At 68.4% G+C, this 57,479-nt stretch carries 48 protein-coding genes (1 of these 48 running past the window's edge); 24 read left to right on the forward strand and 24 right to left on the reverse strand.

What is annotated here, in order from left to right:
- Both FZ938_RS30820 and FZ938_RS15485 read left to right on the forward strand, forming a co-directional pair.
- Window positions 1-282, forward strand: a 282-nt coding sequence (locus FZ938_RS30820) for a hypothetical protein (RefSeq protein ID WP_211101073.1), incomplete at its 5' end; no start/stop codon positions are given.
- Between the two features lie 275 nt (window positions 283-557).
- Window positions 558-2,255 (forward strand): monovalent cation:proton antiporter-2 (CPA2) family protein, encoded by a 1,698-nt coding sequence (locus tag FZ938_RS15485; RefSeq protein ID WP_149199395.1) that lies wholly within the window; start codon window positions 558-560, stop codon window positions 2,253-2,255.
- 5 nt (window positions 2,256-2,260) lie between these two features.
- Here FZ938_RS15485 and FZ938_RS15490 read toward each other — a convergent pair whose 3' ends face one another.
- From FZ938_RS15490 to FZ938_RS15505, 4 genes are read right to left on the reverse strand one after another with little or no spacing between them, the layout of a single operon-like run.
- A complete protein-coding gene (locus FZ938_RS15490) occupies window positions 2,261-3,298 on the reverse strand; it encodes a sulfate/molybdate ABC transporter ATP-binding protein (RefSeq protein ID WP_149199396.1) in 1,038 nt (345 codons plus the stop codon).
- Between the two features lie 28 nt (window positions 3,299-3,326).
- On the reverse strand, window positions 3,327-4,214 hold the full coding sequence (gene cysW / locus FZ938_RS15495; protein ID WP_149199397.1) for a sulfate ABC transporter permease subunit CysW: 888 nt from the start codon (window positions 4,212-4,214) through the stop codon (window positions 3,327-3,329).
- Complete coding sequence (cysT, locus tag FZ938_RS15500; protein WP_149199398.1) at window positions 4,204-5,103, reverse strand: sulfate ABC transporter permease subunit CysT; 900 nt, start codon at window positions 5,101-5,103, stop codon at window positions 4,204-4,206. The genes cysW and cysT overlap by 11 nt, the downstream gene beginning before the upstream one ends.
- Before the next feature lie 3 nt (window positions 5,104-5,106).
- Window positions 5,107-6,114 carry a sulfate ABC transporter substrate-binding protein gene (locus FZ938_RS15505; RefSeq protein WP_149199399.1) on the reverse strand — a complete coding sequence of 336 codons (1,008 nt, stop codon included), beginning with the start codon at window positions 6,112-6,114 and terminating at the stop codon, window positions 5,107-5,109.
- A gap of 17 nt (window positions 6,115-6,131) precedes the next feature.
- Here FZ938_RS15505 and FZ938_RS15510 point away from each other — a divergent pair, with 17 nt between their 5' ends.
- The 3 genes from FZ938_RS15510 (at window position 6,132) to FZ938_RS15520 (ending at window position 9,693) form a co-directional block, all read left to right on the forward strand.
- Window positions 6,132-6,455, forward strand: a complete 324-nt coding sequence (locus FZ938_RS15510) for a hypothetical protein (RefSeq protein WP_149199400.1) — start codon at window positions 6,132-6,134, stop codon at window positions 6,453-6,455.
- A gap of 433 nt (window positions 6,456-6,888) precedes the next feature.
- Window positions 6,889-8,448, forward strand: a complete 1,560-nt coding sequence (locus tag FZ938_RS15515; RefSeq protein WP_149199401.1) for a glycosyltransferase — start codon at window positions 6,889-6,891, stop codon at window positions 8,446-8,448.
- A gap of 3 nt (window positions 8,449-8,451) precedes the next feature.
- Complete coding sequence (locus FZ938_RS15520) at window positions 8,452-9,693, forward strand: glycosyltransferase family protein (protein WP_149199402.1); 1,242 nt, start codon at window positions 8,452-8,454, stop codon at window positions 9,691-9,693.
- A gap of 6 nt (window positions 9,694-9,699) precedes the next feature.
- Here the strand turns inward: FZ938_RS15520 and FZ938_RS15525 are convergent, their stop codons facing one another.
- The 11 genes from FZ938_RS15525 to FZ938_RS15575 all read right to left on the reverse strand — a co-directional run bounded on the left by FZ938_RS15525 (window position 9,700) and on the right by FZ938_RS15575 (window position 28,227).
- Window positions 9,700-13,134, reverse strand: a complete 3,435-nt coding sequence (locus tag FZ938_RS15525; RefSeq protein ID WP_149199403.1) for a DEAD/DEAH box helicase — start codon at window positions 13,132-13,134, stop codon at window positions 9,700-9,702.
- A 138-nt stretch (window positions 13,135-13,272) separates the two neighbouring features.
- On the reverse strand, window positions 13,273-14,067 hold the full coding sequence (locus tag FZ938_RS15530; RefSeq protein WP_149199404.1) for a hypothetical protein: 795 nt from the start codon (window positions 14,065-14,067) through the stop codon (window positions 13,273-13,275).
- A gap of 42 nt (window positions 14,068-14,109) precedes the next feature.
- A complete protein-coding gene (locus FZ938_RS15535) occupies window positions 14,110-15,297 on the reverse strand; it encodes a polysaccharide pyruvyl transferase family protein (protein ID WP_149199405.1) in 1,188 nt (395 codons plus the stop codon).
- 197 nt (window positions 15,298-15,494) lie between these two features.
- Complete coding sequence (locus tag FZ938_RS15540; RefSeq protein ID WP_149199406.1) at window positions 15,495-16,808, reverse strand: glycosyltransferase family 4 protein; 1,314 nt, start codon at window positions 16,806-16,808, stop codon at window positions 15,495-15,497.
- Window positions 16,809-16,911: 103 nt separating this feature from the next.
- Window positions 16,912-19,107: a hypothetical protein gene (locus FZ938_RS15545; protein WP_149199407.1), complete on the reverse strand. Its 2,196-nt coding sequence runs from the start codon at window positions 19,105-19,107 to the stop codon at window positions 16,912-16,914.
- Window positions 19,104-20,492, reverse strand: coding sequence for a glycosyltransferase family 4 protein (locus FZ938_RS15550; RefSeq protein ID WP_149199408.1), 1,389 nt, complete (start codon window positions 20,490-20,492; stop codon window positions 19,104-19,106). The genes FZ938_RS15545 and FZ938_RS15550 overlap by 4 nt, the downstream gene beginning before the upstream one ends.
- On the reverse strand, window positions 20,489-21,316 hold the full coding sequence (locus FZ938_RS15555) for a class I SAM-dependent methyltransferase (protein WP_149199409.1): 828 nt from the start codon (window positions 21,314-21,316) through the stop codon (window positions 20,489-20,491). The genes FZ938_RS15550 and FZ938_RS15555 overlap by 4 nt, the downstream gene beginning before the upstream one ends.
- A complete protein-coding gene (locus FZ938_RS15560; protein ID WP_149199410.1) occupies window positions 21,313-23,613 on the reverse strand; it encodes a glycosyltransferase in 2,301 nt (766 codons plus the stop codon). Before FZ938_RS15560 ends, FZ938_RS15555 begins: the two co-directional genes overlap by 4 nt.
- A 142-nt stretch (window positions 23,614-23,755) precedes the next feature.
- Entirely contained in the window at window positions 23,756-24,574 is an 819-nt protein-coding gene (locus tag FZ938_RS15565; RefSeq protein ID WP_149199411.1) for a calcium-binding protein, read from the reverse strand.
- 576 nt (window positions 24,575-25,150) lie between these two features.
- On the reverse strand, window positions 25,151-26,506 hold the full coding sequence (locus tag FZ938_RS15570) for an HlyD family type I secretion periplasmic adaptor subunit (protein ID WP_149199412.1): 1,356 nt from the start codon (window positions 26,504-26,506) through the stop codon (window positions 25,151-25,153).
- A complete protein-coding gene (locus tag FZ938_RS15575) occupies window positions 26,503-28,227 on the reverse strand; it encodes a type I secretion system permease/ATPase (protein WP_149199413.1) in 1,725 nt (574 codons plus the stop codon). The genes FZ938_RS15570 and FZ938_RS15575 overlap by 4 nt, the downstream gene beginning before the upstream one ends.
- A 546-nt stretch (window positions 28,228-28,773) precedes the next feature.
- Between FZ938_RS15575 and galE the strand changes: the two genes are divergently transcribed.
- Genes galE through FZ938_RS15590 form a run of 3 tightly spaced genes read left to right on the forward strand, consistent with a single transcriptional unit; the run spans window position 28,774 to window position 31,636 of the window.
- The gene (galE, locus tag FZ938_RS15580) at window positions 28,774-29,787 is read left to right on the forward strand and encodes a UDP-glucose 4-epimerase GalE (protein WP_149199414.1); all 1,014 of its coding nucleotides are present in this window, start codon (window positions 28,774-28,776) and stop codon (window positions 29,785-29,787) included.
- A gap of 48 nt (window positions 29,788-29,835) precedes the next feature.
- Window positions 29,836-30,396, forward strand: coding sequence for a MarR family transcriptional regulator (locus FZ938_RS15585; protein ID WP_246458098.1), 561 nt, complete (start codon window positions 29,836-29,838; stop codon window positions 30,394-30,396).
- A 13-nt stretch (window positions 30,397-30,409) separates the two neighbouring features.
- On the forward strand, window positions 30,410-31,636 hold the full coding sequence (locus tag FZ938_RS15590) for a DUF2336 domain-containing protein (protein WP_149199416.1): 1,227 nt from the start codon (window positions 30,410-30,412) through the stop codon (window positions 31,634-31,636).
- A gap of 5 nt (window positions 31,637-31,641) precedes the next feature.
- Here the strand turns inward: FZ938_RS15590 and FZ938_RS15595 are convergent, their stop codons facing one another.
- The gene (locus FZ938_RS15595; RefSeq protein WP_149199417.1) at window positions 31,642-32,985 is read right to left on the reverse strand and encodes a nitrate regulatory protein; all 1,344 of its coding nucleotides are present in this window, start codon (window positions 32,983-32,985) and stop codon (window positions 31,642-31,644) included.
- A 265-nt stretch (window positions 32,986-33,250) separates the two neighbouring features.
- Here FZ938_RS15595 and FZ938_RS30560 point away from each other — a divergent pair, with 265 nt between their 5' ends.
- The gene (locus tag FZ938_RS30560) at window positions 33,251-33,424 is read left to right on the forward strand and encodes a hypothetical protein (protein WP_174757458.1); all 174 of its coding nucleotides are present in this window, start codon (window positions 33,251-33,253) and stop codon (window positions 33,422-33,424) included.
- Between the two features lie 113 nt (window positions 33,425-33,537).
- Window positions 33,538-34,752: an alpha-hydroxy acid oxidase gene (locus tag FZ938_RS15600; RefSeq protein ID WP_281497523.1), complete on the forward strand. Its 1,215-nt coding sequence runs from the start codon at window positions 33,538-33,540 to the stop codon at window positions 34,750-34,752.
- 72 nt (window positions 34,753-34,824) lie between these two features.
- On the opposite strand, the gene FZ938_RS15605 is transcribed toward FZ938_RS15600, so the two are convergent.
- On the reverse strand, window positions 34,825-35,529 hold the full coding sequence (locus tag FZ938_RS15605; protein ID WP_149199418.1) for a hypothetical protein: 705 nt from the start codon (window positions 35,527-35,529) through the stop codon (window positions 34,825-34,827).
- Between the two features lie 192 nt (window positions 35,530-35,721).
- Between FZ938_RS15605 and FZ938_RS15610 the strand changes: the two genes are divergently transcribed.
- Both FZ938_RS15610 and FZ938_RS15615 read left to right on the forward strand, forming a co-directional pair.
- Entirely contained in the window at window positions 35,722-36,507 is a 786-nt protein-coding gene (locus tag FZ938_RS15610; RefSeq protein ID WP_149199419.1) for a nucleotidyltransferase, read from the forward strand.
- Window positions 36,500-37,219 (forward strand): metallophosphoesterase family protein, encoded by a 720-nt coding sequence (locus tag FZ938_RS15615; RefSeq protein WP_149199420.1) that lies wholly within the window; start codon window positions 36,500-36,502, stop codon window positions 37,217-37,219. Before FZ938_RS15610 ends, FZ938_RS15615 begins: the two co-directional genes overlap by 8 nt.
- 150 nt (window positions 37,220-37,369) lie before the next feature.
- Here FZ938_RS15615 and FZ938_RS15620 read toward each other — a convergent pair whose 3' ends face one another.
- The 3 genes from FZ938_RS15620 to FZ938_RS15630 form a co-directional block, all read right to left on the reverse strand.
- Complete coding sequence (locus FZ938_RS15620) at window positions 37,370-38,422, reverse strand: ABC transporter ATP-binding protein (protein ID WP_149199421.1); 1,053 nt, start codon at window positions 38,420-38,422, stop codon at window positions 37,370-37,372.
- Complete coding sequence (locus FZ938_RS15625) at window positions 38,415-40,082, reverse strand: ABC transporter permease (RefSeq protein WP_149199422.1); 1,668 nt, start codon at window positions 40,080-40,082, stop codon at window positions 38,415-38,417. The genes FZ938_RS15620 and FZ938_RS15625 overlap by 8 nt, the downstream gene beginning before the upstream one ends.
- A 192-nt stretch (window positions 40,083-40,274) precedes the next feature.
- Window positions 40,275-41,378, reverse strand: a complete 1,104-nt coding sequence (locus FZ938_RS15630; protein ID WP_149199423.1) for an ABC transporter substrate-binding protein — start codon at window positions 41,376-41,378, stop codon at window positions 40,275-40,277.
- Between the two features lie 173 nt (window positions 41,379-41,551).
- On the opposite strand from FZ938_RS15630, the gene FZ938_RS15635 reads away from it, so the two are divergent.
- The 12 genes from FZ938_RS15635 (at window position 41,552) to FZ938_RS15685 (ending at window position 53,557) form a co-directional block, all read left to right on the forward strand.
- Window positions 41,552-42,226, forward strand: a complete 675-nt coding sequence (locus tag FZ938_RS15635) for a response regulator transcription factor (RefSeq protein WP_343287122.1) — start codon at window positions 41,552-41,554, stop codon at window positions 42,224-42,226.
- 13 nt (window positions 42,227-42,239) lie between these two features.
- The gene (locus FZ938_RS15640) at window positions 42,240-43,745 is read left to right on the forward strand and encodes a sensor histidine kinase (RefSeq protein ID WP_149199425.1); all 1,506 of its coding nucleotides are present in this window, start codon (window positions 42,240-42,242) and stop codon (window positions 43,743-43,745) included.
- 304 nt (window positions 43,746-44,049) lie between these two features.
- On the forward strand, window positions 44,050-44,196 hold the full coding sequence (locus FZ938_RS30565; RefSeq protein WP_174757460.1) for a hypothetical protein: 147 nt from the start codon (window positions 44,050-44,052) through the stop codon (window positions 44,194-44,196).
- A 136-nt stretch (window positions 44,197-44,332) separates the two neighbouring features.
- The gene (pncA, locus tag FZ938_RS15645) at window positions 44,333-44,968 is read left to right on the forward strand and encodes a bifunctional nicotinamidase/pyrazinamidase (protein WP_149199426.1); all 636 of its coding nucleotides are present in this window, start codon (window positions 44,333-44,335) and stop codon (window positions 44,966-44,968) included.
- 164 nt (window positions 44,969-45,132) lie between these two features.
- Entirely contained in the window at window positions 45,133-45,627 is a 495-nt protein-coding gene (locus tag FZ938_RS15650; RefSeq protein WP_149199427.1) for a GFA family protein, read from the forward strand.
- A gap of 129 nt (window positions 45,628-45,756) precedes the next feature.
- Window positions 45,757-46,248: a BLUF domain-containing protein gene (locus FZ938_RS15655; protein WP_149199428.1), complete on the forward strand. Its 492-nt coding sequence runs from the start codon at window positions 45,757-45,759 to the stop codon at window positions 46,246-46,248.
- A gap of 109 nt (window positions 46,249-46,357) precedes the next feature.
- Complete coding sequence (locus FZ938_RS15660; RefSeq protein WP_149199429.1) at window positions 46,358-47,794, forward strand: mechanosensitive ion channel family protein; 1,437 nt, start codon at window positions 46,358-46,360, stop codon at window positions 47,792-47,794.
- Between the two features lie 296 nt (window positions 47,795-48,090).
- Window positions 48,091-49,866, forward strand: coding sequence for an N-acetylglutaminylglutamine amidotransferase (locus FZ938_RS15665; protein WP_149199430.1), 1,776 nt, complete (start codon window positions 48,091-48,093; stop codon window positions 49,864-49,866).
- Between the two features lie 112 nt (window positions 49,867-49,978).
- Window positions 49,979-51,739: an N-acetylglutaminylglutamine synthetase gene (gene ngg / locus FZ938_RS15670; protein WP_149199431.1), complete on the forward strand. Its 1,761-nt coding sequence runs from the start codon at window positions 49,979-49,981 to the stop codon at window positions 51,737-51,739.
- A 72-nt stretch (window positions 51,740-51,811) separates the two neighbouring features.
- Window positions 51,812-52,870, forward strand: coding sequence for an osmoprotectant NAGGN system M42 family peptidase (locus tag FZ938_RS15675; RefSeq protein WP_174757462.1), 1,059 nt, complete (start codon window positions 51,812-51,814; stop codon window positions 52,868-52,870).
- 62 nt (window positions 52,871-52,932) lie between these two features.
- On the forward strand, window positions 52,933-53,280 hold the full coding sequence (locus FZ938_RS15680; RefSeq protein WP_149199432.1) for a nucleotidyltransferase family protein: 348 nt from the start codon (window positions 52,933-52,935) through the stop codon (window positions 53,278-53,280).
- A complete protein-coding gene (locus tag FZ938_RS15685; RefSeq protein WP_149199433.1) occupies window positions 53,267-53,557 on the forward strand; it encodes a HEPN domain-containing protein in 291 nt (96 codons plus the stop codon). The genes FZ938_RS15680 and FZ938_RS15685 overlap by 14 nt, the downstream gene beginning before the upstream one ends.
- A 150-nt stretch (window positions 53,558-53,707) precedes the next feature.
- Here the strand turns inward: FZ938_RS15685 and FZ938_RS15690 are convergent, their stop codons facing one another.
- The 4 genes from FZ938_RS15690 to FZ938_RS15705 form a co-directional block, all read right to left on the reverse strand.
- Window positions 53,708-55,366: an ATP-binding response regulator gene (locus FZ938_RS15690; protein WP_149199434.1), complete on the reverse strand. Its 1,659-nt coding sequence runs from the start codon at window positions 55,364-55,366 to the stop codon at window positions 53,708-53,710.
- Window positions 55,367-55,461: 95 nt separating this feature from the next.
- On the reverse strand, window positions 55,462-56,229 hold the full coding sequence (locus FZ938_RS15695) for a response regulator transcription factor (RefSeq protein WP_149199435.1): 768 nt from the start codon (window positions 56,227-56,229) through the stop codon (window positions 55,462-55,464).
- Window positions 56,226-57,302 (reverse strand): chemotaxis protein CheB, encoded by a 1,077-nt coding sequence (locus tag FZ938_RS15700; protein ID WP_174757463.1) that lies wholly within the window; start codon window positions 57,300-57,302, stop codon window positions 56,226-56,228. The genes FZ938_RS15695 and FZ938_RS15700 overlap by 4 nt, the downstream gene beginning before the upstream one ends.
- Window positions 57,303-57,352: 50 nt before the next feature.
- On the reverse strand, window positions 57,353-57,479 hold the end of the coding sequence (locus FZ938_RS15705; RefSeq protein ID WP_149199436.1) for a hybrid sensor histidine kinase/response regulator. The gene runs 2,123 nt beyond the window's last position; 127 of the gene's 2,250 nt are visible here — the last part of the coding sequence; its start codon lies beyond the right edge, outside the window — the gene reads right to left on this strand; it ends in the stop codon at window positions 57,353-57,355.

The following is a 57,479-nucleotide window of genomic DNA, read 5'->3' on the forward strand; positions in this document are numbered from 1 at the left end:
TGCCGATCCCCTTCAGGAAACCCAACACCCCAAGGCCGCAACGGCTACCAACTGCCGCCGCCTGCGCATCCCTTCTCGACTTCACGATCAACAATGTCCAAGATCCAGCCCGATCACGACAGATCATCGACCGGTGAACCGGGTCGATGTATCGTCATTTTGAGATCGGAGGAGCGCAAACCGACCGGTTCGCGCTGGCAGGCATCTTTTCTAGCTCTCTCGGCCGATTGGGTCAAGCCCTTTTTTTTCGGCCTCTCCACCGAAGCGTCGGCAGAGCGATGAGCGGAAACGACCCTGCCCCAATCCATCGGGGCCTCGGCCATCGGCGTCTTCGCTTCCGCAAGGGCGCCACCGGTCGAGGGCCGGGTATATACGCAGCCGTTCGGTGCTCGTCCAGGACAAAATGCGCCTGACTTGCGATTTTGCCGTACCTCAAATGTCCCGAGATCGAAGCAGGCTGGCCAGCCGCGAAATGCGACCGTGCCGTGCCATCGCACTTGCGGGATAGGCGAGCGGGAGACGATACAGGGGCGCCCCTGCCCTTTCCCAATCCGGCCATGCACGACCCTACCCTTCTGCTCGACGTCCTGTTCCTGCTGCTGGCCGCGATCCTGGTGGTCCCGCTGTTCCAGGCCCTGCGCATTCCGGCGGTGCTGGGTTATCTCGTGGCGGGCGCGATGTTGGGTCCGCACACGCCGGGGCCTGTGGTCGATCTGGCGGTGCCCCAGGTGCTGTCGGAGTTCGGCGTCGTCTTCCTGCTGTTCGCCATCGGGTTGGAATTGCCGGTCTCGCGCCTGCGGGCCATGCGGCATTACATCTTCGGGCTGGGACTGATGCAGGTCGGGCTGACCAGCGCCGCCATCGGCCTTGCCGCCTGGTGGCTCGGGCTCTCTCCGGAAGCCGCCCTGATCGTCGGCGGCATGCTGGCTTTCTCCTCCACCGCCACGGTGCTGAAACTGCTGGTCGAGCGGGGAGAGACGGTTGCCCGCTTCGGCCGGATTTCCGTTGCGGTGCTGATCTTCCAGGATCTCGCGGTAGTTCCGCTGCTGACCCTGCTGCCGCTGCTGGCCGATCCGAATGCCAGCATTCCGCTGGCACTGGCGCTCGCCGCGGCGAAGGCGGTGGCGGCGATCCTGGTCATCATGCTGCTGGGCCGATTCGTCGTGCGGCCGGCTTATCGCTTCATCGCCTCTGCCGGCAATCCGGAGCTGTTCACCGCCACCAACCTGTTCGTTGTCCTGGCGGTCGGCTGGCTGACGGCCGAGGCAGGCATGTCGATGGCGCTGGGCGCCTTCCTGGCCGGCATGCTGCTGGCCGACACCGCCTATCGCCATCAGGTCGAGGCGGATATCGAGCCTTTCCGCGGGCTGCTGCTCGGGCTGTTCTTCATGACGGTGGGCATGTCGCTGGACCTGCCGGCCATGGCCGCCGAGGCGGAGACGATCGCCGCGCTGACCGCCGCTCTGCTGGTCGGCAAGAGCCTGCTGCTGTTCGTGCTGTGCCGGCTGTCGGGGCTTGGGCTGGCGACCTCGCTCAGAATCGGATTGCTGCTGTCGCAGGGCGGCGAGTTCGCCTTCGTCCTGGTCGGCAAGGCGGTCGGCCTGTCGGTTCTGGACGGTCATACCGGCCTGCTGCTGTCCTCCTCGGTGGCGCTCAGCATGGCGGTGACGCCGGCGATCGGCGCGGTCGCCCAGCGCCTGGCCCAGCTGATCGAAGCGCGGATGGGGGCCGAGGCCTTCGGAATCGAGACCAGCGATCTGAAAAGCCATGTGCTGATCTGCGGCTATGGCCGCGTCGGCAAGGCGGTGGCCAAGCTGCTGACCGAGCACAACATCGCCTATGTGGCACTGGACCTGGAGCCGCAGCGGATCGCCGCCGCCCGCCATGACGGGCTGCCGGTCTATTACGGCGACGCCAGCCAGGGCACCGTGCTGCGCGCCGCCGGAATCGAGCGGGCGCGGGCCGCCGTCATCACGCTGAACCGGCCGGATGCCGCCCACCGGGCGGTGGAGGCGATCCACGCGACGGCCCCGAAGCTGCCGATCATCGCCCGCGCCCATGATCTGGGGCAGAGCGCCACGCTGACGGAAGCCGGCGCCAGCGCCATCGTGCCCGAGACGATGGAGGCCAGCCTGCAACTGGCCGGCCTCGTCCTGCGCAGCGCCGGCGTCGATACCGCCGCCATCGACCTCAGCCTGAAATCCTATCGGGACGGCAATTACCGCGCCCTGGCCGAGCAGAAGGTTGCTGAATAAAGGTCCTACCGCGCGAACACCCGCGCCCGGTCGATGTGGACGGCACAGCGGTCGCCGGCGACGATGCCGAGCGTGGCGAGGCGCTCGCGGTCCATCTCCGCTTCCAGCGCCAGACCGGCGAGGTCGATGTCGATGCGGGCGTCCGGGCCGACGACATGGATGCCGGAGATGCGCGCCGGACCACCGACGGCCGGTGTGACGCCGAGATCGTGCGGGCGGACATAGGCCACCGCCCGCCCCTGCACCCCGCCATCGGTCGCAATGGCGAGCGCGCCGTCGCCGATATGGGCGATGCCGCCTTCCACCGTGCAGTCGAGCCGGTTCACCTGCCCGAGGAATTCATAGACGAAGGCCGAGGCGGGGTGATCGTAGACCTCCGCCGGGGATCCGATCTGCTCGATCCGGCCCTGGTTCATCACCACCACGCGGTCGGCCAGTTCAAGCGCCTCCTCCTGGTCGTGGGTGACGAAGACGGAGGTGACGTGGATGTCTTCGTGCAGCTTGCGCAGCCAGCGCCGCAGCTCCTTGCGGACCTTGGCGTCGAGCGCGCCGAAGGGCTCGTCGAGCAGCAGCACCTTCGGCTCGATGGCGAGCGCGCGGGCGAGCGCGACGCGCTGGCGCTGGCCGCCCGACAGTTGCGCCGGATAACGGCCGGCGAAGGGCGACAGCTGCACCAGATCCAGCAATTCGGTCACCCGCCGCCGGATCTCGGCCGAGCTTGGGCGTTGGCCACGCGGCCGCACCTTCAGACCGAAGGCGACATTGTCGAAAACGGTCATGTGGCGGAACAGGGCGTAATGCTGAAAGACGAATCCGACCTGACGGTCGCGCGGCTTCAGCCCCAGCGCCTCCTCCCCATTCAGCAGCAGGCCGCCGGCGTCAGGGCTTTCAAGCCCGGCCATGATGCGCAGCAGCGTGGTCTTGCCGGAGCCGGAGGGACCGAGCAGGGCCAGAAGCTCCCCCGACCTCACTTCCAGATCGACGGAGTCGAGCGCGGTGAAATCGTTGAAGCGCTTGGTGATGCCTGAAACCTGGATCGCCATGGATTGCGTTTCCTCTGCCTGCCTGCGATCAGTGCCGGGTCGCCGCCAGCTCTTCCCCGAAGCGCCACTCCAGCGCGGTCTTCACGACCAGCGTGACCAGCGCCAGCATGGCCAGGAGCGAGGCGACCGCGAAGGCGGCGACGAAGTTGTATTCGTTGTAGAGAATCTCGACATGCAGCGGCATCGTGTTGGTCTCGCCCCGGATGTGGCCGGAGACGACCGACACCGCGCCGAACTCGCCCATCGCGCGCGCGTTGCACAGCAGCACGCCGTAGAGCAGGCCCCACTTGATGTTGGGAATGGTCACCCGCCAGAAGGTCTGCCAACCGGACGCGCCCAAAACCAGCGCGGCCTCCTCCTCGTCGGAGCCCTGTTCCTGCATCAGCGGGATCAGTTCGCGCGCCACGAAGGGGAAGGTGACGAAGATGGTGGCGAGCACCAATCCCGGCACGGCGAAGATGATCTGGATGCCCATGTCGCGCAGATAGGCACCGAACAGCCCGTTCAGGCCGAACAGCAGGACATAGATCAGGCCCGAGATCACCGGCGACACCGAGAAAGGCAGGTCGATCAGCGTGATCAGCAGGTTCTTGCCGCGGAAATCGAACTTGGCGACGCACCAGGATGCGGCGACGCCGAACAGCAGATTGGCCGGCACCGAGATAACGGCGACAATCAGCGTCAATTCGATGGCGGCGACTGCGTCCGGTTCGGTCAGCGCCGCCCAATAGGCGTCGAAGCCGTGGCGCAACGCCTCCGCGAACACCGCCACCAGGGGCAGCAGCAGGAACAGCGCCAGGAACAGCAGCGCGCCGGCAATGAGAAGGAAGCGGACCCAGCCCGGCTCGCTCAGCACCGATCGTACCGGCGGAACGGCGATGTTCGTGCTGGTGCTGGTGATCGTATCAGCGGGCATGACGCGACCTCATCCACTGCTGGAGGAGATTGAGGATCAGGAGCATGACGAAGGACACCGCCAGCATCGCCGTGCCGACCGCGGCGGCACCGGCATAGTCGTACTGCTCCAGCTTGATGACGATCAGCAGCGGCAGGATTTCCGTCAGGCCGGGCATATTGCCGGCGATGAAGATGACAGAGCCGTATTCACCGATACCGCGGGCGAAGGACAGCGCGAAGCCGGTCACCAGCGCCGGCAGAATGGCAGGCAGGATGATGCCGCCGAAGATCTGCAGGCGCGACGCACCCAGCGAGGCCGCGGCCTCCTCCTCCTCCGGCGGCAGATCCTGGAGGATCGGCTGCACGGTGCGGACGACGAAGGGAAGCCCGATGAAGGTCAGCGCGATGGCGATGCCGAGCGGCGTGAAGGCGACCTTCATACCGAACAGCTCGTTCAACGGCTTGCCCAGCCAGCCGTTCGGGGCATAGAGCGCGCTAAGCGCGATGCCGGCCACCGCCGTCGGCAGGGCGAAGGGCAGATCGACCAGCGCATCCACCAGCCGCTTGCCGGGAAAGTCGTAACGGACCAGCACCCAGGTGACCAGGAGGCCGAAGATCGCATTGGTGAGCGCGGCGGCGAAGGACAGCCCGAAACTGACCTGGAAGGCGGCAAGCACGCGCGGCGTGGTCACCGCCGTCCAGAACCCGCTCCAGCCGAGGCCGCTGGATTTGACGATCAGCGCCGCCAGCGGCACCAGCACGATGATGCTGAGATAGCTGACCGTGAAGCCGAGCGTCAGTCCAAAGCCGGGAAGGACGCTGGGCTTGCGGAAGAGGGGAAGGGAAGCGCGGACCGTCACCGCGCTCTCCCGTCCGGCGGGGACGGCATCGCTGCCGGCGGCGACCATGGGTCAGCGCCCCATCTGGAAGATCTGGTCGAAGACGCCGCCATCCGAGAAATGCTTCTCCTGCGCAGCACGCCAGCCACCGAACTGGTCGATGGTGACCAGTTTAACATCGGCGAAGCGTCCCGCATACTGGGCCGCCAGCTCCGGCGACCGCGGGCGGTAGAAGTTTCTGGCTGCGATCTCCTGCCCATCGCGGGTGTAGAGGAATTGCAGGTAAGCCTCCGCCACCTTGCGGGTTCCCTTGCGGTCGACGACCTTGTCCACGACAGCCACCGGCGGTTCGGCCAGAATCGACAGGCTGGGCGTCACGATCTCGAACTTGTCGGCACCGAATTCTTTCAGTGAGAGGTATGCCTCGTTTTCCCACGCCAGTAGGACATCGCCGATTCCGCGCTGGGTGAAGGTCACGGTGGAGCCACGGGCGCCGCTGTCCAGCATCGGAACGTTCTTCAGCAGCTGCGACACGAACTCCTTGGCCTTGGCCTCGTCGTTGCCGTTCGCCTGCATCGCGTAAGCCCAGGCGGCCAGATAGTTCCAGCGCGCGCCGCCCGAGGTCTTCGGGTTGGGGGTGATGACCTGGACGCCCGGCTTCACGAGGTCGTTCCAGTCCTTGATTCCCTTCGGATTGCCCTTCTTCACCAGGAACACGATGGTCGAGGTGTAGGGAGCGCTGTTGTTCGGCAGGCGCCCTTGCCAGTCTTTCGCCAGCAGGCCGGCATCGGCGATGGCGTCGATGTCATAGCCCAGCGCCAGGGTCACGACGTCCGCATCCAGGCCATCGATGACCGAGCGGGCCTGCTTGCCAGATCCACCATGCGCCTGCCGCACCGTCAGGACGCGGCCGGTCTCCGCCTGCCATGCCTTGGCGAAGGCCTTGTTGAACTCGACGTAGAATTCCCTGGTGGGATCGTAGGACACGTTCAGCAGCGTATCCTTGGAATCCGCGGCGGCGACACCCAACCAGGCCAGCGTCAGGCCGGCGGCGAGAAGAGTCAGACGACGAAGCGACATGGCAGGGACCTCCTTCGGTGGCTGCCGATTTCCACTATATTCTTTCGTGGTATGTCCGGCGCTTTTTCTATCTCTCTCGTAGAGTTTGCATGCTGAAAGCGTGCTTGGGAAGCGGTTTTTTGCGTTCGGCTGCGGGAAAACCGCGCGCGGTCATCAACCCGTTGGCGTTACGGCGAAAAGTAGCTGAGGGAACTCCGTTCGGCATGCGCGGCCATTCTCGTGCCGGACGGGGGATCATGAACGGAACCGGCAACTTTGCCGGTCTTGCCCTGTTGAGTACCGAAATCGACACTGTCAGGAGCAAACACGATGGCTGGCCCTTTCCGGAAAGTGGGCACTGAACTCCCGAAGGCCGGCACCTCGCGGGGCATGGGGCGCCCCGCCATGTGGAGCATTCTGGGTATCCTTGCCGTTCTGGCCCTGCTGCTGCTGTTCTTCCCGACCTGGTAACGGCAGCCGGCGGCGATGCCGGTCCGTGGCGATCTGGAGGTTTGCGAGGACCCGCGCCGCCGGATCGCAAGGCTGAGATGCCGCCTTGCCGGTGGACCCGGAGGCTGCCTACGCCATCGCGGACGAAGGGCCGGGGCTGTCGGGCGGTTCCTTCGCCGCCGGTACGAGGAGCGGTAACGGCGATATTGTTTGCCGCCGAAGGGCGCGGGATGATTGCATTGACACCCGGCGGCGTCACTCCTATGGGTGGAAACGGATGCTGACCGTGTCCCGCCCGTCGAGGCGCCGCCGGCGGTCGTCGTGCCAATCGGGACCGTTCGAACGATGCATGCCTCCGACCTCCACGCCGCGACGATGACCGACCTGATCGCCCGGCTGCACGGTCCGGCCGGGACCGGGGAAGCTTTGAAGGCGATTTCGGAAAGCTGCGAAGCTGCGAGGGCGACAGGACTGGGCAGCGATGCCGAGACGATGGACGCGCTGGACGCCGCGACCGCCGGCCTGGACCCGATCCTGCGGGAATCGGCGCTGGCCGCCGTGTCCGGGGACCTGCGGCGATACCTGCACATCTTGGACATGCTGGACAATGTGCTGGATCTGGCGTCGCTGGAGGGGATCAACCAGATCTACTGGTCCATGCAGCGCCAGCTTTTCCTGATGCGCATGGATATGGCGTCCGTGCCCGATTTCGTCGCGGAGCACCTGTTTGCCTTCTACGAACGCTTCCTGCGGCAGATCGCGTTGCGTCTGGGGCTGACCCCGGCGGCAAGGCAGGCAGGGATGCCCGATACAGGGCGGGTCGTCATCGTGACGAACCAGTTCCTGTCGGCCGAACACCAGCCGTCGCGCGACCTGCTGCTGCTGGCGGTGCGGCTTCAGCGCGACCTTGGCCGGACGGTCCTGGTGCTCAACACCAACATGATGCCGGACCGCTATTACAGCCCGTTCGTCCCGCCTTTCGCCGCCGCGCTGGAAGAGAGGTTGTCGGGGGAGCAGACGATCCGCTGCGGCGGCGAGCGGATCCGAATGCTGTCGTCCACCGCGCCCGGCATCACCGCGGAGAAGCTGGGCGGTTTCCTGTCGGCGGTGGAGGCGTTCGACCCCGATCTGGCGATCGCCTTCGGCGGCTCGGTGATCGTCGCCGACCTGCTGGAATGCGCGCGTCCGCTGATGTGCATCCCGACGACCAGCGGGCGGATCGTCTCGCTTGCCGACATCGTGCTGGATTTCGGCGGCCACGCGCCGCCGGCCGGCGACGGGCGGCTTGCCCGGTCCTGGCGTCCGTCGCGCTTCGGCCTGTCGCTGCGCCGCACGGGGGACACCGCCACGCGCGCCGAATTCTCTCTGCCGGACTCCGCGTTCGTCTGCGTCGTGGTCGGCAACCGCCTGGATGCCGAGGCCGACGGCGCGTTCCTGGACCTGCTGGGGCGGATCTTGGACGCCGTGCCGCAGGCGCTGGTGCTGTTCGCCGGCGGGGTGGAGACTTTGCCCGGACGGCTGGCCGCGGACGGGCATGCCGGGCAACTCCGCAGCCTCGGCCATGTCGACCGGATGGAGGCGCTGATGTCGGTCTGCGACCTGTTCGTCAATCCGCGCCGCACCGGCGGCGGAGCGGGAGCGGCGCAGGCGATGGCAGGCGGCGTGCCGGTGCTGTCCTTCGACGGTGGAGACGTCGCCAGCGTGGCCGGTCCGTCCTTCCTGGTTGCCGACGACGCGGCTTTCGTCGCCCGCGCCGCCGCCCTGGCGGGCGATCCGGCGCTGCTGGCCGAAGCGCGGCAGGAGGCCCGCACCCGCATCGCCGCGGTGGAGCGGGAGGGCGCCGACAATGCACAGCTCTCCGCCTACATGGCCGAGGCGGCCGGGCTGTTCGCGGCGCGGAGATAGCGCATGCGCTTCCTGCTTTGCGGACAGGGAACGTCGGAAATCCTGTGGTCGATCCATGCGGCCCTGGTCGATCTGGGGCACGAGTCCGTGCTGGCGCTGCCCGACATCTCGCAGGATGTGATCGACCGCCGCATCGACGTCCTGTTCGTGCTGAACCTGTTCGAGATTCCCAAGCCGACGGTGGAGATGCTGCGCGCCTACATCGCGCAGTTCGGTGGCCAACAGGGCAAGGGGCCGGCCATCGTCCACATCTGCCTGAAGCACCCGCTGGAGGAGATCGGCGCCGGCACGGCGGAGCAGATCCGCGATGCCGACCGCTGGATGGCCGACAACGACGTTTCCATGTGGTGCATGTGCCAGGGTTCGGCGGCGCAGGCGGTCCGCCTGGGGCTGAGCCGGGTCTTCCACGAGCCGCTGGGGGTTCATCGCACGATCTGCACCGCTCCGGCAGCGGACGGAACGGTGGACCTGTACAAGCGCTGGATGGCGCAGGACACGCCCGGACTGCGGCGCCACCCCTATGCCGCGATGAAGGGGCAATCGGATGCCGGGGCCGACGCCGAAGCATCGGCACGCGACCGTTTCCTCTATCTGGGACAGGGCTGGCCGGAGCATCTGGAGTCCGGACGCGACCCGGTTCCCCCAGCGATCCAACGCGATGCTGAGGCGGTGGCCGCGGCGATGATGGAGCGGCCGATGCTGCACCGGCTGCAGGCGATGGATTCCTGTGGTCTGGCGGACCGGTCGGCGGATCCGGCCTGGACCCTGGCGTTCAACCGGGCCTTCACCATCGCCTTCGCGGTGGAGAACCGGCGCCGCTTCGCCACCGCGTTGCGCCGTGGATTCGGCGAGGGGTTCTCGCTGTGGGGCAATGGTTGGGAGCGGTTCGGCCTCAAAGCCGGCCCGGTGTCGGCGGCACCGCGCAACGCCTACCCCACCGCGGCGGCCTGCCTGGATTTCGGCAGCCTCGCCTACGACACGGCGATCTTCCCGAGGACGCTGGAGATCGTCAAACGGAACGGGCTGCTGGTGAGCTGGCGCCACGCCGACACCGCCCGGTTGTTCGGCCCGCACGCGACCGAGCTGACCTTCACCGGCGAGGACGACGCGGTGCGCCTGCTCTCCGCGCTGGCCGGCGACGCCGACCGCCGCGCGAGGCTGCGGTCGGCGTATCTGGAACATTGCTTCGACACCCTGGCGCTGACCGCCATCCTGCCACGGGTCATCGCACGCGCCTGCAACTGACCGGACCTATCCCCGCTTTCGCCGTTGCGCCTTGCGGACGATCGCCTCGATGCAGTCGAGCACGCGGGCCGCGTTGGCAAGCCGGCCATCGGCGTCCGGCGCCTCCAGCGCGGCGGACAGCCGGTCGTCCTGGGCACGCAGAAAGCCCTTGGAGCGCTTTGCCACCGTCACGGCCTTTGCCGCGGCGCGCTCGCCCCGCAAGGTCACCGCCACGCCCGCCGGGCCGCAACCGAGCGACGCGACGCCCAGCGCCCGGCAACGGCACCGCAGATCGGCGATGGCCAGCAGCCGCTCCACCGGATCCGGCAGTGGGCCGAAGCGGTCCTCCATCTCCTCGCGCAGGGCGTCCAACTCGCCCGCCTCGCGGGTGCGGGCGATGCGGCGGTGCAGGCCGATGCGCAGTTCCTCCTCCGGAATGTAGGCGGATGGGATGCAGTGCGGAACCGCGACCGTCACCTCCGGGTCCCAGCGGTCGTCGGGCTGGCGGCGCAGCGCCCGCAGGGCGTCGGCCAGGATGCGCTGGTAGAGTTCGGTCCCCACGGCACGCAGATGGCCGCTCTGGTCCTCGCCCAGCAGGTCGCCCGCCCCACGCTGGTCGAGGTCGAGCATGCTCAGCACGAAACCGCCGCCCAGGCTCTCGATCACCTCCAGCGAGCCGAGCCGGCGCGCCGCCCGCTCCTCCAGCGGATGGTCGGGGTCTGTCAGCAGATAGGCGTAGCCCTGCACCGCACCCCGCCCGACCCGGCCGCGCAGCTGGTGCAGCTGGCCCAGCCCGAACAGGTCGGGGCGGAACAGCAGCAGCGTGTTGGCGCGCGGGATGTCGATGCCGGATTCGATGATCGGCGTCGCCAGCAGGATGTCGCTTTCGCCGTCGACGAAGCCCATCACCGCATCGTCCAGCGCCGCCGCGCCCAGCCGGCCATGCGCGACCGCGATCCGGGCCGACGGCACCAGCCCGCGGATCCATGCCTCCAATTCACCGAGGTCGGCGATGCGCGGAACGACGCAAAAGGCCTGCCCGCCGCGCCCCAATTCGCGCAGCAGGGCGGCGCGGGCGGTGGCCGGGTCGCGCGGAGTGACGGCGGTGCGCACCGGTCGGCGGCGGGCAGGCGGCGTGTCGATGATGCTGAGCCCGCGCAGGCCCGCCAGGGCGCCTTGCAGCGTGCGCGGGATCGGCGTGGCGCTGAGCGCCAGACTGTGGACGCCCTTGGTGCGCCGCTTGAGCGCCTGCTTCTGGGCGGCACCGAAGCGCTGTTCCTCATCAACCACCATCAGGCCGAGGCGGTCGAACCGGACGTCCTTTGACAGCAGCGCATGCGTCCCGATGACGATGTCAACCGATCCGTCGGCCAGCCCGGCTCGCACGCGGTCGGCCTCGGGCTTGGTCATGGCGCCGGTCAGTGGCTCCACCGTCACGCCGAAGCCGGCGAAGCGGCGGCGGAACACGTCCAGATGCTGGCGGGCGAGGACGGAGGTCGGGGCCATCACCGCCACCTGATGGCCGGCAAACGCCACCGCCGCCGCCGCGCGCAAGGCCACCTCCGTCTTGCCGTACCCGACATCGGCGCAGACCAGATGGTCCATTGGATGCCCCCGGCGCATGGCGTCCAGCACGGCATGAACGGCGCGCCGCTGTCCTTCGGTGGGATCGAAGCCGAAACGGGCACCGAAGCGGCGCATGCGGTCGGCCGGCGGGTCGATGACCGGGGCCACTTCGCGGGCGCGGCGGCGGGCCTCGCGCAGGATGCCCTTGGCGGTCTCGGCGATCTCCGCCTCCAGCACGGCCCGGCGTTCCAGCCAATGGGCGTTCTTCAGGCTGTCGAGCCTGGCGCCGGTATCGGCGGAGCCGTGACGCCATAGCCGGTCGAAATCGGCGGTCGGCACCAGCAGCCGGTCGTCATGGGCGTAGTCCAACACCAGGAAATCCGCCGTCGAATCCTCATCATCGCCGGACGTGATGGTCTCCAGCCCGATCAGCCGGCCGATGCCATAGTCGAGATGCACGACGAAGTCGCCGGTCGCCAGTTCCGACGGGGCCAGCGGCGGCCGGGCCGGGGCCTCGCCGCCGCGCTCCTCACCGTGGCGCGGCGCCACCAGAACGGACATGCCGTCGCAGACGAAGCCGTCGGCGGTCCGCAACCGCAGCACGGCGCAGTCGCCCGCCGCCAGGGGCGGGTCGGGCCACCGGTCCAGACGCGGCACAGGGCGACCCAATGCCGAAGACGCCCGTTCGGCCAGCCGGTCGGCCTCGCCCGCACCACCGCCGGAACGGGCGGCGAGCAGCACGGCCCTGCCCTCCCCGGCCAGCGCCGCCGCGCGCCGCAGCAGCGTTCGTTCGGTCCGTATCGGCTCCATGGTGGGACCGGCCTTCACCTCCACCGGCAGCACGGAACGGGCGGCCAGCTTCTCCTGCAGCATGTCGGCGTCGATCAGCCGGCGCTCCAGTGCCGGGACCGGCAGCGGGCAGGGATCAACGCGGCGGATGCGCCGGTTCGGCCCGGCATTGGTCAGATTGTCGGCGGCCAGATCGTCGGCCCGTGCCTCGATGCGATCACGCGCGCCGGCATCCAGCACGACCAGCGCATCCGGCAGCAGGTCGAGCAGCAGCGGGCAATTGTCGAAGACATTGGGAAGCTGAAGGTCGAAGCCGTAGGGTCGCCGTCCCTCCTCCAACTGCCGCCGCAGATCGTCCGGCAGGGCGGACCCAAGTCCGGCAAGGCTTGCCGCCAGCCGGTCGAGCATCTCCGCCCCGACGATCAGGTCGCTGACCGGGCCCAGCGTGATCCCGTCGATCGACCTCACCGACCTTTGGGAAACCGGATCATACAGGCGCAGTTCGCGCACGATGCCGTCGGCGATGTCGCAACGGACGGGGCGGTCGCAGTCGCCGGGGAAGACCTCCACCACCGCGCCGCGGATCGCGACCTCGCCGGGCTCGTCCACCCGGTCGTCCAGCACATAGCCGGTACGTGCGAACCAGCCGCGCCACGCCGTCTCGTCATACGCCATGCCCCGCGTCAGGCGGAAGCGTCCCCCCGCCCAGGCGTCCGACGGCGGCAGCCGCTGCAAGGCCAGATCGGCCGAGGCCACGACCAGCCGGCCGGCGTCGGGCCTCCCCCCTTCGGCAAGCCGCATCAGGCCGGCGGCGCGACGCCCCAGCACGGCCCGCGACGGCGCGGCACGGTCACCGGCCGCCGTCTCGTCGATGGGCAGCAGGACGACATTGAGGTCGGGGAACAGGTCGCCCGCCAGTCGCGCCAGCCGGGTGGCTCGCGAATCGCTGCGGGCCAGCAGCAGGACGCCGCCGGGCCGGCGGGCGAGTGCCGCCAGCCGAACGGCCAGTTCGCCTTCGCTCTGCACGGAAACCATGGCGGGAGACGAGGCCGCAACCCGGGGCGGCGCGACGGGCGTCGGTTCGGCGACGGGAACTCCGTCAAGCATGATGGGCGTACATGGTGGGCAGGCTCCGGTCGTTGGCACCGCACGCCCCTCGGGAAAAGGGACGGCGGAGCAGCGGAGGTTCAACACCGCCGGAACCCCCGCGGTTGCCTACCCTTCAGTCTAGCGGAACCTTTCGGTTCAGTGCAGCACCAGCCAACCGACCAGCACGGCCAGGAAGGCGCCGGCCGTCGACCCCAGCACCGTCAGCAGCGGCGACCAGCCCGCTCCGCCCGTCTTTTCCGCCGATGCGCTGTCCAGGCCGCGCAGGCTCTGGTCCATCCGCATCAGGAACACCTCCAGCCCGCCGACCCGCTCCGTCAGTTCGCGCAGGGATTCGGCCAGAGCGTCCGACCGCTCGCCCTGTGCGGCTTCCAGGCGGGAGGCGTCGGCGCGCAGGGCCGTCACCCCCTCGCCCGCATCGCGCAGTAGGCGGCCGATGGTCTGCTGTGCGGCGGCAAGCTGGCGCTGGTCGCGGCGGAGCGCGTCGATCCGCTCGCCGATGCGCTGCAGATGCGGTGCCAGCAGCCGGTCGAGCCGCTGGTCCTCCGGGTTCGGCTGGGCAAAGGTCGCCGTCTCGCCGGTGGATGGCGACCGCACCACCGCCACCACCCGCGACGGGTCTGCCCCCTCCGGCAGGGTCACCTCCGCTTCGAAGGCATGGGCACCGTCGCCGATGCCGCCGCCGGCCAGATCGGGCCGCGGCCGGTCGGCCGCCACCCGCGCCAGGGTTTCCGGCGGTCCGCCGTCCCGCTCCAGCCGCAGTTCAACCTCCAGCCGGTCGGCCGGATGGTTGCCGTCCCAGGCCCAGCCGAACACCCGGCCACCCTGCAGAGCGTCGATATGACCGACGATGGCCGCCGCTTGCGGTGCGTCGATGGGATCGGCCACGGGGGTGGTCTCGCGCAGTTCGACGATCTTGGCGGTGGCGGACATGGGACCGGCTTCCGGTTGTTGTGCTGGAGAGGGCGCTTGCGCTTACGCCGCCTTGCGGTCGGTGGCGCGTCGCAGGGTGTGGCTGGGCATGCGGTGGGGCACGTAGTTCTCGTCCAGGAACTCCCGCATGTCGCGATAGCGCTGGTAGTAGGTGCGGTTGAACTTCTCGAACAGGCCCTGGTCCCAATATTCCTCAAGGACGAAGGGCTTGTCCGAATAGACATTGTAGCAGGGGATCGCGAAGGTTTCCGCGAACTCCGCCGTGCGGCTGTCATAGCTGAAGTAAACCGACGGCGTGGCGTTCGACAGGGCCATCAGGTTGCCGTGCAGGCGATAGCCGAGCACGAGATCCTTCGACCGTACGAGATTTTCGTAATCGGCGACGACGTCCGAATACCACAGCCGCTCGCGGTACAGCGCGTCCATCTCGTCGTCGAAATACCACTGCTTCAGCCACGCGCTGTCATGCAGATGGGCCCAGGCCTCCGCCTTCTGCTCCTCGGTACCCCACAGCAGCTTCTTCTCCTCGACCTCGCCCTGCATCATCAGGACGGTGTCGAAGCGGCGGGAGATGTCCTTCACGAAGTCGCGGTGGCGCTCCAGATACTTCCGCACATCCGGCGAATAATGCTTGGAGACCTCGCGGCGCATGGTGATGCCGACCTTGCGCACGCTGTTCAGATCCGGCAGGTCGATGCGCAGTTCCGGGTCGCGGTTGCGGAAGGCGGTCGGGCAGCCGACGATGCGGGTGTTCTTGATGCCAAGGTCCCACAGCACTTCGGCGGTGTAGGTGCCGCGCACGCCCAGCGTCGTCGACTTGTCGGCGATCATCCGCCAGATGCGCTTGCTTTCCTCGGTCAGCGTCAGCTTGCCGGTGGCGGGCGCCTGGGCACCGACGCCGAAGGCGATGACGGGGATGCGCAGCTTCGAGAGCACCTGGATGGTCGCCGCCGGCCAGTCCATCGAATCGTGGATGTAGTTGCTGCCGCGCAGGAAGACATAATCGTATTCGGCATTGATCCGGTCGACCACCTCCTGCCGGAACTCGCGGATCTCCAGCACATCCAGCTTGTCATAGGTCAGCAGCTTCAACGAGGAGTCGAAGACGAACGCGTCACCGATGTTGTGGTAGTGATCGATGCTGCGCTGGATGTCCTGGTAGCTGTACCAACGCACGCAGTCGTGATCGTAGACTTCGCCCGACGGAATCATGACGAGAATGTTGGCCACGGCGGCTCTCCCTGGGTTGGGCGACAATAGGGGCGGATGATGCCCGGATCACCGCCGGGCTAAATCGAATCTTTACACAGGACATACGATGCATGTCCTGCGATTTTCGATCCAACATTACCAATTTTTTCTACGCCATGCGCAATCAAATCTTCTGGATATTCGAAAATATCACAGCACATTCCAACATTCCCTTATCACGCCCGTTGCGCCACCGCGCGCTCAGGCATCGAGGGCGCGGCACCGCTGGCGGCCAGCAGCGCGTCGAACACCTCCGAGTGCTGGCGCGCGCACTCGGCACGGTCGATGGGGCGGCGAATGCGCAGGCGCAGGCGGTCCCACAGGTCGGGCGTGGTCAGCGCCTCCGTCATGCGGTCCACCAGATCCTCGACGCTGCCGTTGCGGAAATGCAGGCCGTCGACGCCGTGGGTCACCTTCTCCGCCATGCCGCCGATGTTGCTGGCGATGATCGGGCGGCCGTGCAGGAAGGCCTCCTGGATGACGACGGGCGAGTTCTCCCACCAGATCGACGGGATGATCATCCAATCGACGTCCTTCATCAGGCCCGGCAGTTCGGCCGAGCGGTAGCTGCCATAGAAGCGCACCCGGTCGCCGGCCTTCTCCACCGCATCGTTGAAGCGCTTCTGATAGGCTTCCGGCTGGCGTTCCAGGTTGCCGCCGAAGATCATCAGCGCACCGTCCTCGCCCCAGGCCTTGTCGGAGATGCGCGACACCGCCTCCACCAGCAAATGGGCGCCCTTGAACTCGGTCAGCTGGCCGAAGAAGGCGAAGCGGTTGCGCTTGCCGGCGCGGGTGACCGGACGCGGCGGGGCGATGCCCTCGATGGTCAGGCCGTTCTCGATCATGCGGAACTTCTCGCGCGGCAGCCCCCAGTCGACATAGCGGTCGATCAGGAAGTTCGACGGGCTGATGTAGAAGTCGGCCTGCTCCAGGAACGTCTTCAAAAACAACTCGCGCTTGAAGAACTCCGCCTCGCCGATGTGGGGGAAGCAGCCGGCGCAGTCGGCCGGGCTGGCGCGGTAGCACAGCGCGTTGCGGCTGGTCTTCACCATTTGGCCGTGATGGTGGCAGATCGACAGGTACTCGTGCAACGTCACCACGATGGGAACGCGCGGCAAGGCTTGGCGCACCGCCTGGATCGTCTCGATCCCCAGCCCCAGGAAATGGTGGAAGTTCACCACGTCGGGCTGAAGGTCGCGGACGTAGCGGACGAAGTCCTTCTCCAGCCCCGGCAGGTTGCGGTTGGACAGGCGGAAATGGTCGTAGTCGTTGGCGTAATACAGCACCTCCCGCTCCTTCTGGCGCAGAGCCATCAGGGCGGAACCCCGATGCTGGGCGATGGGCGGCGCCACGCGGGCCAGATAGTGGCTTTCCCAGCCCGGCAGGTCGTGCAGGCCGTTGTGCAGGTTGTAGGAGGCGACCTCACCCCCGCCCAGCGAGAAGGAGGGGTGGCCATGGCTGATGATCAGCGCGCGCTTGGTCTTGCTCATCGTGTGACCGTCTGTCCTAAGCGGGGGTGGTGAAGTGGTTGTGTCGCTTGCCCCCATCCCGCCCCTCCCCCGCTGGGTGGGGGAGGGTTAGTGGGGCAATAACTCAGGCCGCGATCGACGCCTTCCAGCGCTCGGCGAAGCTCCATTCGTCGACCAGCGCGCTCATGCGCTCCAGCCTGGGGTCGCGGGCGTTGCGGGACTGTTCGTCGACGGCCACCAGTCGGACCTTCGGCAGCCAAAGACACGACCCGCCGGCCGCCCGAACCCGAAGGCACAGGTCCAGACCTTTCGGCTCCGACCCGAGATAGCGGCCGCCGTCGGCCATCGCCCGCACCAGCAGGTCGCGCGGCAGCAGCGCGCAGTCGGCCGAGGCGGCATCGACCGCTGACGCCTCCTGCTCCTTCAGCCAGTCGCGCGGATATCCGGCGAAGCGGCGCTCGTAGGTGACCATGCCGTCCGGCCCCTCAACCGCGACGATGCCGGCGAAGCGGACCGAATGGTCCTCGTACAGCAGGGTCGGGCTGACCATCACCGGCGCCAGCGCGGCGGAGCCCACGGCGTTCGGCTTGCGAATCGCCCGTTCCAGCGCCGACAGCCAGCCGCGCTCGGTCGGCAGCACCGATGGCGACAGCAGAAGGACACGGTCGGCACGGGCATGCGGCAGGGCCGCCGCCACCGCCTCGAAGGGGTCGGCGGCGGTGGGTGCGGCGACGAAGCCGACCGAGAGACGGTAGAAGCCGGCGGCCTGCCGGACCATGCCGGCCAACCGCTCATGGGTGCCGGCACCGGCCACCACCAGGATCTCCGCCTCGGCGAAGTCCGGGTCGTTCGCCATGCGGGCGAGGTTGAGATCGACATCCTCCCGCCCGTCGCAGACCGGCAGGACCACCGACACCCGCGGGCTCTTCAGCGCGCGGCCCATCGGATGCAGGACGGAGGACGGGGCCGGCTGCCCCGACGCCGCGGTACGCAGCATCGGACCCAGGTGGGTGGAAACGACGCGGTCGATGGCCGGGCTGTCAGGGTTGACCGCCCCCAGCATGCGGCGCAGCGATTCGCCGGTCGGCGGCTGGCAGGGCAGCGGCAGGAAGGCGATGCCGTCGGCCAGCGACAGCTCCAGATGGAATTCGGCGTCGGCGGAGATGCCGGCCGGCTCGCGGGCGAAGGCGGTGAAGCCGTGGGCGTCGTTGCCCGGCGGCAGACGGCCGGCGAACAGCGGGTCGTGGGCGAAGGCGTCCGACACGTCCTTGCGGGCCAGCCGCGACCAGTCGGCGTCGAGCCGAGCCGTCATGCCGCCGCCCTTCACCGTCACCGCGCGGACCGCCTGGGTGGGATCGAGCAGCCAGCCGCAGACGAACAGCCCGGCACCCGGCACCCGCACCGCCATGTCCAGCCCCATGCGCACCGGAGCCTGGATCTGCGACACCGTCTCCACCCCGTTGTAGCGGGCGGCGATGGCGGAGGCGACACCGCGGCGGGCGGCATCGCCCTGCAACTGGCCCAGCATGTCGCGGGCATGGGCGGAGGCGACGCCGTCGGCCAGCAACTGCCGATGCTCGAAGATCGCCAGATGGCGCCAGCCGTCGGCGGCGCGGAAATGGATGCGGCGGATGGTGTCCGGCGCGGCGACCGGGCCTTCCAGAACGGTCAGCAGACCGGAAGCATCGTCGGGCAGGTCCGGGCGGTGGAAGGGCGCGGCGGAGCTGGCATGGGGGCGCAGGTCGTCGGCCTCGACCAAAACGGGAGCGGTGCCGGCCGGGAAGCCGTGCGACCAGCCCTGCACCATCAGTGCGCCGTCGCGGAAGCGGCCCAGCACTTCGGCGAAGCCATCCGGGCGGGAGGCTTCATGCGCCAGCCCCGACAGCAGGCGGGTGCGCCGGTCGCCGTCCCCCGCCTCGCCCTCGCCCATCTCCGGGCCGGACAGCAGGGTCACGGCGACGTCCAGCGCCACGCCGAGCGACTGCGGCTGCACCTCGCGCAAGGCCGCAACCAGATGGGCGGGGTTGGTGCGGACGTTGGACAGGCGCGGCAGCAGCAGGTGCTTGCCCCGGGCATCCTCGATCTCGATGCGGGACGGGCGCATGTGGGCCAGACCGGTGACGCGGATGGCGCCCAGGAACCAGCGCTCCCCCGCCCCGTCGGTCCAGCAGCCGCCGCGAAACCGGCCGTCGATCATACCGTCCAGCATCACCATGCTGTCAGCCGGCAGGGGCTGGTCGATCGCCCCGAACAGCATCAACGTGTCCTCGTCCAGCAGGACGGCGGCGGTGATGTCGGCCTTGGTGCTGCGGTCCTTCATCGGTTGCGGTTCCCCTGGATAAGAGCGGCGGGTGCCGGCGAGAGAAGCTCGCCGTAAAGCGCGAGGTGGAGCGACGCGGCCTCCTCCGTCGGACGGACGGCGGGGATGTTGGCCGACAGCCGGTCCCACAGGTCGGGTTCGGTCATCGCGCGGGTCATGACGCGGGCAAGGTCGGCGGGGTCGTTGGGGCGGACATGCAGGCCGTCGACGCCGTCGCGCACCGCCTCCGCCATGCCCCCGATGCCGCTGACGATGACCGGGCGGCGGTGCTGGAAGGCCTCCTGGATCACCAGCGGCGCGTTCTCCCACCAGATCGACGGCATCACCACCCAGTCGGCGGCGGCGATCAGCGCCGGCATTTCCTGCGGCCGGTAGGGTCCGTGGGCGGTGGCGAGGCCGTTTGCCGCCTCGAAGCCGTCGGCTACCCGCTGGCGGAACTCCGGCGCTTGGTACAGGCTGCCGCCATGGACGGCCAATGAGGGGGAGAGGCCCTGCCGCGCCATGCGGGCGACGGCGTCGAGCGCCACGGTGACGCCCTTGAACGGGTTCAGGTTGCCGAAATAGGCGAAGGCGTCGCGCGCCGCACCGGGGGCGAGGCCACGCACCGGGGCCGGCTCGACCGACGGGCGGCTGTTCGCCATCACCTCGATCCGGGCGGGATCGAGGCCCCAGGCGACATAACGGTCGCGGAGGAAGCGGCTGGGCGCCAGGAAACGGTCGACCAGCCCGAACATCGCCTTGATGTGCTTCTCGCGCAGCAGGAACTGGTCGGCCGGCCGGTCGGGAAAGCAGCGGTGGCAGGCATCCGGCGACGCCTTGCTGCAAAGAGCGCGTCCGCCCTCACCACGCGGCGGGGTGACCATCTGCCCGTCATTGGCGCAGATCGGGTAATAGTCGTGCAGCGTGTAGACGATCTTCGCATCCGGGCAGACGCGGCGGATCAGGAACAGCATCTCCACGCCCAGCAGCAGCGTGTGATGCACATGTACAATGTCGGGCCGGAATGCGCGCAGCAGGTTGGACAGGTCGGGGACCAGCCCGTGCAGGTCGATCTGGCTCTGGTGGAAATGGTCGAAATGGCCGGCCCACAGCAGCACCTCGTCGGCGCTGCGGCCCAGCGTCTGGAAGCCGGTGCCGGGACGCGGCGCCCGGTGGGTGTCGTTGGTGCAGGCCAGGAACAGGCACTCCGCCCCCGCCGCCTTCAGGCCGCCGAACAGCTCGTGCGCGAAGATCTCGGTGCCGCCGGGATGCAGGCTGGGGTGGTTGTGCGCGATCAGCAGAACCCGCGGCGGCCGGGCGGCGACCAGCGGGCGCGCCGGCTGGCGCGGGGCGGGCCGGGCCGAGACATGGCCGGCGGGGAGCAGCGGAAGGCGGCGGCGGCTCATGGCACGCTCCCCTTCTCCAGAACCAGCAGGTCCTGGAAATTCTCGGCCTCGCGCTGGCCGCTCCAGTGCCCGCGCATCACGGGACGCGCCGTCCGCAGGCCATGGGCGGCAAAGCGGCCGAGCAGGAACTCCTCGTCATAGGCGACGGCGGCGTTGGGATGCTCGGGATCGGCCAGCAGCTCGACTCCCGGCAGGTCCCGGAATGGCGGGCGGGCGGTGCCCTTGGCGATGCCGGCACGCGCGGTGGCGTCTGCCAGGAACAGGCTGAGGAAGCAGCGCCCGCCGGGCTTCAGCACCCGCGCGATCTCCGCCGCATAGCGCTCGGTGTCGGCCGTGCGAAGGTGGGTGATGACAGAGGTCAGGATGACGAAGTCGTAGGATGCGGCCTTGAAGGGCAGCGTCGCCGCCTCCCCCTCGATCCGGCCATCGGGATTGTAGAGGCCGTTGGCGACGTCGAGATGGTGGAAGCGGAACTCCGGATAGGCCGGGGTGATGGTCGAGGCGCACCAGCGGATGCCGTCCAGCACGATGTCGATGCCGTCGTAGGACGAGTCCAGATACTGGGTCAGCGGCAGCGCCATGCGGCCGACGCCGCAGCCGATCTCCAGCACCTTGTGGTCCGGACGCAAGCCGCCAAGCCGAACGAAATGGCGCAGGAACTCCGCCCCGATGGCGCGGAAATCGCCGTCGCCGATGAAATGCAGCTCAGGCGGCGGCACCGGCAGGAAGCGGTTGCGCGCGATCTGGGCACAGAGCCATTCCAGCCGCGGATCGGTCTGGCGGCGCAGGACGGCAAGCTGCGGAGTCGGCAGAAGCGCATTCATCGGATCACCTGTGCGGTCTTGCGGGCACGGCCGGCCTTAGTGGGCCGCACCTCGTCGTCGGCATCCCAGTCGCGCGCCATCAACTCGGCCATGCGGTCGGCCCAGCGGCGGCCATGGAGCCAGCGGTTGTATTCGGAGGCGACGCCGCGGGTGTAGCCCTGGTGCCTGCCGATGGAGCGGCGTTCCAGATGATACAGCTCGACCGACGGGGCATAGCGGATATCGAGACCCTGGCCGCGGATGCGCAGGCAGAGATCCGAATCCTCGAAGTCGCCGATGATGTAGTCTTCGCAGAAGCCGCCGGCGGCGGTGTAGGCGGCCCGCGTGGTCAGCAGGCAGGCGCCGGTCACGCCCGGAACCGAACGCGGACGGCAGGCGGCGGCGAAGTCCCGCGGCAGGCCCTTGAAGTAATGGTGGTTGTACCAGGCGCCCTGCAGATCGCGGTCGAAATAGAGCCCGGCATGCTGAAGGCTGTCGTCGTCGAACAGCAGCTTCGGACCCACCGCGCCGATGCCGGGACGCTCCTCCAGCGCCGCGACCAGCTGCGGCAGCCAGCCGGCGCGGTCGGGCACCACGTCGGAGTTGAGCAGCAGCAGGCGATTGGCGCGGGCCACCGCGACGCCGGCATTGTTGGCGGCGGAATAGCCGTAATTGGCGCTCTGCACCAGCAGCAGCATCGGCAGGCCGTAGAGGCCGTGGAAGCCGCGCAACAGATGCACCACCTCGTCGCGTTGCTCCGGGCTGTCGAGCACGAAGACCAGTTCGGCATCGGCCATATCCTGGTCGGTGGCGAAGCAAGCGATCTGGAAGCGCAGGAATTCCAGCGTGCGGTAGAGCGGGATGATGACCGACACCGCCGGCTTGGTCTTGCGCTCGCCAAAGACGACCAGTTCCGGCTCGCCACGGGTGGCGAGATGGGCGGCGTGCAGCGGGGCGACGGCAGGGCCGATGACGGTCTCCAGCAACTCCGGCGTGGCGAAGCGCGGCGGCAGGCTGCCCAGCACGGCGGCGCGGGCGTCGGCATCGGCCTGCGGACGCGGCGGCGGGACGAGGCGCAGCGCGCCGCCCGATGCCAGCCGAAGCTCCGCCGTCACCTGTAGCGCCTCCGCCGGCTCGGGCGGGCCCGGCAGATGCAGGATGAAACCGCTGCGATCGATGACGCCAGCGCCCGTGATGCCGTAGAGCTTGGCGACATCCTCGCGCGGGAAGCGGTGGGCGAAGCGCTCCACCCGGCGTTCGCCGCCGAAGGGGGTGCGCACCACCAGCTCCGCCGCCAGCCCATGCGGATCATGCAGCCAGCCGGCCAGGAACAACCCGCCGTCGGCCGTGGGAACCGCGAGGTCCAGCGAGGCGCCGATCGGCCGCTTGGCGTCGGCGGCCTGCCGGCGCGGCAGCGGGGCCAGCGCCTGCAACTCGCTGACCGCCGAGGCGGCGGACGCATCGCTGCGGCCACGTTGGGCAAGGCTGGTCAGCAGATAATGGCGAAGCGCGGCCGGCGTGTCGGGACGGGCGTTCAACCGGTCGGTCAGGGTCGGCAGGCCGACCGGTTCCTCCGGGAAACGGCGGCAGGCGACGCCGTTGGCGCCCAGCACCACCAGCAGGTTGCCCGGCGCGCACAGCCCACGGTCGATCAGCAGGTCGAAGGCGATGCGCCCCTTCCCCGCCGGATCGGCACCAATGCAGGCATCGAACGGCGCCCGTACCGCTGCGTTCGGCGACAGCACCACCAGACCGGTGATGGCGCCGAAGCGGCCGGACAGTGCGCCGGCACAGAGCAGGAGGTTGCCACCCGCCGTTGCTCGCACCGCCAGATCGGCCGGTTCCGCCCCACGATCCAGCACCAGGCGGCGGCACAGCACGGCGAAGGCGGCATCGCGACGAAGGGCCGGAGTGGAACAGGCGAAGTCGAACAGGAAGCGCAACACCCGCAGCCGGGCGGCGCCGTCCAGACTGCCGAGCAGCCCGGTAGGGTCCAGGTCGGCGGCGCCGGATTCGGTGCGAAGCTCGGCGATCACGCGGTTATTGGCGATGAAATGGATGGGCATCCGCGGGTCACGCGGTGCCGGCAGGATCGACAGAACACGCCGCCCGCCCCATCCGGTCTCGACGGTCAGCGTGGTGAAGGGCGGACGCACCGGCTCGCCGTCGACGCTCGGCGTGATCGAACCGACGGGGCCGGTCGTGCCGTCCGCCGTCCCGTCCATCGTCCAGGAGACGAGGAGGAAGCGGCGGCCCAGCGCCAGTCGTTGGGCGGGGGCGATCGACACCGAATTCGGCAGGACGGCGATGACGGTCATTGATTGGGATTCCGGCAGCGTCGATGGATCTGAAGGTCGTAAAGGCGGACTTCGGGCAAAGGGGGACCGGCGGCGGCTTTGACACCACCGGTCCGTCCTTCTCATCAGCCGCTTGGAAAAGCGTCAGACGATCAGTGCCCGGTTAGTGGATGACGAAGAAGTCGTTCGGGTGGTTGTGGATGTCCGCAGCCGAGACACCCTTCAGCGTGATGCTGTCGCCATGGCCGAGGTCGATCACGGCGTCGCCATGCTGGTCGGTGACGCGTGCGGCCAGATCGGCGGCGTCGGTCACCTTCAGACCGTTGATGTTGCGGGAGATCTGCAGAACATCCTCGCCGGCCTTGAAGTCCAGGACCACGTCCTGGCCGCCGCCGCCGGAGAAGATGAAGACATCGTGGCCGGCGCCGCCGGACAGGATGTCGTTGCCCTTCCCGCCGTCCAGAATGTCGTTGCCGTCGTCGCCGAACAGCACGTCGTTGCCGTCGCCGCCGGACAGCATGTCGTTGCCGGTGCCGCCATGCAGGATGTCGTTGCCCTTGCCGCCGTCCAGGATGTCGTCGTGGCCGCCGCCGGACAGGATGTCGTCACCCTTGCCGCCGGTCAGAATGTCGTTGCCGTCCCCCCCGGACAGCACGTCATTGCCGTTGCCGCCATCCAGCACGTCACGACCGGCGCCGCCGATCAGAACGTCGTCACCATTCCCCCCCAGGATGATGTCGTCGCCCGAACCGCCGTCGATCATGTCGGTGCCGTTACCCCCCAGCAGCACGTCCGCCGCAGTGCCGCCATGGATCACGTCCGCACCGTTCCCCCCGAACAGAGCGTCATGTCCATCGCCGCCGAGCAGAGTGTCGCTCCCGTTGCCCCCCAGCACCAGGTCGTTCCCCTGTCCGCCAACCAGCAGATCGTCATGATTCGTGCCGACATGCACGTCGTAGCTGCCCCCAGGAACCGTAGCCATCGTAGGTGTCTCCTTGCGATGTGATTGGGATTGTTGGGCCGTCTTTCGGCCTCGCTCGAAAGGCTGAGCTCGCCTTTCGGTGTAACCAAATCTATAGGGCGGATAGTGTGATAAAACGCGGGCACATGGAAGAGAAAGTTGAGTCAAGACAACTGATTCTTGCAGTAGAACGCATTGTCGATATTTTCAAAAAGACAGTTAGTCTGATTTGCATCGAAATTCTAAGCAGTTTCCGTTTTAAAAAATGGTGGTCAGACCCGCATTTCCGCCATTGCAAAGCCACGGACCGGCTGAAAATCCAGCAAAAAGCCCAAATCGTTAAAAGAAGGTTTTTAAAATCCGGTGGTCCACTTAAAGCCACAGTCGAGCCCCAGCTGACGGTCGGGGCGCTTTTCGCATCGGATTGCACGCTGCGCTTTACTCAGCCGTCATTCCCGCAAAGGGGATGTGCAAAAGGGCCGGCGTGGGGGACGCCGGCCCTTCCACGGGGCCGCTTGGCAGGAGATGGACACCCATGCAAGGACCCCAGCCCACACCGGCCCGAACGGGGGAGGACCGGGGGGATGGCGGTTCCGCTTACCGCTCGCGGAAGGCCCTCTGCAGGCCGTCGGTCAGCGGTGTCAGGAAATAATCGATGGCGCGGCGGGCGTGGCCGTGGATCATCACTTCGGCCGGCATGCCGGGATGCAGCTCGACATTCGGCAGGGCCTTCAGCTCCGCCGCATCCATGCTGATCCGCGCCGCGAAGTAATAGGCGCCGGTGCGCTCGTCCTCCAACTGGTCGGCCGACAGCGACACCACCTGCCCGGCGACCGGCGGCACGGCGCGCTGGCGATAGCCGGTCAGCTTCACCATTGCCTTGCTGCCGACCTCCACATTCTGGACGTCATGCGGTGAGACGCGCGCCTCTACGATCATGGCGTCGTCCTGCGGCACGATGTCGAGGATGCCGGCTCCGGTGGGGATCACGCCGCCTGGGGTGAAGAACTTCAAACCTGTCACACGCCCGGCCTGGGGTGCGGTGACCGCCTGGCGCAGAAGCACGTCATCGGCGCTGCGCAGCCGTTCGGACAGGTCGGAAACGCTGGCCTGGGCCGCCTGCAGGTCGGTCGAGACCTCCGACCGCCGGGTGTTGCCGATGTTGATCATGGTCAGCTCGGCGGCGGCAATGGCCTGTTCCGCCTTGGACTTGTTCGCCATCAGCTCGCCCAGTCGGCCTTCGGAATCGGCGACGTTGCGCTGAAGCTCCAGCATCCGCGGCTTGCGCTCATATCCCTTCGCCAGCAGACCCTGCACCACCCGCAACTCGTCCTGGGTGTAGCGCAGACGGTCGGCGGTTGCGACGCGCTGGGCCTCCAGCGCCACGATCTCGTCGCGCAGCTGGGAGATTTGCTTTCGCTGGATTCCCAGTTGGGCCTCGTAGCTGTCATGGCGGGACCGGAACAGCCGTTCCTCCACCGACATCGCCTCGGCCGCCACCGGGTTGTCGCGAGCGGCCTTCATCAGTTCCTCTGCGAACAGGGGATTCGGTGCGTCCGACTGTTCGGCGCGCAGTCGGCCCAACTTTGCCAACGCGGTCCAATACTGCCCTTGCAACTGCGCGACCACGGCCTGGCTTTGCGTCGAGTCCATCCGCAGCAGCACCTGGCCGGCCTGCACGAGGTCGCCGTCTTTGACCAGAAGATCGCGCAGGATGCCGCCCTCCAGATGGGAAACGGTCTTGCGGTGGCTTTCCACCATCACGGTGCCGGCGGCAAGGGCGGCGCTGTCCAGGCTGGCGGTGAAGCCCCAGGTCAGGAAGCCGCCGAAGCCGACCAGCACGGCCAGCGCGCCCGCCAGCGCGGTGCCGCGCAGCGACGGTTCGACCGGCGCCATGTCGATGGTGGCGGTCCAGACGGGCTGGGACGACAGGAGGGGCGTGTCGCTGCTCATCGCTGTTCTCCGCTGCGGACAAGGCGGGTCACGCCGGCGGGGACGCCGCCCGGCTGGACCAGTTTCAGGACGTCGCTGCGGGCGCCGAAATGCTCGACAGCGCCCTCCTTCATCACCACCAGCTTGTCGGCGATGGCGACGATGGAGGGGCGGTGGGCGATCATCACCACCGTCGTGCCGTCTGCCTTCACCTTGTGAACGGCGTTCAGCAGCGCCTGCTCGCCCTCATGGTCGAGGTTGGAATTGGGTTCGTCCAGCACCAGCAGGCGCGGACAGCCGAACAGCGCGCGGGCCAGCGCGATGCGCTGCCGCTGGCCGCCGGACAGCGAAAAGGCGCTATCGCCCACCGGCGTGTCGTAGCCGAAGGGCAAGCGGCCGATCATCTCGTGCACCCCCGCCAACCGGGCGGCGCGGACGATCTCCGCCGGGTCGGCGCTGGCCATGCGGGAAATGTTCTCGCCGATGGTGCCGTCCAGCAACGCCACCGACTGCGGCACGTAGCCGACATATCTGCCGAAGCTTTCGCGCTCCCACAGATAGGTGCTGGTGCCGTCCAGATAGATGCCGCCGGCCGTCGGCTGCCAGACGCCGACCAGCAGGCGGGCCAGTGTCGATTTGCCGGCGCCCGACGGGCCGATGACGCCCAGCACCTCCCCCGCCTCGATCGCGAAGGAGACGTTGCGCAACACCGGGCGGCTCAGACCGGCCGGCACATGGCTGACGCGGTCGACGGTCAGCGCGCCAGTGGGTTGCGGCAGCGGCATGGTGGAGCGGGCGGAGGCGCCGTTGTTCAGCAGGTCGCGGATGCGGCGGTGCGCCTCCAGCGCCTTCACCCACTGGCGCCAGCCGTCCACCAGCTGTTCGAAGGGGTGCAGCAACCGCCCGGTGATGAGGCCGGCGGCCATCATGCTGCCGGGCGTCACCAGATTGTCGATCACCAGCGTGGCACCGGCCGCGATCACGCCGACCTGCAGGATCATCCGCAGCGAGCGGGAGGACGCGGCCAGCCCGCGCGACAGCGTGGCGCCGCGGTCGATCATTCCGGCCGATCCGCTTTGCGCCGCCTGCCAGCGCCGGGCCAGGGCCGGCAGCATGCCCATCGCCTCGATGGCTTCTGCATGGCGGACGGTGCCGGCGATGTCGGCGAAGACGCGGGCAGAGGCCTCGTTCGCCTGGGCCATCGGCCGGCGGGTCAGCATGTCGGTCAGCACGCCCATCACCAGCAGCACCAGCGCCGAGATGATGGCGAGCACACCATAGACCGGGTGCAGCAGGAACAGGATAGCCAGGAAGATCGGCGCCCAGGCCAGCTCCAGCGGAGCGGTCACCGCACTGCTGGTCATGAAGCTTCGCAGGTCGTTCAGGTCGCGCATGGTCTGAGCCGCATTGCGCGGCCCGCCCGACAGCGCGTCGACGATGGACGCCTCCAGCGCCGGGACGTTGAAGCGGTGCGCGATCACGGCGCTGGTCACCAGGAAGGCACGGGCGCGGATGAAGTCCAGCACGCCGTACAGCGCCAGCGCCCCCACCGCGATGATCGCCAGCATCGTCAGCGTTTCCAGGCTGCGGCTGCTCATCACCCGGTCATAGACCTGCATGGTGAAGAGCGGCAGCACCAGCATCAGGACATTCACGAACAGGCTGAGGACACCGGCCAGCAGCAGGCCCTGTCCGATCTTCCGGTAGGCTTGGGTCAGCAGGGGCCGATCCACGGAACTCATCTTCGATCCTTCCTGAAGGAGGATTCGCCACCTGATGCGGCGCTGGAAATCGGGGAAAACAGGAAAAGCTGCCGGCGGCGACGGACGCGGGACAGGAAGCCGGCTGGGGGGATGCCGGATGCGGCCTGCCCGGTGACCGGGCAACCGCCTATGCTGGGACAGATCCTGACGCGGGGGGAGCGTCTGCGGATTTGGCACGCTCAAGCTTTACACCGGAGACATTTTAGAGACGTGTGACAAGTTTTGGCCAGCACCTCTTTCCAGCGTCCGAAAAAGGGGTATGGAATGGCGCTTAAGTCACTGACAGAAAAAGAAGAAACTGAGATTCGCCTAAGGTCTTAGGCCCTTCGGTGGAGTTTTCCCAGCCATCTGGTCAGACGCTGCCGACATCGTGCATGCTGCGCTGCATGAGTTTTGCGCAAGGCGCCGTGATCCCCCCATCCGGCCCCTGCACCGCCCTAAACCCGCTCCCCGTTTTCCTTCCACCACGCCGGCCGCCCGATTCCGGTTGCGGCCCGAAAACCGGTTCAAGGAAACCCACACTCCATGACGACCTCCCAAACCATCCTCGTCACCGGCGGCGCCGGCTATGTCGGCAGCCACTGCGTGGCGGAGCTTCTCGACCGCGGCCACCGGGTCGTGGTGTTCGACAATCTGCGCCAGGGCCATGCCGCAGCCGTTCCGGCCGAGGCGACCTTCATCCAGGCCGATCTGGCCGACGAGGCGGCGCTGGCCCGCGTGTTCGGGCAATGGCGTTTCGACGCGGTGTTCCACTTCGCAGCTTTGTCGGTGGTCGGCGAATCGATGCGCGACCCGCACGCCTACCTGCACGGCAACACCGTCACCTCGCTGAACCTGATCCGCGCCGCGGTGAAGGCGGGGGTGATGAAGCTGGTCTTCTCCTCCACCGCCAACCTGTTCGGCTCGCCCAAGCGCATCCCCATCGACGAGGACGAAGCGATCGATCCCGGCAGCCCGTATGGCGAATCGAAGTTCATGATCGAGCGCGCCCTGCACTGGGCCGACCGCTGCCATGGACTGCGGTCCGCTTGCCTGCGCTACTTCAATGCGGCCGGCGCCCATCCCAACGGCAAGCTGGGTGAGGATCACAGCCCGGAAACGCACCTGATCCCGCTGGTGATGGACGCCGCCACCGGCAAGCGTCCGCACATCGAGATCTTCGGCGACGACTACGACACGCGCGACGGAACCTGCATTCGCGACTATATCCATGTCTGCGATCTGGCCGACGCCCATCTGCGGGTGCTGGACGCGCTGGACGAGCGGTCGGTCCGCTATAACCTCGGCAACGGCACCGGCTACAGCGTGCGCGAGGTGATCGCGTCGGTGGAGCGCATCACCGGCCGCACCGTCCCGGTGAAGGTCGGCCCGCGCCGCCCCGGCGACCTGCCGGTGCTGATCGCGTCCTCGGAGCGCATCCGCCGCGACCTCGGCTGGCAGCCGCGCTTCCCGGAATTGGACAGCATCATCGGCAGCGCCTGGGCATGGCGCAGCGCACATCCCAACGGCTTCCGCGGCCTTGCCGCCGCGGCGGAGTGAGTCAGCAGGAAGGACGACGGCAATGGTAGAGCCGGGATCATGGACGCGATGAGCAACCTGAACTGGGACGATGACGACGTGCCCGAACCGGGAGCGGACGACACCTCCGCCGACCGGACCGGCGGCAAGCCCGGCGAGGCTCTCGACCTCGCCGACTTCCACGGCATGGCGCGGCTGATCGAGCGGATGCACCGCCGCTATCTCGATGTCGTCCGTGTCGGGCTGTCCAAGCAGGGCGTCGAGGACATCGGGCCGGTGCAGGCGCTGATGATCATGCTGATCGGCGAGGACGAGCTGTCGGTCCGCGACCTGATGGAGCGCGGCTATTATCTCGGCTCCAACGCCTCCTACAGCCTGAAGATCCTGGTCGACGCCGGATACATCAACCGTGCCGCCAACCAGCGCGACCGCCGCACCGCCCGCCTGCAGCTGACCGACAAGGGGCGGGAGCTGTGGGAGGGGCTGCGGCGGATGGAACAGGCGCAGGCCGAGGCGCTGGTGCGCAACGAGACCGAGGTCCGCGACCTGAAGGCCAGCTATCGCACGCTCCGCCGGCTCGACCGGTTGTGGGGCGACATGGTCCGCTACTCCTGCCTCGATTTCGATTGAAGGTCTTCCTCCGATGCCGCAGCCGGGTGCCATGATGCCACACGCCGCCGCCCACCCCGACGCCCCCCACCCCAACGGCCTGTCGTCCAAGGACGTGGAGCGGCTGCTCGTCGCGCCGAACGCGGAAACGCGGATCGAGACGATGAACAAGCTGTTCCACGACCTGGAGTCGGGCGCGCTCAGCCCGGCCGAACGGTCGCTGGCGATCGAGGTGGTGCATTGCTTCGCCGGCGACGCCCAGGTGGCGGTGCGCGAGGCGGTGGCCTGGCAGCTGCGCAACAGCCCGTTGCTGACCGAGGATCTGGCGGAGCGGCTGGTGCGCGACGTCGGCCGGGTGGCCTTCCCCATCCTGCGCGATGCCGCCGGCCTGACCGACGACCTGCTGCTGGACGTGCTGTCCGATCCCGATGCCGGCAAGCATGTGGCGGTCGCCAGCCGATCCAAGGTGTCGGCCCGTGTCTCCGGCGCGATCGCCGAGCGCGGCAACGTGATCGCGGTGACCGCGCTGCTGCGCAATGACGGCGCCGAGGTGCCGGACAGCGCGATGAGCCGCGCGCTCGACCGCTTCGGCCGGGTCCGCATGGTCAGCGAGGCGGCGGCGGCCCGCCCCGGCCTGTCGCTTGCGATGGTGGAGCGGGTGGTCGCATTCGTCTCCGACAGCATGCGCACCACGCTGATGCAGGCGCACGGCCTGTCGCGCGAACTGGTCGAACGGCTGGTGGAGCGCGGGCGCGAGGCGGCGACCATGCGCATGCTGCGCCCGGTGCTGCGCGGGGCCGAGGACATCGACGCGGTGATCCAGTGGCTGCACACCAACCGCCGCCTGACGCCGGTCCTGCTGTTCCGCGCGCTGTGCGCCGGCGACCTGGCCCTGTTCGTCGCCGGCATGGCGCTGCGCGCCGGCATCCCGCAGGAGAATGCCCGCCGGCTGGCCTGGGACGACGGCGAGCTTGGCATGGCGGCGCTGATGAGGAAGGCGACCGTCGCCCCCGGCCTGACCCATCCCTTCCAGGTCGCGGTCGGCGTCGCCAAGCGGATGGAGTATGAGGGCGACGACGCCCGTCGCGAGGATTTCCAGGCGGAGGTCATCAGCGAGCTGTTCACCGCCTGCACCCCCACGAACGACTGGATGGTCGACGACCTGCTGCTGCAGCTGTTCGACCAGAAGTCCGAGGAGGTGATCGACCGGGCGCTCGATCAGGCGGGGCTGCCCTTCTCCCCGGTGCGGACGGTGCAGTAGTCAGGTCATCCGCCCGCGGCCCCTCCCCCTGCCGTGACGCCGCGGAGGATGTCGGACATGCTGAGGATGGCCTCCGCCACCTCGATGATGCGCTTGTTCTGGTTCATCGCCGTCTTGCGGATCAGCTTGTAGGCCTCCTCCTCCGACAGGTTGCGGGTGGACATCAGCAGGCCCTTGGCGCGGTCGATCACCTTGCGTTCGTTGAGCGCCGCCTTGGCCGTCTCCAACTCCAGGCTGACGTCGCGCAGGCGCTGGGACTGCGCCTGGACGACGTCGAGGACGGAGCGCATCAGCTTCGGCCGCAGCCCGTCGGGGGCGTAGAGGCCCGAGGCGTCCTGTCCTGCAAGGGTCGGATCGGCATCGACCAGCACCATGGCGACCGGCATCACCGCATCGGGGGCGCGCCCGTCCGCCTGTTCCAGATCGGCGCGGGCCTGGGCCAGCTTCGCCTCGCACAGGAGGCGGAGATCCTCGGTCAGCCGGTCCTCCACCGTCTTCAGCAGGTCCATGCGGCGGGTGGAGCGTTCGAACCAGACCTCCGGGGTGATGCCCGACAGTTCGCCATGGCGGGCATCGTCGGAGAGCGCCACCGCGCGCATCCGCTCCATCTCCGCCACCGCCGGGTCGGCCAGGGCGGTGCGGAAGGCGGCGGCGTGGGCGGGATCGGCGAACTCCGCGAAGATGCGGAAGGCTCGGTTCTGCGCATCGGCCAACTGGGCGAGGCGCACATGCTCCGCCCCGTCGAAGCGCCCGCGCGAGAAGCCGGCGCTGGCGGTCGCCCGCTCCTGCCCGGCGAATTCCTTGCCCTGGACGATGTTGAACAGCGCGACCAGGGCGCGGGAGATCGCCGGGTCGGCGGCGATGTCGGCCGCCTCGAACACCACGGACAGCAGATGGCCGATGATGTCGGTGAAGGCCTTCACCGAATCCTGCGGCACCAGCGCCAGCGACGACACCTGACCGCGCAACGCCGGCAGCCCATCCAGCGCATGCAGCGCGATGGCGACGCGGCTGTAGAACTGCGCGCCGGAACTGAGGCGGTCGAGTTGTTCGTCCACCAGATCCAACCGGTCGCGCAGCACGGTTTCCAACGCCCTGGCGTCGGCCTGCCAGCGGGCGCGGTCGTCGGCGAAGCGGCTGCCGCTGGAGCCCAGATAGATGGAGGACGCACCGCGTTCCTTCTGCAGGGCGTGGATCAGGGCGCTGAGATCGCGGACCAGGGCGCTGACCGCCAGAAGCTGTTCGACGTCGCGGATGCGGCACAGCTTGGCGGCGCGAAGAAATCTCGTCGCGGCGGCGCTGGTCCCGCTTTCGGCCCCGCTTTCCCCCGTCTGCTGCTCCATATCCATGCGGCCCGTTCCCCCGACATCGCCCTGCCCCATGGCCCTGTACGCAATGGATATGCCAGCGGGAATGAACACCGCCGACAGGCCGTGCCGGGGGAAGCGAGCCGGTTGCGCCTGCGCGTGGTTGCCCAAGAATGGGGCGGCCCTGCCGGAAAAATGGGCGGGCCGGCGATGCAATGATGTGCGGTGCAACATCGGGCGGCCTGCGCTGTTGAACCGGGAGTTTCCCCGTTTCGGAGTCGCCCCCATGATGACCAGGAATCCGTTCATGAGCGCTTGGCTGTCGTGGGCCAACCGCGCCACCGGCATGTGGACCTCCGCCGCGATGTCGGCGGCCAAGCGCAACCAATCGACCGCCCAATCGGCGATGATCAAGGCCATGATGACCCCGCCGAAGGCTGGCCCCTCCAAGCCCAAACGGAAGGCCAGGCCGGCACGCTGAGCGGCGGGCCGGCCAAAGGGCAGCCTTGCCGCAACCACGGCTTGACGGTGCGCGGAGGGAGTGGCCAAATCCACCCCCTTCCGTTTCACGCGCAACCGTTCGAGACACGCCCCATGACCTCCGTTCGCATGCCTTCGTCGCGACCGCCGTCGCGCTGGGCGAACCTGTTCACCGACCGGCCCGTCACCTGCATCGAGGATCTGCGGCAGCTGGCGGAATGGCGCGTGCCGCGGATGTTCTACGATTATGCGGATTCCGGCTCCTACACGGAGTCGACCTACCGCGCCAACGAGTCCGACTTCGGCCGGATCAAGCTGCGCCAGCGCGTGGCGGTGGACATGACCAACCGGACGCTGGCCAGCAGCATGGTCGGCCAGCCGGTGGCGATGCCGGTGGCTCTGGCCCCGACCGGCCTGACCGGCATGCAGCATGCCGACGGCGAGATCCTGGCCGCCCGCGCAGCCGCCAAGGCCGGCGTTCCCTTCACCCTGTCGACGATGAGCATCTGTTCCATCGAGGACGTGGCGGAGAACACCGACAAGCCCTTCTGGTTTCAGCTCTACGTCATGCGCGACCGCGCCTTCATCGACAAGCTGATCGACCGCGCCAAGGCGGCCGGCTGCTCGGCGCTGGTGCTGACGCTGGACCTGCAGATCCTCGGCCAACGGCACAAGGACATCAAGAACGGACTGTCCACCCCGCCGAAGCTGACCATCGGCAACATCCTGGACATGGCGACCAAGCCGCGCTGGTCGATCAACATGCTGCGGACCCACCGCCGCACCTTCCGCAACATCGTCGGCCACGCGACGGGGGTCAGCAACCTGTCGTCACTGTCCTCCTGGACGGCGGAGCAGTTCGACCCGACGCTGAACTGGGACGACGTGCGCCGCATCAAGGACCGCTGGGGCGGCAAGCTGATCCTGAAGGGCATCCTCGATCCGGAGGACGCGGTGATGGCGGCGGACACCGGCGCCGACGCGCTGATCGTCTCCAACCATGGCGGCCGGCAGCTGGACGGCGCGATCTCGTCCATCGCGGCGCTTCCGGCCATCGTCGAGGCGGTGGGCGACCGCATCGAGGTGCTGATGGACGGCGGCATCCGCTCCGGCCAGGACGTGGTCAAGGCGTTGGCGCTGGGCGCCAAGGGCACCTTCATCGGCCGCGCCTTCCTCTATGGGCTGGGTGCCGGCGGCGAGGCCGGCGTGGCCCAGTGCCTGGAGATCATCCGCAAGGAAATGGACGTGACCATGGCCATGTGCGGCCTGCGCGACATCCGGCACGTCACCTCCGACATCCTGGCCGGGAAGCCGAACTTCGGGGTTTGACCGGGGCCTTGTCTCCGTCTTGGCCGGCGGCGGGTTGGAACAGCGTGGAACAGAGTCCGCCGCATGTTCCATCTACCGCCGGCCGAAGGGACCGGCGGCGCGGCGGCTCACCGGGCCGGGGTTGAGATTGGGGTAGTCCTCATATTGGTTGACGGTCCAGGGGAAGACGCCCTTCGGCCCCTCGGCCTCGGGCTGGGCGATGACGGCTGCGACCAGGTCCGGACTGGGCGGGCAGCGTTCGCGGATGGCGCCGGGGAGGTCGTCGTCGAGTTCGGGGACAGTGACGGTGGGCGGGTCTTCCGGTCGCGGCGCCCGCGGCCTTTCATCCGGCCCCTCCTCCGCCCCCATCTTCCGACTGTCCCGCGAGGCGGTGCGGGCGCTCCCGAGACCGGGGATGAGGCCGAGCCGTTCGGCCAGCCAACGGACGGTGGTGGGATCGCCGGAGGTGACCAACCGCTCGATCTGCTCGGCCACCAGAATGCGCAGCGACGACAGGCGGAGTTCGGCCTCGCGGTTCAGCGCCTGACGCTCCCACCAGACCCTGTGACGAAAATCCTTGGAACCGTAATAGGCCCGCCAGAGCGTGGTGCGGCTGCATCCCATGGCGCGGGAGACCTGAAGGAAGCTGTTGCCGCGCGCCAGCATGCCGGCGGCCATGATCCATTGTTCCTCGTGGAACTGCGATCCGGGGACCAGCGCGCCTTCCGACGGGGTCGGCGGTTCCTCCGCCCAGCGGGGGAAGTTGTCGGTGGTGAAGCTGCGGCTGTCGAGGGGCATGGGATGGCTCCGCGGAATGGTGGATTCTCTCGCGGAGAAGTTATAGGATTTTAGTCCGATTTGTGTGCTTATTTGCTAATTCCAGATCCCCGCGGCCTCTGCCGGGCCGGCGCAGCCCCCCGCAACACTCCCCGCCCTGCCCTGTTGTACCGGGGCAACGTGCCCGTTCCGGCGCATCAGGGGGAGTGGTCCATGAGCAAACTCCGTGAGGGCAGCGCCACCGTCACCGCGGAGGCCGAGGCCTTCTATACCGAAAGCTTGAAGCTGCTGACCCAGTCGGGCATCCCTTTCCTGCTGGGCGGAACCTACGCGATCAGTGCCTATACCGGCATCACCCGGCCGACCAAGGACATCGACGTCTTCTGCTGCGGCGGCGACTTCCCCCGCATCCTCTCCCATTTCCAGGACCATGGCTTCGAAACGGAGATCGAGGACGAACGCTGGATCGGCAAGGTCAAGCATGGCGAACTGTTCTTCGACGTCATCTTCAATTCCGCCGTCGCCATCAACCCGGTCAACGACCGCTGGTTCAAGGAGGAGCATCGGGCAGTGATCTGCGGCGCCGACGTGCGGCTGGTGGCGCCGACGGAGATGATCTTCTCCAAGTCCTTCGTCCAGATGCGCCACAAATATGACGGGCCGGACGTGGTCCACATGATTTTGAAGCAGCATGACAAGATCGACTGGAAAAGGCTGCTCACCCACATGGAGCAGTATTGGGAGGTGCTGCTGATCCACCTGCTGAACTTCCGGTTCATCTATCCGACCGAGCGCGACCGCATCCCCGACTGGCTGGTGGCGGAGCTGCTGGAGCGGATGCAGGAGCGCGCCAAGCTGCCGGTCGCCCAGACCCGCATCTGCCGGGGCCGGCTGTTCTCGCGCGAGGATTACCTGATCGACGTCACCCAGTGGGGGTTCGCCGACGTGGTCGGGGAGGAGGGCACGAAGGAGAGCCTGAAGGAGAGTGGAAATGGATGAGCGCAGGCTGACCGTCGCCGCCATCGGCGACATCCATGTCGGCGAGACCACGCAATACCCCTTTCGCGAACTGTTCCAGGAGATCGCCGGCAAGGCCGACGTGCTGGCGCTGTGCGGCGACCTGACCAACCACGGCAAGCCGCGCGAGGCGGAGATTCTGGCCGACGCGCTGCGCGCCATCGGCATTCCGGTCGTCGCGGTGTTCGGCAACCATGATTACGAATGCGGCCATCTGGAGGAGATCGAGCATATCCTGGCCCAGGCCGGGGTGCGGTTCCTGGACGGCGCGCCGCAGGAGATCGGCGGGGTGGGCTTCGCCGGGGTGAAGGGCTTCGGCGGCGGCTTCGGAAACCGGATGCTCGACAGCTTCGGCGAGCCGGCGATCAAGCAGTTCGTCCACGAGGCGGTGAACGAGGCGATGCGGCTGGAAAGCGCGTTGCGGCAGCTGGACACCGAGCGGGTGTTCGTCGTGCTGCACTATGCCCCGATCGCCGCGACGGTGGAGGGGGAGCCGACGGAGATCTTCCCGTTCCTGGGCTCGTCGCGGCTGGCGGAGACCATCGACCGCTTCGACAATGTGCGGGCGGTGGCGCATGGGCATGCGCATCACGGGAGTTATACCGGGAAAACGCTGCGGGGGACGCCGGTGTACAATGTGGCGCAGACGATCCCGAAGGAGACGGGGCGGCCTTATGCGCTGATTGAGGTTTGAGTGCTTTGGGCGGTGCCCCCTCCCCATCCCTCCCCCGCCTTCGGCGGGAGAGGGGGTAGGAGCTTTGCGGGAGTTCAGCGGCAGTTCCCTCTCCCGCGCCAGCGGGGGAGGGTTAGGGAGGGGGCAAAACGCTGACGAACGTAAACCCCCTCAAAACACCCAAAGCTGCTCCGGCGGCAGGTGCAGCCAGTGCGTCCCGGCGGCCAGAGGCCGCCCGAACGCCCGCAGCATCTGGTCGCCGCAGCGGAAGACATGCTCCCAGTGGCTGCCGAGATAGACGGAGGTTTCCAGCTCCGCCGGAACGCAATTCTCGCCTTCGCCGTCCACCACCTCGACCTGTTCCAGGCGGATGACGCCGGTGGCCTCGTCCGACACGGACTTGCCGGCGCGGTCCTTGCCCCACAGGGGAATGCCGGACAGGTCAATGCGGGCATAGCCGCCGCGCTTGTCCTGCACGCGGCTCAGGATCTGGTTGTTGACGCCCATGAATTCCGAGGCGAACAGGCTGACCGGCTCGGTGTAGAGCTGCTCGGGGGTGCCGGCCTGGACGATGCGGCCGCCGTCGAGCAGGACGATGCGGTCGGCGATCGCCATCGCTTCCACCTGATCGTGGGTGACGAAAACGGCGGTCAGGTTCATCCGCTTGATGAGGTTGCGGATCCAGATACGCGCCTCCTCGCGCAGCTTGGCGTCGAGGTTCGACAGCGGCTCGTCGAGCAGGATGACCGGCGGGTTGTAGACGAGCGCGCGGGCGAGCGCGACGCGCTGCTGCTGGCCGCCCGACATCTGGTGCGGGTAACGGTCGCCGAGATGGCCCAGACCGACGCCGTCGAGAACGGTGGCGACGCGCTGCTGGAGGTCCGCCTTCGGCACGTTGCGCAGGCGCAGGCCGTAGGCGACGTTCTCGAACACCGTCTTGTGCGGCCACAGCGCGTAGGACTGGAAGACCAGCCCGAGGCCGCGCTTTTCCGACGGCACGTTCAGGCCGGCGGCGGCGTCGAAGACCGGCTGGTCGCCGATGGAGATGACGCCGCGCTTCGGCTCCTCCAGACCGGCGATGGAGCGCAGCAGCGTGGTCTTGCCGCTGCCCGACCGGCCGAGCAGGGCGACGATCTCGCCCTGGGCGAAGGTGGCGGTGATGCCCTTCAGGATCTCGTTGTTGCCGTAGGACAGGTGCAGGTCGTCGATGATGAGCTTAGCCATGGGAGCGTTTCCCGAAGAGCGACATCAGCAGCAGGCCGCCGCCGATCATCGCGATGTTGACGGTGGAGAGCGCGGTGACGAGATCGACGGCGCCGGTGCCCCACAGCGAGACCAGCAGCGAGCCGATCACTTCGGTGCCGGGGGCCAGCAGATAGACGCCGGTCGAGTATTCGCGCATGAAGGTGACGAAGATCAGCAGCCAGCTGGAGAACAGCCCGACCTTGACCAGCGGGATCGTCAGGTCGCGCGACACCCGGCCGGGGCTGGCGCCGACGATGCGGCCGGCTTCCTCAAGCTCGGGGCCGATCTGCAGCAGGGCGCCGCTGACCAGACGCATGCCGTAGGCGAGCCAGACCAGCGTGTAGGCGACCCAGATGGCGATCATGGTCTGGCGCAGCGGCGACAGGAAGGGCGTGAACAGGAAGACCCAGAAGATCGCCAGACCGGCCACCAGGCCCGGCATGGCGCGGGGCAGCAGGACCAGATAGTCCATCAGCCTGGTCCAGCCCGACTGCCAGCGGTGGGCGGCGAGGTTCAGCATGGTGTAGACGCCGACCGACAGCGCCCCGCCGACCGACGCGATCAGCAGCGTGTTGACGATGCCGCGGGTCAGGTTGGGGAACTCCATCAGCTCGCGGAAATGGTCCAGCGTCAGCACGTCCAGCAGGTTGACGCCCTCGCCCCAGCTCGACACGAAGGCACGGAGCACGAGGCCGCTCAGCGGGACCACCACGGTGAACAGCAGCCACGCGGTGATCATCGCCGCCGCCGGCCAGCGCCAGACGCCGATCGACACCGGCTTCTGCGCCGCGGCCTTGCCCTTGACCGAGACATAGCGGTTGGCGGCGCGCAGCAGGAAACGCTGGAGGGCCACCAGCGGCAGGGCGATGCAGATGATCGCCACCACCACCACCGCCATCAGCTGGTAGGACGGCGTGCCGAGCTTGTTGGTCAGCTTGTAGAGATAGGTCGCCAGCACCAGGATGCCTTCGGGATCGCCCAGCACCAGCGGCAGGCCGAACAGCTCGAAGCCGAGGAAGAAGACCAGCACGGCGGCGTAGAGGATGTTCGGCATCACCATCGGCAGGCTGACGGTCAGCGCCGTGCGCAGCGGGCCGGCGCCGGTCATGCGCGCCGCTTCCTCCACGTCGGAGCCCAGGCTGCGGAGCGCCGACGAGGTGTAGAGGAAGACATGCGGGACGTGGGTCAGGCCGGCGATGACGATCAGCGTCGTCTTGGAATAGAGGTACCAGGGAACGAAGCCGAAGGTGCTCTTGAACCACAGGGTGACGAAGCCGGCCGGGCCGAGGCTGACCACGAAGCCGAAGGCCAGCACCACCGACGACACGAACATCGGCACCAGGATCACCGGTTCGATCCAGCGGCGGCCCGGCAGGTCGGTGCGGGTCATCAGGAAGGCCAGCAGCGCGCCGACCGGCACGGCGATGGCGGTCATGCCGAAGGCAATGACGGCCGAGTTGTAGAGGGCGTCGAAGAAGTCCTCGTCGTCCAGGACGAACTCGTAGGCCGACAGGGTGAAGGAGATCTTGGGCTGGAAGAACGGCCCGTCGAGGAAGCTCTGGTAGACGACCAGGCCGATCGGGGCCAGCACGGCGATCGCCATGGCGACGATCACCGCGATGCGCGTCGCGCGGTTCATGGGGGGATTTCCTTTTGGCGCAAATCTTCCCTCTCACGCCCCGGGAGAGGGAGGGGACCCGCGCCAAAGGCGCGGGGAGGGTGAGGGGTGAGGCAAGGGTCGACTTGCTTGTTCCTTGGATTGCCCCTCACCCTTCCCGCCTTCGGCGGGCCCCTTCCCTCTCCCGGGGCGGGAGAGAGAGGTTGACGGCGGTTACTTCCCCTGCAGGGCCTTCTGCCAGTCCTTCAGGAACTTCAGGCGCTTCACCTGATCCAGGTAGGTCAGCAGTTCCGGGCCGACATGGATCGGGCGCAGCGTGCTTTCCGGAATGCCGGCGGTCGGGTTGGCGCTCGCCAGATCGGTGCGGATCGAGCCCATGTAGCGGGCCTGCATCGCCTGCTGGCCTTCCTTCGACAGCAGATAGTCGAGGAACAGCTTGGCGGCGTTCGGGTGCTTGGCGCCCTTCGGGATGAAGGCGATGCGCGACATCACGATGGTGTAGTCGGACGGCAGCACGACGCCCAGCGAGTCCGGGTCCTTCTTCTGACGCTCGAAGACGTAGGAGCCGATCATGTTGTAGCCGATGGTGTGCTCACCCGACGTCAGACGCTCGATCATCGCGCCCGAGGAGGTGTAGAGCTTCACCCCGGTCTGGCCCATTGCCTTCACCAGATCCCAGGTGCCCTTGCTGGCCTGCACGTCCTGGGTGATGTAGAGGAAGCCGACGCCGCTGCGCTCCGGATCGTAGGAGGTGACCTTGCCCTTGTAGGCGTCGGGCTTCTCGCTCAGCAGCTTGGCGAGGTCGGCATGGGTCTTCGGCACGTCGGCGGCGGGGACGACGCGCTTGTTGTAGGCGAAGACGATCGGCTCGGCGGTGGTGCCGAAGGCCTCGTTCTTCCAGTTGGCCCAGTCGGGAATGTTCTTGGTTTCCGGCGAGCTGTAGGACTGGGCGTAGCCGTCGTTGACCAGCTTCATCTGCAGGTCCATCGCCGACGACCACATCAGGTCGGTGGTGCCGGTGTTGGCCGCCGCCTCGCTGATGAAGCGGTTGTACATCTCGGTGGAGTTCTGGTCGGCGTATTCCAGCTTGATCTTGGGATAGAGAGCCTCGAACCCCTTCAGGAGTTCCGACACGGCGGCCGCGTCGGTGGCGGAATAGATGCTGAGGGCGCCTTCCTGGTTCGCCGCCTCGATGATCTTGGCATAGGCGGGGTCGTAGCCGGCGGGGACCGACTGTGCCATGGCGCTGCCGGCGGTGAAGGCGGGCATGGCGACGGTCAGGGCGGTCGCGACCAGAAGGGCCAGTTTGGTGCGCATCGTTTCCTCTCCTGCGGTTGGTTTCCACGGCGCCGTTGCGGGCCGGGTTGGTTGGGCTTACAAGCGACTTTGTCGTGACTATAGACGGCCAACCTGTCGTCAATCTGTCGCGGATGGAAATTGTTGGTGGAACGGAACAGGGGCGTTCGGATGATGGCCCGATCGGACGAAGGGTGCCGCCCTTGCGCATCCTGATCGTGGAGGATGACGCGGCCCTGGCGCGCGGGCTGACCGCGTCGCTGAAACTGGCCGGCTATGCCGTCGACCATGTCGCGTCGGGGGAGGAGGCGGCGCGGCTGGAGCGGGCGGAGCCCTATGGGCTGGTGGTGCTGGATCTGGGGCTGCCCGACCTGTCGGGGTTCGAGGTGCTGACGCGAATCCGCCGCCGCGGTTCCACCGTGCCGGTGATGATCCTGACCGCGCGGGAGGCAGTGGCCGACCGGGTGAAGGGGCTCGATCTCGGCGCCGACGATTATCTGCTGAAGCCCTTCGACCCGGCGGAGTTCGAGGCGCGGGTGCGCGCGCTGATGCGGCGCGGCCAAGGAACGCCGGTGCCGGAGCTGGTGTGCGGGGGGCTGCGCTACGACCGCTCCACCGCGACGGTGACGCTGAACGGCCGGGTGCTGGATTTGCGCAAGCGCGAGCTGGCGGTGCTGGAGGGGCTGATCACCCGCGCCGGCAAGGTGGTGCCGAAGGACCGGCTGGCCGGCGAGGTGTTCGGCTTCGACGAGCCGGTGGCGCCGAATGCCATCGAGCTGTATGTCGCCCGGCTGCGCAAGAAGCTGGAACCCGACGGGCCGCAGATCCGCACCATCCGCGGGCTGGGTTACCTGATGGAAGTCACATGATGGAATGCGGCTGATGGCGGTGTCGCCGGCGGAACGGCGGGAGCGCGTGCCGTCGCTGCGGCGCCGGTTGCTGACCCGGCTGCTGGTGCCGCTGGGGGCGCTGGCGGTCGGGCTGGGCGTCGGCGGATCGGCGCTGATCCATGGCTTTGTCCAGTCCACCCATGACCGGCTGCTGGCCGGCTCGACGCTGGCCATCGCGGAGCGGCTGGCGGTGGACGACGACAATGGCGAGGTCACGGTCGACCTGCCCGCCGTCGCCTTCGGCATGCTGGAGAGCCAGGCGCGCGACAGCATCTATTACAACGTCGCCCATGAGGGCGGGGTCATCACCGGTTATCTCGATCTGCCGCTGCCGGACATCTCGAAGATGCCGACCAACGTCACGGTGTTCCGCGATGCGACATATCGCGGCCATGCGGTGCGGGTGGCGGCGCAGATCCGGCGGCTCTACGGCGTGCCGCTGCCGGTGCTGGTCCAGGTGGCGGAAACCACGGCCGGGCGGCGCGCGGTGGAGGTCGACCTGCTGCTGTGGCTGACCCTGCTGGAGGTGGCGCTGGTCGGCGGCAGCGGGCTGCTGGTGTGGGGAGCGGTGGGGCGCGGGCTGGCGCCGCTGGGGCGGCTGCGGCGGGTGATCGACAGCCGCTCGGCCCGTGGCGTGACGGGGGGCGGACTGGCGCTGGTGCCGCTGCCGCTGGCGGTGGTGCCGGTGGAGGTGCTGCCGCTGGTGATCGCCATCAACGGGCTGCTGGCGCGGCTTGACCAGTCCATCGGCACCATGCGCCGCTTCACCGCCGATGCCTCGCACCAGCTGCGCACGCCTTTGGCGGTGCTGCGCACCCATCTGGCGCTGCTGCGCCGCTTCGGCACCGACAGCGCGGAGGGGCGCGCGGCGCTCGACGATGTCGAGGGGGCGGTGAAGCGGCTGGAACGGCTTTTGGTGCAGTTGCTGGCGCTGGCCCGCGCCGACGAGGACGCGCCGGCGGTGCCGGCCGCACCGGAGGTGACCGACCTGCGGCAGGTGGCGATGGAGGTCGCCGCGGAGCAGGTCCCGGCGGCGCTGGCCCAGGACATCGAGGTCCGGTTCGAGGCGCCGGAGGACGGCGGTGCCGACCTGCTGCGGGCCGTGGGCAACCCGGTGCTGGTGGGCGAACTGCTGGGCAACCTGCTGGACAACGCCATCCGCTACAACCGTCCGGGCGGCACGGTGACGGTGCGGGTTGGGGCCGGATTAGGGAGCGGGCCGGTTCTGGAGGTGGAGGACGACGGCCCCGGCATCCCGGAGGCCGAGCGCGAGCGGGTGTTCGAGCGCTTCTATCGGCTGGACCGTCCGGGCGAGCCGCCGCGCACCGGCAGCGGGTTGGGCCTCGCCATCGTGCGCGCTCTCGCCGACCGGCTGGGGGCGACCGTGCGGCTGGACGCCGGGCAGGACGGCCGGGGGCTGAAGGTGACGGTGATCCTGCGACCGGCGGAAACCGATGCTGCTTCAAAGCGTTCGATGGCGGACGGCCGCGGCGCCTGAGAGGCGCCCCTCCCCCCAAGCTCTGCCATGACAATTTTGTTAACCAGAGCTGCGCGGATATTTCGCCGGCTTCCATTGCCAGTTCGCAGCTGCGGGACTATCTGACCGCTCCGCGCAGACTGTGCCGGCAAGGTGTTGGAAGTAAATACAGTCCGGGTAACGGACGATTATTTTCCCTCATCCCGGTCCGGCTCACGGAAGAAAGAAGCGGCGCCCGGCGTCTATTGCCGGGAAGACCGCGGAATAAGGGTCCGGCCGCTCACAGGCGGGTGGCCGAAAGAGGTTAGGGAAAGGGTCAGTCACTATGCTTTGCAACATCGTCACCGTCGCCTCATTGGGCGTCCTTCTGCTGTCGGGCATCGGCTTCAGCATCACCAAGGCGCCGAAGCAGGACCGCCAGCATCAAACCGACATGCCGCGCCGCATCGCGGACGAGAACATCATGGGGTGATGCGTATCGCTGCCGCCGCCCGGCGGGAGCGCTTGTTTGTTGCCCTCTCCCGAACCGGGGAGAGGGCGGTGGAACCGACCGGCGGATGTGCCTACACTCCAGGCGACCGTATTCATTCGCCGGATGGACACAACCGATGCCCGCCCTCATTCCGCAGCCGGCCGACGCGCTGGTCCTGATCGACATCCAGAATGATTTCTGCCCCGGCGGCGCTCTGGCGGTGGCGGATGGGGATGCGGTGGTGCCGGTGGCGAACCGGCTGGCGCGGCGGTTCGGCACGGTGGTCCTGACGCAGGACTGGCACCCGGCCGGCCACCGCTCCTTCGCCAGCGCCCATCCCGGCGGCGCGGCGTTTTCCGAGGTCGAATTTCCCTATGGGCCGCAGACGCTGTGGCCCGACCATTGCGTGCAGGGGACGCCGGGGGCGGAGTTCCATCCGGAGTTGGACACCACGCGGGCCGAGCTGGTGCTGCGCAAGGGGTTCCGGGCGGCGATCGACAGCTATTCGGCCTTTTACGAGAACGACCGCAGCACGGCGACCGGGCTGGCGGGCTATCTGCGCGAGCGCGGGATTACGCGCGTGGTGCTGGCCGGGCTGGCGACGGATTTCTGCGTGGCATATTCGGCCATGGACGCGGTGCGCTGCGGATTCGAGGCCGTGGTGGTCGAGGATGGTTGCCGCGCCATCGATCTGAACGGATCGCTGGAGAAGGCGCGGCGAAGGTTGGCGGAGTGTGGAGTGGTGTTCTGCCGGGAGGCGGAGGTGGGTTGAGTGCTGAATCCCCTCTCCCGCCCCGGGAGAGGGAAGGGTGAGAGGTGATGCAAGGAACCATGCGGTTCGGAATTCTTGGATTCCCCCTCACCCTCCCCACCTTCGGTGGGTCCCCTCCCTCTCCCGGGACGGGAGAACGCACCCATTCCGCGGAGACCGCTGCCATGAAGCTTTCCGGTTCCTGCCGCTGCGGCGCCGTCCGCTTCACGCTGAACTCGCCGACGCCGGTGCCCTACATGCGCTGCTACTGCACCATCTGCCGCAAGAGCGCCGGCGGCGGCGGATACGCCATCAATCTGGGCGGCGACGCCGACACGCTGGAGGTCGAGGGGCGCGACGCGGTGGCGACGTGGCGGGCGCCGATGGAGGACCCCGACCATCCGGGACAGACCCACCTCGGCCCGTCGCACCGGCATTTCTGCAAACACTGCGGCACGGCGCTGTGGGCGGAGGACCCGGCCTGGCCGGAGCTGGTCCATCCCTTCGCATCGGCCATCGACACGCCGCTGCCGACGCCGCCGGAGCGGGTGCACATCATGCTGGACTTCAAGGCGCCGTGGGTGGAGGTGCCGACGGGTCCGGACGACGTGCATTTCGCCCGCTATCCGGAGGAATCGCTGGAGGACTGGCACCGGCGGCACGGGCTGCTCGACCGCTGACGGCACCTGCCGCCGAGACCCATCCGGTTCGGGATATGCCCGGCGGCTGCGACATCGACTCTACGAAAGAAAGGGTTACTACGCTCCCGTTGCCTCGCCATTTTTATAAACAAAAATGGGAGGAGCGCCATGCTGACTCTGCTATATCGGAGTGATGCGGTCTCTCTGCTGCCTTTTTCGGCTTTGGCCGACATTTGTGTACGAAGTTCCGCAAAGAATCGACGTCTGGACATCACCGGCTTCCTTATCGAGCATGAGGGCACGTTTCTTCAGGTCCTGGAAGGCGAGCCGAAGGCGGTGAACGAACTCTTCGACCGGATCTCGCATGACGAGCGGCACTGCAACATGGCGGTGCTGGGGCGGTGGGAACGGACGGGACGGTCCTTCGGCTTCTGGGCGATGAATTTCGGCCCGCTGGACGATCCGTCCTTCTGGCAGGGGGAGTTCGCCGACCTGCGCGACGGCGATGCCTTCCGGCGCAAGAGCAGCGATGCCGATACCGCGCTGGCGGTGCTGTGCCGCGCCTATGCCTTCGCCGGCATGGTCGCGGGGTCCGATCCGGTGATCGGCGGCTTCGTGATGGGATACCCACGGGCCTTGTCGGGGCCGGCGGGCGTCTGAACCGTCAAGCCGCTGATTGAATTGACCGCTTGACGGGACGGCGCTTGCTCGTGCCATCGTCGCCCCTCGCCCGGCCGAGGATGGCCGGCCGCCGAGGAGAAGCCCGTCGATGAACGCCTTGCGGCGTCTGTCCGCCCCTGCCCTGGTCCTGGCCCTTCTGGCTGCGCTGGTCGCCGTCAAGCCCTGGCTGCACAGCCATCTGGAGCCCTTCGTCGGGCCGCCGTTGAGCGGCGGGTTCGACATCGCCGTCGCGTCGGCCGCGTGGCTGGTCGCCGCCTGGGGCGGGGCGCGGGTGATCGACATGCTGGCGGCGGGCAACGGCGGCCGGCCGCCGCGCATCCCGCGGCTGCTGGCCGACCTGCTGCGCTTCTTCGTCTATGGCGTCGCCGTGCTGGCGATCCTGGCCTTCGTGCTGGAACAGCCGGTGACGGGGTTGCTGGCGACGTCGGGCGTCGCCATCGCCGTGCTGGGCTTCGCGCTGCGCAACATGATCGCCGACATCTTCGCCGGCATCGCCCTGAACATCGAGCATCCCTACCGGCTGGGCGACTGGCTGGAGCTGTCGCCCGGCGTCGCGGGACGGGTGGACGAGATCAACTGGCGCGCCACCCGCCTGATCGCCAGCGACGGCACCGCCATCGTCGTGCCGAACGGCATCGTCGCCGGCAGCCGCTTCGTCAATTACAGCCGCCCCAACCCGGCCTTCCGCGCCTCCGTGCCGATCCTGCTGGACCAGGAGGTGCCGGTGGAGCGCGCCAAGCGCATCCTGCTGTCGGGCCTGCTCTGCGCCGACGGCGTGCTGCCCACCCCGCGGCCGGACGTGATCGTCGAGGCGGTGACGCCCAACGGCGTGTCCTATCTGGCGCGCTTCTGGACCGACGATGGCGGCCGGGTGTCGCTGGTGCGCGATGCCGTGCTGACGGCGGTGCTGTCCAACCTGGCCCACGCCGGGATCGAGCCGGCCCGCCCCAAGCAGGAGGTTCGCCGGCGCCAGCCGGGGCCGCCCGACAGCGGTCTGCTGCGGCGCGGGCTGCTGCGCCAGCTGGAGCTGTTCGACGCCTTCGACGACAAGGAGGTGGACGCGCTGGCCCAGGCGATGCGGCAGTTCCACATTCCCGCCGGAAGCGCCGCCGTCCGCCAGGGCGATGCCGGCGAATCGCTGTTCGTCATCGCCGAGGGGGTGTTCGATGTCCAGATCGCCGCTCCCACCCTCTCCGATGCGGAGGACGCTCAGCACCCTGGCGTGGTCCATCTGACGCGGCTGCGGCCGGGCGACCTGTTCGGCGAAATGTCGCTGCTGACCGGGCAGCCGCGCAGCGCCTCGGTCGTCGCCTGCACCGACGCCGTGGTGTTCGAGCTGTCGCGCGGCCATCTGGACCCGGTGCTGAGACGCCGTCCGGAACTGGCGGAACGGCTGGCGGAGCTGATGGCCGAGCGCCAGACCCGCAACGTCAGCCAGTCCAAGCGCCAGCAGGGCGCCACCCCGCCGCCGCCGGCGGAATCGCAGGCGCTGCTGGCGCGGTTGCGGGGCTTTTTCGGGCTGTAGCGGCGCATTCGCAACCCTTGATTACTGGCGATCCCCGGCTGTAATCCCTATCTCTTCGGCTCCGGCCATCGTGCGGCCGGCTGCGAGCGGTGATGCCCGACGGTCTTCGACATGGAACCTCGGGCGATGCGGGCCGTTATGGCGCGCGGGTGCCGGCAACGATTCTACGATCGGAGCATCGTCTATCGCTCGCAACGGGTGGCGGCCGCATTCCGCAGCCGGCGCCCCCGGTGTTTGGCCCTTCTTGCGGGTCGAGCGCCCCTTCGTCCTGAACCAACGAGGAGGCTCGACAGCCGATGTGCGGACTGAGTGGTGAAATTCGTTTCAAGACCGGCGAGGCGGCCAGCACGGTGGCGGTCCAGGCCATGTGCGACAGGCTGGCACCGCGCGGGCCGGACGGCCACGGCCTGTTCGCCCATGGGCGCGTCGCCTTCGGACATCGCCGGCTGAAGATCATCGATCTCAGCGAGGCATCACAACAGCCGATGGTGGATGCGGCCCTGGGGCTCGCCATCGTCTTCAACGGCTGCATCTACAATCACCGGGATCTGCGCGAGGAACTGGTCGGGCTTGGCTACCGCTTCTTCTCGGAGGGCGACACCGAGGTCCTGATCAAGGCCTATCACGCCTGGGGGCCCGATTTCGTCAAGCGCCTGAACGGCATGTTCGCCTTCGCCATCTTTGAGCGCGACAGCGGCCGGGTGGTGCTGGGCCGCGACCGGCTGGGCATCAAGCCGCTGTACTTGGCGGACATTCCCGGCGGCCTGCGCTTCGCCTCCACCCTGCCCGCCCTGGTGGCATCGGGCGGGATCGACACCGATGTCGATCCGGTGGCGCTGCACCATTACATGAGCTTCCACGCCGTCGTCCCGGCGCCCTATACGATCCTGAAAGGCGTGCGGAAGCTGCCCCCCGCCACGGTCATGATCGTCGAGCCGGACGGCACCCGGCGCGAGCACAGCTACTGGTCGCTGACCTTCGGGCCGCAGTCCGGCGACGAGGGCCGCAGTTTCGCCGACTGGCGCGAACTGGTGCTGGAAACGCTGACCCGCGCGGTGCGCCGCCGGCTGGTCGCGGATGTGCCGGTGGGCGTGCTGCTGTCGGGCGGGCTCGACAGTTCGCTGATCACCGCGCTGCTGGCCGAGAACGGGCAGAGCGGACTGAAGACCTTCTCCATCGGTTTCGAGACGGTCGGCGACGAGCGCGGCGACGAGTTCCAGTATTCCGACATCGTCGCCAAGCATTTCGGCACCGACCACCACCGCATCTTCGTCGACAGCGCCCGCGCCCTGCCGGAGTTGACCGACTGCGTCCGCGCGATGTCCGAGCCGATGGTCAGCCACGACAACATCGGCTTCTTCCTGCTGTCGCAGGAGGTGGCGAAGCAGGTGAAGGTGGTGCAGTCGGGCCAGGGCGCCGACGAGGTGTTCGGCGGCTATCACTGGTATCCGCCGCTGCTGGCGAGCCGCGACGCCGTCGGCGATTACGCCCGCGTCTTCTTCGACCGCGATCAGGCGGAGATGGCGGAGGCGCTGGACCCGCGGCTGGTCGGCGAGGACCATTCCCGCCGCTGGCTGGAGCAGCGCTTCGCCATGCCCGGCGCCGACCGGCCGGTGGACAAGGCGTTGCGGCTCGACACCACCGTCATGCTGGTGGACGACCCGGTGAAGCGGGTCGACAACATGACCATGGCCGCCGGGCTGGAAGCGCGCGTGCCCTTCCTCGACCATGAACTGGTGGAGCTGGCCGCCCGCATCCCGGCGGAGATGAAGCTGCCGGAGGGCGGCAAATACGTCCTGAAGGAAGCGGCGCGGCGCGTGGTGCCGGCGGCGGTGATCGACCGGCCGAAGGGCTATTTCCCGGTGCCGGCGCTGAAGTACCTGCGCGGCCCCTTCCTGGAGCGGGTGCGGGACGTGCTGAACGCCCCGTCGGCCCGCGAACGCAGCCTGTTCCGGCGCGCGTATCTCGACCGGCTGCTGGCCGATCCGGAAAGCCACATCACGCCGCTGCGCGGGTCGAAGCTGTGGCAGGTGGCTCTGCTGGAATTCTGGTTCCAGGAACAGGGCCTGTAAGCAGGCGCCTCAAAACGACAGACGCTCTGCCGGCACGTCCGGGCGCGGGACCGATCCGCGCCCCCGGATGTTGCCAATGCGTGGAGCCGCATCCGACGACCAGGGGGAACCCATGAGCTACGCCCGCGTGAAACCGCACCGGCTGGAACGCGCCGCCAGCGCCACCCTGCGCCACACCCGGCGCTATACCGGCCGTCCGCCGGCCGGAGAGACCGAGGCCGACGCGCCGCGCGCCGACGTGGTGGTGGATTGCGGGTGGGGCCGGCTGATCTTCGCCCACACCTTCGACGATCTCGACCGCATGATCGAGACGTTGCGGCAGGAGACGCCGGGCACCCGCGACATCGTGTTCTATCTGCAGGACCCGCATGTCGCCCTGTCGCGCGCGCCGCAGGAGCTGTTCCTCGATCCCTCCCACACCTTCCGCCTGTGGCTGACCGACTACCGGCCGTCGCGGCGGCGGCCGAAGGGCTACAGCGTCCGCCGGCTGCGCACGCGCGAGGATGCCGAGGGGGTGCAGCGCATCTATGCCCGACGGCGGATGGTGCCGGTCTCCTCCTCCTTCCTGGTGGCGTCGCGCAACAGCCGGGTGCTGACCCATTTCGTCGCCTGCGACGATGCCACCGGCGAGGTGATCGGATCGGTGACGGCGGTCGATCACGCCCATGCCTATGGCGATCCGGAGAACGGCAGTTCGCTGTGGTGCCTGGCGGTCGATCCGCAGGCGTCGTTTCCGGGGATCGGCGAGACGCTGGTCCGCACGGTGGCGGAGCATGTCCAGGCGCGCGGGCGGGCCTTTCTCGATCTGTCGGTGCTGCATGACAACGAGAACGCCATCGCGCTGTACGAGAAGCTGAATTTCCGCCGCATCCCGGCCTTCGCGCTGAAGACCAGGAACCCGATCAACGAGCGGCTGTTCACCGGCCCGCAGCCGGGCGAGCAGCTGAACCCATATGCCACCATCATCGTCAATGAGGCGCGGCGGCGCGGCATCGGCGTCGATGTGCTGGATGCCGAGGCCGGCTATTTCTGCCTGACCTGGGGCGGCCGCAGCGTGGTTTGCCGCGAATCGCTGAGCGAGTTGACCAGCGCCGTCGCGATGAGCCGTTGCGACGACAAGGCGGTGACGCGCAGCGTGCTGGAACGCGCCATGCTGAAGGTGCCGGCCCAGGCGGTGGCGGGAAGCGCGGAGGAGAACGCCGCCTTCCTGGCGACGCATGGCCGAATCGTGGTCAAGCCGGCGCGCGGCGAGCAGGGACGCGGCATCACGGTGGATGTGCGCGACGCCGAGACGATGGAGCGCGCCGTCGCGGCGGCCCGCCAGCATTGCGACACGGTGCTGCTGGAGCAGTTCTGCGAGGGGCAGGATCTGCGGATTATCGTCATCGACAAGAAGGTGGTGGCCGCCGCGGTGCGCCGGCCGGCCGAGGTCACCGGCGACGGCAGCCACACGGTGCGCGAACTGATCGAGGCGCAGAGCCGCCGCCGCGCCGCCGCCACCGGCGGCGAAAGCCACATTCCGATGGACGCGGAGACCGAGCGCTGCCTCGCCGCCGCCGGCAAGAGCCTGGACGACGTGCTGGCGGCCGGCGAGGTGCTGCCGGTGCGCAAGACGGCGAACCTGCACACCGGCGGGACGATCCACGACGTGACCGACAGCCTGCACCCGGAACTGGTGGAGGTGGCGACGGTGGCCGCCCGCGCGCTGGACATCCCGGTGGTGGGGTTCGACCTGCTGGTCGATTCGCCCGACCGGCCGGGTTACGTGTTCATCGAGGCGAACGAGCGGCCGGGCCTCGCCAACCACGAACCGCAGCCGACGGCGGAACGTTTCGTCGACCTGCTGTTTCCCCAGACGCGGGGGGTGCTGTAGGCCCCCCTCTCCCCCCGGGGAGAGGGGATATTCGCGGGAAGAGAGGGACTTCAGCAGGAGGAAAAACCGACCATGGCCGTGCCGCTGCCCATCGATATGGGCTATGTCACCGACATCCTCTACCGGCTGCTGACCACGCCCAGCCCGACCGGATACACCACCGACGTGGTGCGGCTGTGCTGTGCCGAGCTGGAGCGGATGGGCATCCATTACGAGCTGACGCGGCGCGGCGCCATCCGCGCCGACCTGAAGGGCGTTCGGTCCAGTCCCGACCGGGCGCTGGTCGCCCATGTCGACACGCTGGGCGCCCAGGTGAAGATGCTGAAGGACAATGGCCGGATGGAGCTGGTGCCCATCGGCCACTGGTCGTCGCGCTTCGCCGAGGGGGCGCGCTGCACCGTGCTGACCGACCGTGGTCCGTGGCGCGGCACCATCCTGCCGCTGAAAGCATCGGGCCACACCTTCAACAAGGAGGTCGACACCCAGCCGGTGACCTGGCAGCAGGTGGAACTGCGCGTCGACGCGCCGGTCGCCAGCCGGCAGGATCTGGAGGAACGCGGCTTCAACATCGGCGACATCGTCGCCATCGACCCGCAGCCGGAGTTCCTGGAGAACGGCTACATCGTCTCCCGCCATCTCGACGACAAGGCGGGGGTGGCGGTGATGCTGGGCGCGGCGAAGGCGGTGGTCGATGCCGGGGCCGCCCTGCCGGTGGATTGCCACCTGCTGTTCACGATCTCAGAAGAGGTCGGGTCGGGCGCCTCCTCGATCCTGCATCAGGACGTGGCGGAGATGGTGACCATCGACAACGGCACCACCGCCCCCGGCCAGAACAGCAGCGAATATGGCGTCACCATCGCCATGGCCGACAGCACCGGCCCGTTCGACATGGCGCTGACCCACTCCCTGCTGACCTTGTGCCAGGCGCAGAACATCCCGCACCAGCGCGACGTCTTCCGCTATTACCGCTGCGACAGCGCGTCGGCCATCGAGGCCGGCAACGACATCCGCACGGCGCTGGTCTGCTTCGGCATCGACGCCTCGCACGGCTACGAGCGCATCCATGCGAACGCGCTGGAAAGCCTGGTGCGGCTGCTGGTGCTGTACCTGCAGAGCCCGCCCCGGGATTGATGGGCGGGATTGAGGGGAGCGGTGCGGGCCTGCTAGACTGCCATCGCTTCAGAGGGGACGATATGCAGGGCGCCGACCGAGACAGCCATCTTCCCGTGCCGACGGTGCCGGACGACCTGCTTCGCCCGGTCATCGCCCATTTCCAGCCGCGGAAGGTGATCCTGTTCGGATCGCAGGCGCGGGGCGATGCCGGGGACGACAGCGACTATGACCTGTTCGTGATCGTCGAGGACGACACGCCGCCGGAACGGCTGTCCTGGCAAAGCAAGTACGAGGCCCGCAGGACCTATCACCGGGCAGTCGACATCGTCGCCTGCCGCGCTTCGGTCTTCGAGCGCAAACGCGGCGTGGCCGGGTCGCTTTCCAACATTGCCGACCGGGAAGGGGTGGTCGTCTATGAGCGACACTGACCGCTCGGCGACGCTGGAAGAAGCACGACGCTGGTGGAAGGTTGCCGCAGAGGATCGGCGGGTGGCGCAGGCCTGTCTTGCCATGGACCCACCGTCATTGGGAAATGCCGCCTACCATTGCCAGCAGGCCGCCGAGAAGCTGATGAAGGGGCTGCTCGTGGCTTCCGGTATCAGCTTTCGCAAGGTTCACGACCTTGACGAACTCGCGTCGATTACTGTGCCACTGTTTCCGGCATTGACCACGGACCTCGACCGGTGCCGGCCGTTCACCTCCTGAGCCACGGAGTATCGCTATCCGCCGGAGGATGAATCTCTGCCTCCATCGCCGGAAGCCATTTCCGAAGCGCTGGAAATCCTGGACAGGCTGCTTGCGGCGGCAAGTCGGCTGACCTGATCCGTACCAGCCAGGGACTGGTGGAGCGCGCGCTCAGCAGCCCGCCGTCCCGTCCCGCCGCACCTCCTCCAGCACGCGGCGGAGGTCGCCGGGGTGGAGGGGCTTGTGCAGGAAGGCGCAGCCGCGGCGCTGGCCTTCCAGCAGGGATTCCGGCGCGGTCTCGCCGGTCAGGACAACCGCGGGGATGTCGGCCTTGAACAGCTTGCGCACGCGGTCGATCACGTCGAAGCCGGAGACCTTTCCCGGCAGGCGCAGGTCGGTCAGGATGGCGTCGGGCGGACCTTCCAGCCCATCGACCGCGGCGAACACCTCGCGCATGTTGGATGCGGAGACGAAGGCGCAGCCCCAGCTTTCCAGGGTCAGCAGCAGGCCGGACAGGACCATGCTGTCGTCGTCCACCACCAGGATGCGCATGCCGTCCAGCGGCACCGCCGCCCCCTGGTCGGCCAAGGCCGTCGCGGACGGGGTGTCGGCGAGCGCCTCCTCCCCCTCCAGGCGGTCGACGGTAACGGCGAAGACCGAGCCGCGGCCGGAACGCGACCGCACGTCGATGGGCGCGCTCAGCAGAACCGAAAGGCGCCGCACGATGGCGAGGCCGAGGCCGAGACCGCGCGTCGGGTCGCGGGCCGGGTTGGTCAGCTGGTGGAACTCGTCGAAGATGACGTCCAGCTTGTCCTGCGGAATGCCGAAGCCGGTGTCCCACACCTCGATCCGCCATTGCCCGTCGCGCTTGCGCAATCCCAGCAGGATGCCGCCGCGCTGGGTGTAGCGGATGGCGTTGGCCAGCAGGTTGCGGACTATGCGGCCGAGCAGGACCGGGTCGCTGCGGGTAACCGCCCGGCAGGGCAGATGGACGCGCAGGCGCAGGCCCTTTTCCTCCGCCTGGGGACGGAATTCCTCGGCCAGTGACTGCAGCATCGCGTCGAGCGACACCGGCTGCAGGTCGGCCTCCACCGTGCCGGCGTCCAGCGTCGAGATGTCGAGCAGGGCGTTCAGAAGCTGCTCGCCCGCCGTCATCGCGTTGGCCAGCATGCCGGCGGTGCGGGTCGCCCGCGCGTTGCCCTCCACCTGGGTGGTCAGGGCGTCGAGGAACAGGCGCATCGCCTGGAAAGGCTGGCGCAAATCGTGGCTGGCCGAGGCCAGGAAGCGGGAGCGCGCCGCCGTGGTGCGCGCCACCTCCGCCCGCATGGTTTCCGCCAGCTGCGCGATGGCGCCGTCCAGCGTCGCCGTCGCCAGCACCCCCACCACGCGGCCGTCGACCAGCAGCGGCGTGGCGTGCAGGCTCAGCGGCGGCTCGGTCGGCAACTGCAGCGGGGCGCCGTCGGGCGGCGCGGCCGGGCCGTCCGTGCCTTTCATCCCGTAGAGCGGGCGCAACGCGTCGGCCACCGCCGTCCAGCCGCCGGGCAGCAGGGTCGGCCCGCTCTCGTCACGGATGGCGGCGCGCGGGTGGTTCAGCAAAGAGGCCAGAGCCTCGTTGCAGCGGACGGCGGCCATCTCCGGTCCGCCGATCACCAGCATCGTCGGCACCGTCCCGGCCGCGCAGACGCGCCGCGCGTTGTCGAGACACTCGCGATAGCGCAGATCGGTCGGAGACATTGGGGTGGCCGAAGATCGGTGCATCGCGTCGGAGTCTCTCACATCGGTGTCGCTGGGGATCGGGGTGTCGTGGAACGGCTGAAGGCTGATCGCCATGGGCACCGGTCGGACCGTCGGACAGTTTCGAAAAGCCCGCAGAGAATAAACGGACAAGCCGGCTTCCGAAATCACACGATGGCTCTACTCCCTTCCTATGCGGAAGGTGCAAGCCGCGGCAACCGCATCAGATGGTCCTCCACGAAGTATTTGCGGCGCAGAAGTGCCATAAGCCGGGTCTTCAGGACATCCATCTCCTGCGCCTTGCCGACGAAATCGTCGGCGCCGGCGTTCAGGCTGATCATCAGCTGTTCCTCGTCATCCTGGCTGGTCAGGATGACGATTTGGAAGAACAGGCCGCGCTGGCGCCGGAACCTGTCGAATCTTTCGCAGAGCTGGGTGCCGCTGGTGCCCGGCATCACGAGGTCGAGGATGACGCAATCCAGCCCGCCGCCGGCCAGCGCCGCCACCGCCTCGTCGGCGTTGCGCGCGGCGGTGACGGTACAACCCTCCTGCTCCAGTTCGGCGCGCAGGAACTCGCGGTAGGTCGCGCTGTCGTCGACGATCAGGATGCGGGCGCGGCGGAAGATCTCCGGCACGGTCGGCGGGGCGCTGCGCCGCTCCAACAGCGCGCAGGCCTCCTCCACCAGCGCCTTGGGGTCGGAGGGGTCGTGCTCGCCGTCGCCGCGGCCGAGCACCATGACGGCGGCGTCGCTGCGCGCGCGCAGGTCGGCAAGGCCGGTGGGGCCGGCAAGGTCGCCCTCGACGATCAGCAGGTCCTGCGAATTGCCGGCGATCTCGGCCAGGGCCGGCTCCACGCCTTCGACGCAGACGGTCTCGACGCCGCGTTCCTCCAGCAGAAGCTTCATCAGAAGCCCCTGCGTCTGGGAACCCATGACCACCAGGCTGCGGAGTCCGTTCATGGCGCCATCTTCTCGTCGGAGGTCAGTTGCAGCAGCCGTCCGGCCACCCGGTCGAGAGGCAGTTCCTCCACCGCGCCGCCCAGGCGCACGGCGGTGCCCGGCATGCTATGGATCACCGCCGTGGAGGCATGTTCGGCTATGGTGTAGGCCCCCACCCGATGCATGTCCACCAGCCCCCTCGCTCCGTCCTCTCCCATGCCGGTCAACAGCACGCCGATGCCGGAGGCGCCATAGGCGCGCGCCATCGACTGGAACAGCACCTCGCCCGACGGGCGCTGGCCGCACACCGCCGGGTCGCCGGACAGGCCGATGGCGCCGTTGTCCACCAGCATGTGCCGGTCGCCCGGCGCCACATAGACCGTGCCGGGCCGCGGCTTCACCCCCGCCTCGCCCAGTTGCACCGGCAGCGGGGAGACGGTGCCCAGCCAGTTGGCGAAGCCCTCCATGAAGGGGGCGCCCATATGCTGGACCACGAAGACCGGCAGCGGAAAGCCGGCCGGCAGCTCCTTCAGGACTTTCGCCAGCGCCGCCGGCCCGCCGGTGGAGGCGACGAGGCCAAGCCCGCGAAAGCGGCGGACGCGGCCGTCGGCCGTCACCGCCGCCTCGGGCAGGCGGCCGTCCGGGGATGGGGTTTCGCCGGGGGCGCTGTAGGAACGCGCGCCCCGCGCGGTGATGCGGTGGCGGATGACCTTCACCTGGCTCATGATGACCAGCTGGGTGCAGAGATGATGCGCCACCGTCTGGTAGTCGGCGCGCGCCATGCTGCCCGGCTTCTCCACCACCGCCAGCGCGCCGGCCTGCAACGCCCGCATGGGGATGTCGAGGTCGCGCACGTCGGACGCCACCACGACGATCGGCAGCGGGGTCTGCCGCATGATGCGGCTGGTCACCTCGAAGCCGTCGATGCCCGGCAGGCGGATGTCGAGCGACACCACGTCGGGGGCGTTCTTCTCGATCATGCGCAGGGCCTGTTCGCCGCTGGAGGCGATGCCCGCCACCTCCAGCCGAGGATCGGCGCCGATGACGTGGCTGAGAAGCTGCTGGATAACCGGACTGTCCTCGACCACCAGCACGCGGATACGACGGTTTCCGACGGTGGGAGGTCCGGAGTGCGCCGCGCCGCTCACAGCAGCCGCCGGATGCCGGCCAGAAGCTCGTTCTGGTCGAACCGCGTCTTGACGATGTAGGCGTCCGCCCCCAGCCGCAGGCCGCGCTCGCGGTCCTCGTCGCTGGCGCGCGAGGTGACGAGG

The organism is Azospirillum oryzae (assembly GCF_008364795.1).
In the GTDB taxonomy this organism is placed as follows: Bacteria; Pseudomonadota; Alphaproteobacteria; order Azospirillales; family Azospirillaceae; genus Azospirillum; species Azospirillum oryzae.

Coding starts and splice junctions, on each gene's coding strand:
- FZ938_RS15605 (WP_149199418.1), bottom strand. CDS start 35,529: ATGCCCCTCGACAGCCGCAGCTTCACCACCGACAACTTCCCCCGCTGG.
- FZ938_RS15690 (WP_149199434.1), bottom strand. CDS start 55,366: ATGGCGATCAGCCTTCAGCCGTTCCACGACACCCCGATCCCCAGCGAC.
- FZ938_RS15545 (WP_149199407.1), bottom strand. CDS start 19,107: ATGAAGGACCGCAGCACCAAGGCCGACATCACCGCCGCCGTCCTGCTG.
- FZ938_RS15660 (WP_149199429.1), top strand. CDS start 46,358: ATGAACGCCTTGCGGCGTCTGTCCGCCCCTGCCCTGGTCCTGGCCCTT.
- cysW (WP_149199397.1), bottom strand. CDS start 4,214: ATGCCCGCTGATACGATCACCAGCACCAGCACGAACATCGCCGTTCCG.
- FZ938_RS15565 (WP_149199411.1), bottom strand. CDS start 24,574: ATGGCTACGGTTCCTGGGGGCAGCTACGACGTGCATGTCGGCACGAAT.
- FZ938_RS30560 (WP_174757458.1), top strand. CDS start 33,251: ATGAGCGCTTGGCTGTCGTGGGCCAACCGCGCCACCGGCATGTGGACC.
- FZ938_RS15555 (WP_149199409.1), bottom strand. CDS start 21,316: ATGAATGCGCTTCTGCCGACTCCGCAGCTTGCCGTCCTGCGCCGCCAG.
- FZ938_RS15675 (WP_174757462.1), top strand. CDS start 51,812: ATGGCCGTGCCGCTGCCCATCGATATGGGCTATGTCACCGACATCCTC.
- FZ938_RS15615 (WP_149199420.1), top strand. CDS start 36,500: ATGGATGAGCGCAGGCTGACCGTCGCCGCCATCGGCGACATCCATGTC.
- FZ938_RS15525 (WP_149199403.1), bottom strand. CDS start 13,134: ATGCTTGACGGAGTTCCCGTCGCCGAACCGACGCCCGTCGCGCCGCCC.
- FZ938_RS15575 (WP_149199413.1), bottom strand. CDS start 28,227: ATGAGTTCCGTGGATCGGCCCCTGCTGACCCAAGCCTACCGGAAGATC.
- FZ938_RS15600 (WP_281497523.1), top strand. CDS start 33,538: ATGACCTCCGTTCGCATGCCTTCGTCGCGACCGCCGTCGCGCTGGGCG.
- cysT (WP_149199398.1), bottom strand. CDS start 5,103: ATGGTCGCCGCCGGCAGCGATGCCGTCCCCGCCGGACGGGAGAGCGCG.
- ngg (WP_149199431.1), top strand. CDS start 49,979: ATGAGCTACGCCCGCGTGAAACCGCACCGGCTGGAACGCGCCGCCAGC.
- FZ938_RS15650 (WP_149199427.1), top strand. CDS start 45,133: ATGAAGCTTTCCGGTTCCTGCCGCTGCGGCGCCGTCCGCTTCACGCTG.
- FZ938_RS15515 (WP_149199401.1), top strand. CDS start 6,889: ATGCATGCCTCCGACCTCCACGCCGCGACGATGACCGACCTGATCGCC.
- FZ938_RS15630 (WP_149199423.1), bottom strand. CDS start 41,378: ATGCGCACCAAACTGGCCCTTCTGGTCGCGACCGCCCTGACCGTCGCC.
- FZ938_RS15505 (WP_149199399.1), bottom strand. CDS start 6,114: ATGTCGCTTCGTCGTCTGACTCTTCTCGCCGCCGGCCTGACGCTGGCC.
- FZ938_RS15665 (WP_149199430.1), top strand. CDS start 48,091: ATGTGCGGACTGAGTGGTGAAATTCGTTTCAAGACCGGCGAGGCGGCC.
- FZ938_RS15680 (WP_149199432.1), top strand. CDS start 52,933: ATGCAGGGCGCCGACCGAGACAGCCATCTTCCCGTGCCGACGGTGCCG.
- FZ938_RS15485 (WP_149199395.1), top strand. CDS start 558: ATGCACGACCCTACCCTTCTGCTCGACGTCCTGTTCCTGCTGCTGGCC.
- FZ938_RS15695 (WP_149199435.1), bottom strand. CDS start 56,229: ATGAACGGACTCCGCAGCCTGGTGGTCATGGGTTCCCAGACGCAGGGG.
- FZ938_RS15655 (WP_149199428.1), top strand. CDS start 45,757: ATGCTGACTCTGCTATATCGGAGTGATGCGGTCTCTCTGCTGCCTTTT.
- FZ938_RS15490 (WP_149199396.1), bottom strand. CDS start 3,298: ATGGCGATCCAGGTTTCAGGCATCACCAAGCGCTTCAACGATTTCACC.
- galE (WP_149199414.1), top strand. CDS start 28,774: ATGACGACCTCCCAAACCATCCTCGTCACCGGCGGCGCCGGCTATGTC.
- FZ938_RS15595 (WP_149199417.1), bottom strand. CDS start 32,985: ATGGATATGGAGCAGCAGACGGGGGAAAGCGGGGCCGAAAGCGGGACC.
- FZ938_RS15625 (WP_149199422.1), bottom strand. CDS start 40,082: ATGAACCGCGCGACGCGCATCGCGGTGATCGTCGCCATGGCGATCGCC.
- FZ938_RS15610 (WP_149199419.1), top strand. CDS start 35,722: ATGAGCAAACTCCGTGAGGGCAGCGCCACCGTCACCGCGGAGGCCGAG.
- FZ938_RS15530 (WP_149199404.1), bottom strand. CDS start 14,067: ATGTCCGCCACCGCCAAGATCGTCGAACTGCGCGAGACCACCCCCGTG.
- FZ938_RS15540 (WP_149199406.1), bottom strand. CDS start 16,808: ATGAGCAAGACCAAGCGCGCGCTGATCATCAGCCATGGCCACCCCTCC.
- FZ938_RS15590 (WP_149199416.1), top strand. CDS start 30,410: ATGCCGCAGCCGGGTGCCATGATGCCACACGCCGCCGCCCACCCCGAC.
- FZ938_RS15560 (WP_149199410.1), bottom strand. CDS start 23,613: ATGACCGTCATCGCCGTCCTGCCGAATTCGGTGTCGATCGCCCCCGCC.
- FZ938_RS15570 (WP_149199412.1), bottom strand. CDS start 26,506: ATGAGCAGCGACACGCCCCTCCTGTCGTCCCAGCCCGTCTGGACCGCC.
- FZ938_RS15550 (WP_149199408.1), bottom strand. CDS start 20,492: ATGAGCCGCCGCCGCCTTCCGCTGCTCCCCGCCGGCCATGTCTCGGCC.
- FZ938_RS30565 (WP_174757460.1), top strand. CDS start 44,050: ATGCTTTGCAACATCGTCACCGTCGCCTCATTGGGCGTCCTTCTGCTG.
- FZ938_RS15585 (WP_246458098.1), top strand. CDS start 29,836: ATGAGCAACCTGAACTGGGACGATGACGACGTGCCCGAACCGGGAGCG.
- pncA (WP_149199426.1), top strand. CDS start 44,333: ATGCCCGCCCTCATTCCGCAGCCGGCCGACGCGCTGGTCCTGATCGAC.
- FZ938_RS15620 (WP_149199421.1), bottom strand. CDS start 38,422: ATGGCTAAGCTCATCATCGACGACCTGCACCTGTCCTACGGCAACAAC.
- FZ938_RS15685 (WP_149199433.1), top strand. CDS start 53,267: ATGAGCGACACTGACCGCTCGGCGACGCTGGAAGAAGCACGACGCTGG.
- FZ938_RS15640 (WP_149199425.1), top strand. CDS start 42,240: ATGGCGGTGTCGCCGGCGGAACGGCGGGAGCGCGTGCCGTCGCTGCGG.
- FZ938_RS15520 (WP_149199402.1), top strand. CDS start 8,452: ATGCGCTTCCTGCTTTGCGGACAGGGAACGTCGGAAATCCTGTGGTCG.